Raw genomic sequence first — 50139 nt, 5'->3', positions numbered from 1 at the left:
GCAGCGAGCAGCGCCTGCGTGCGCGGCCGGCGCCGCCGGCCCCGGTCCGCCAGGCGCGCGGCCACGGCGGCGGGCAGGGCGGGCGCCCGGTCGGCGGCGTGCTCCAGGGTCCTGCGCAGGGTCTCCTCGACGGCCGGCTCCCGGCCGTGCTCGTCCGGGCCGGTCATCGTGCGCCTCCGGAGATCGGGTGGGCGGGGACGGTGGCGCGCAGCTTGCCGAGGGCGCGGTGCGCCTGGCTGCGTACGGTGCCGCGGGAGACGCCGAGCACCTCGGCGATCTCCGCGTCGTCGAGCTGCTCGTAGTAGCGCAGCACGAGCACGGCCCGCTGCTTGCGGGGGAGGGCGGCCAGCGCCTGCCACATCGCCCGCTCGTCGCCGCTGGGCAGCGTGTCGTGGTGCTCGCGGTCCGGCGGGTCCCACGTCACCTGCTCGCGCCGGCGCAGCCGCCAGGCGGCGATGTGCAGCCGGGCCATGGTGGTGCGCGCGTAGCTCTCCGGGTTGTCCTTGGAGCGCAGCCGGGGCCAGGCCGCCCGCATCTTGAGCAGCGCCTCCTGCACCAGGTCGGCCGCGTCGTGCGGATTTCCCGCCAGTACGTATCCGTACCGCATCAGCGCGTCACCCCGTTCGGCGACGAACTCCGCGAATTTGGACTCATCGTCCACGCTGCCTCTGCCTCTCGTCGTTCCCTGTCACCTCCGAGAGCACGATCGCGTGGAAACTGTTGCACGAAAAAGTGGCCGCGCCAGGCCGGGGGGTGTCTGGCGCGGCCGTTTCGCCGGGGGAACCGTCCCATGCCCTGGAGGTGGCCGGCGAGTTCGGGACATCAGTGGGCGAACTGCTCCTCTTCGGTGGAGCCCTTGAGCGCGGTCGTCGAGGAGTCGGGCGCGACGGCGGTGCTGACCAGGTCGAAGTAGCCGGTGCCGACCTCGCGCTGGTGGCGCGTGGCGGTGTAACCGCGCGCCTCGGCGGCGAACTCGGCCTCCTGCAGGTCCACGTACGCGGTCATGCCGTCGGTCGCGTACCCCTGGGCGAGGTCGAACATGGAGTGGTTCAGCGAGTGGAAGCCGGCGAGCGTGATGAACTGGAACTTGTACCCCATGTGCCCGAGCTCCCGCTGGAACTTGGCGATCGTGGAGTCGTCCAGGTGCTTCTTCCAGTTGAACGACGGCGAGCAGTTGTAGGCGAGCATCTGGTCGGGATACTCGGCCTTGATCGCCTCGGCGAACTCGCGGGCGACGTCCAGGTCGGGCGTGCCGGTCTCCATCCACAGCAGGTCGGAGTGCGGCGCGTAGGCCAGGCCGCGCGCGATGCACGCCTCGATGCCGTTGCGGACCCGGTAGAAGCCTTCGGCGGTGCGCTCGCCGGTGGTGAAGCGCTGGTCGCGGGGGTCCACGTCGCTGGTCAGGAGCGTCGCGGCCTGGGCGTCGGTCCGCGCGATGACCAGGCTGGGGACTCCCGCGACGTCCGCGGCGAGGCGGGCGGCGTTCAGGGTCTTGATGTGCTGGCCGGTGGGGATGAGCACCTTGCCGCCGAGGTGGCCGCACTTCTTCTCGGAGGCGAGCTGGTCCTCCCAGTGCACGCCCGCGGCGCCCGCGGCGATCATGCCCTTCATCAGCTCGAAGGCGTTGAGCACGCCGCCGAACCCGGCCTCGGCGTCGGCGACGATCGGCGCCAGCCAGTGCGGGGCGTCCGGCGTGCCCTCCGACCAGGTGATCTGGTCGGCGCGCAGCAGCGCGTTGTTGATGCGGCGCACGACGGCCGGCACCGAGTTGGCCGGGTAGAGGCTCTGGTCGGGATAGGTGTGCCCGCCCAGGTTCGCGTCGGCGGCCACCTGCCAGCCCGACAGGTAGATGGCCTTCAGCCCGGCTCGCACCTGCTGCACGGCCTGGTTGCCGGTCAGCGCCCCGAGGGAGTGCACGTAGTCCTCGGTGTGCAGCAGGTCCCACAGCCGTTCGGCGCCGAGCCGGGCCAGCGTGTGCTCCTCCTGGACACTCCCGCGCAACCGGACCACGTCCTCGGCGCTGTAGGTGCGCTCGATGCCGGCCCAGCGAGGGTCGTTGTCCCACTCTTCACGCAGCTGCTCGGCAGCTCCCTTGAGGCGATCGTTCATCGTTGTCTCCTTTGTCGTCCCCTGGGGCTCATGCCGAGTCTCTGCCCCCGCGCCCCCGCCGCCATAGGGTGTGAATCAGAGAAGAACGACGAAATTTCGCAGAAATCGCAACTACTCCCGGGTATTCGCCTGAGAAGAAATCGCGACTTTTCCTGTTGGCCTAGACCAATGGCTGCCAACCTGCCACGACTAGAAGATGGGCAGATTTTCCGTCTAAGATGCCTGCATGGCGTCCTTGCTAGGAGAAGAACCGCTGTCTTTGACGCAAGAGCTCGACCTCATCGCGTTCGGGCAGCGCCTGCGCCACCTGCGCAAACAACGTGGCCTCACCCTGTCCGACCTCGGCTCCCGGGTCAGCCGGGCGCCCAGTCAGCTCTCCCTGCTGGAGAACGGTAAACGCGAGCCGAAGCTGTCGCTGCTCAAGTCGCTCGCCGCCGCGCTCGGCGTCCCGGTCGAGGAACTGCTGCGCCGCCAGCCGCCCAACCGGCGCGCCCAGCTGGAGATCGCACTGGAGGAGGCGCAGCGCGACCCGCTCTACGCCGGGCTCGGCCTGGCGAAGCTGAAGGTCTCCGCGCGCGTGCCCAACGACGTGCTGGAGCACCTGCTCGGCCTCTACGGTGAGCTGCGCGCCAGGCAGGCCAGGGGCACCGCCACCCCGGAGGAGGCCAGGGCCGCCAACGCCGAGCTCCGGCGCAGGCAGCGCGAGCTCGGCAACTACTTCCCCGACATCGAGAAGGCCGCCGCCGAGGCGCTGGCCGCGGTCGGATACCGGACCGGCGCGCTGTCCCAGAGCATGATCCAAAGCCTGGTCACGCACTTCGGCTACACCGTGCACACCGCCCAGGACCTGCCCCGGTCGGTGCGGTCGATCACCGACCTGCGCAACCGCCGCATCTACGTCAAGCACGAGCAGCTCGGCATGCACACCCCGCGCACGATCCTGCTCCAGACGCTCGGCCATCTCGCCCTGGGCCACGACAAGCCGCGCGACTTCGCCGACTTCCTGCGCCAGCGCACCGAGGCCAACTACTTCGCCGCCGCCGTCCTGGTGCCCGAAAAGGCCGCCGCCGTCTACTTGCGCGAGGCCAAGGCCGACCGGGCGCTGTCGGTGGAGGACCTGCGCGACGTGTTCGCCGTCTCCTACGAGATGGCCGCCCACCGCTTCACCAACCTCGCCACCCACCACCTGGGCCTCGTCTGTCACTTCGTGCGCAACGACGCCGGGGGCATCATCTACAAGGCGTACGAGAACGACGGCATCGTCTTCCCGGCCGACGAGCAGGGCGCGATCGAGGGGCAGCGGATGTGCCTGCAGTGGTCGGGCCGCCAGGTCTTCACCTCGCCCGACCGCTTCTCCGTCTTCTACCAGTACTCCGACTCGCCCACCGGCACCTACTTCTGCGTCGCGCACGTCGACCCGTCACGCGAGCGCGACTTCGCCATCACGCTGGGCGTGCCGTTCAAGGAGTCGCGCTGGTTCCGCGGCCGGGAGACCACCAGCCGCACCAAGTCGCACTGCCCCAACGGCGACTGCTGCCGCCGCCCGCCGACCGACCTGACCGAACGCTGGGAGGGTTACGCCTGGCCGTCGGCCCGCGCCAACTCGCACGTGCTCGCCGCCCTGCCGCCCGGCTCGTTCCCGGGGGTTGACGAGGCCGACGTTTACACGTTCTTGGAACGCCACGCGGCCGCCGGCTGACCGTCGCCTATCCTGGGGGCGGGGATGAACGGGGGTGGTTCGCATGCTGCCTGAAGTTCAGAGCTGGATGCGGCGCCGCAGCTCGCGGGCCGCGGACTGGCCGGTCTCGGCGCTCGCCGAGGCCAAGGGGGCCGCGACCGTGAGCGTGGTGCTCCCGGCGCGCGACGAGCGGGAGACCGTGGGGGAGATCGTCGCCGTCATCATGCGGGAGCTCGGCGCGGTCGTCGACGAGGTCGTGGTGATCGACTCGCGCTCCACCGACGACACGGCGGCCGTGGCAGCCCGGGCGGGCGCCCGCGTGCACGCCCAGGACACCATCCTGCCGGACCTGGCGCCGCTCGACGGCAAGGGTGAGGCGCTGTGGAAGTCCCTGGCGGTCACGAGCGGCGACATCGTCGCGTTCGTCGACGCCGATATCCGGAGATTTCGCTCTACCTTGGTGAGCGGATTGCTCGGTCCGCTCCTCAACGACACCTCCGTCGCGTACGTCAAGGGCTGCTACGACCGCCCGCTCGACGGCGCGCCCACCGGCGGCGGCCGGGTGACCGAACTCGTCGCCCGCCCGCTGATCAACCTGCACTGGCCCGAGCTGGCCGGTTTCGTCCAGCCGCTCGCCGGGGAGTACGCCGGACGCCGCGCCGCGCTGGAGCGGGTGCCGTTCCTCACTCGGTACGGGGTCGAGATCGGGCTGCTCATCGACCTTCTCGACCTGGCGGGGCTGGACGCGTTCGCCCAGGTGGACCTGGGGTCGCGCGAGCACGCCCCGCAGTCGACCGAGGCCCTGGGCGGCATGGCGGGCCAGATCATGCTCGCCGCGTGGTCCCGCCTGTGCCGGCAGGGCAAGATCCAGACCTGTCACGACCCATCGTGCCGCCTCGACCAGTTCCGCCGCGTCACCGCCGGGCACGAGATCCTGACCAGCGACATCTCGGTCGCCGAACGCCCCCCGATGGTCACCGTGCCGGCCGCCGCGTCAGCCGCCTGACGGGCTCTCCCCGGGCAGGCCGTCGCGCATCGCCGCGGCGGCGAAGGCGGCGGCGTGCTCGCGCATCGCCTCCTGGTCACCCGCCGCCTCGCCCAGGAAGATGCGCGCGAGCTGCGGCATCATCGACGGGAACAGTGCCAGCCCGGTCAGCAGGAACACCGTCCGCGCCGTCGCCGCCGTGGGCCGCTCGCTCATCGAGGCCGTCTTGCGCGCGCACCGCTCCACCCGCGCCTCCTGGCCGGGCAGCAGTTGCTGGCCCCGGTAGCTGAGCGCCTCCCACATCAGCAGCCGCACCAGCTCGGGATGGGCCTGGTAGTAGGCGGTCAGCTTGGCCACGTAGTCGGCCGGGTCGCTGCCGGGCAGCGCGATCTGCGCGGTCAGGTCGTCGAGGGCCTCGGTGATGACGGCGTCGAAGAGCTTCTCCTTGTTGCCGAAATGGCCGTAGATGCGCTCCTTGTTGACGCCGGCGCGCTCGGCGATCCGGTCCACACGCGCTCCCGCGATGCCGTAGTCGGCGAACTCCCCGCGGGCGGCGGCGAGCAGGGCGGCCCTGGTGGCGGTGGTCGAGACCTTGGGTGGCATACGGGCCATTCTATCGCTACCAACTGGTTGGTTGACATCCAACTAGTTGGTTGGTGTAGCGTCCCGATCCATGACGACGACTTCCGCCCGGCCCGCGCCCCTCATGGCGCCGTTCGGGCCCACCCTCGTGGCCTTCGTGCTCACCGCCGTGCTGGTGAGCGGCCAGCTCTACATCGTGATCCCGTTGCTGCCCGACATGGCCGTGAGCTGGGGGACCAGCCCCGGCGCGCTGACCTGGCTGGTGACCGCGTTCGGTGCCGGGTACGGTGTGGGATTCCTGGTGTTCGGTCCGCTTTCCGACCGGTTCGGGCGCAGGCGGCTGGTGCTCGCCGGGCTGCCTCTTGCCGCTCTCGCCACCGCGCTGGTCGCCGCCGCCCCCTCGCCGGAGGCCGCCCTGGTGCTGCGTGCCGTCCAGGGGCTCGCGGTGGCCACGTTTCCCCCCGCCGGGCTGGCGTACCTGGCCGAGCGGATCGAACCGCGCCGCCGCGCGGTCGCGATCTCGGCGGTGACCGGCGCCTTCCTCGCCTCCGCCGTGCTCCTGCAGGTGCTCGCGCAGCTGCTGGTGAGCGCCGTCGGCTGGCGCGGCCTGTTCCTGATCTCCGGCGCCGCCCTCGCCCTGTCCGGGCTCGGGCTCCGCGCCACCATGCTGCCCGGCGGCGCCCCGTCCGCCACCATGCTGCCCGGCGGCGCCCCGTCCGCCACCATGCTGCCCGGCGCCCCGTCCGCCGCCCCGGCGGCCGGTGGCGGGTCGGTCGCCGGGATCCTGGCGGCGTACCGGCCGTTGCCCGGGTTGTTGCGCGACCGGGTGCTGCTGGTGCGGTACGCGGCCACGGTCGTGGTGCTGACCGGATTCGTGGCCGTCTACACCGGGCTGCAGCTCCATGGCGTCACACCGTCGCCCGGCGAACTGCTCGCGCTGCGCGCGGCCGGGCTGCCCGCTATGGTCGCGGTCCCGCTGCTCATGCCCTGGTTCGGCCGCGTCGCCCCCGTCACCAGGGCTGCCGCGACGCTGGCCGGCGGCGCTCTGGTGCTCGCCGCCGCGGCCCTGACCGGCGCCGCAGGTCCCGGCCTGGTGCTCCTGATCGCCCTGTACGCCGTCGCCATCACCGCCTGCCTGCCCAGCCTGAACGAGTCGATCTCCGCCCGCGCCGGTCAGGCGCGCGGCACGGCGCTGGCGCTGTTCTCCTTCTCGCTCGCCGTCGGCGGCAGCGTCGGCCCGCAGGTCGCCGCCCTCTTCGGAGGCTTCCCCCCGCTCCTGTACGGTCTCGCCGCCGCGATGGGCCTCTCGGCCCTGGCCGTCAGGCTGGCCAGCTGAGCGAGGCGGGTCTCAAAGGCCGGCCCGGCTCATGCGCGAGATGCGATCGGGTACGCCGCGTCGAGGAGGCGGCGCAGCCGCACCATGTCCGGGGCGACGGCGTTCACCAGGACGGCGGGCCCGGCGAGCGGGGTCAGCACGGCCTGCCCCTGGCCGGGGTCGTCCCCGAACAGCCGGGCGGCGGGCGGGTCCGCGCCGTGGGCCGGGTCGACGACGAGGATCTGGCCCGTGGTGCGGTGTCCGGCGAGGACGGCGGGGCCGTCCCAGCCGGGCGCGCCCGGGCCGTAGACGGCCTGCTGGTCGAGCAGGGGTTGCCCGTCATGCCGGACGGTGAGCCGGGCGGCCAGTCGGCCCGGCGGCTCGCCGGCGCGGCCGAGGACCTGTTCCTCGCGCAGCACCAGCCGCGCGGTGGGAGCCAGGTCGACGGAGCAGGTCTGCCGGAGGTTGCTGCGCGCGGCGGAGATCAGCGGCTCGGGCAGCCAGTGCAGGCTGGCCCGATCGGCCACGGTCACCCGCACGTCGAAGGCGGCGTGCCCGGACGTGGGGCCGCGCAGGGCGACGGTGGCGCCGGCCGAGGTGATGTGCAGATGGGCGTCCTCCTCGACGTCGATCTCGATGCGGAGCCGGTCGCCGCCCAGCGGGGCGCTCATGGCGCCGATGACGCACACCCGCGCCTGGCTCCCGTGCGAGCGGCCGCGCCGCAGGTCGAAGGGGCCGTCACCGGCGAGAACGGGCAGGGCCGTGATCCGGCCCGCCCGGGTGGCCCTGATGCGCGCGGTGGCGTGGACTCCCGGCGCGGGCCGCCGCTCCGCACTCAGGGTCATGCCGGACCCGCGGCCCAGGCGGCCAGGCGTCCCCGGACCCAGTCAGCCACGGGAGTGACACCGCCCTCGGCCTTCAGCGCGGTGAAGGCCACGGGCAGGTCGCCGCGCTGGGCCTTGGCGTCGCGGGCCATGCCCGCCAGGTCGGCGCCGACGTACGGGGCCAGGTCGGTCTTGTTGATGACCAGCAGGTCGGAGGCGGTGACGCCGGGACCGCCCTTGCGGGGGATGTCGTCGCCGCCCGCGACGTCGATGACGAAGATCTGCGCGTCGACGAGGCCCGTGGAGAACGTCGCCGTGAGGTTGTCGCCGCCCGACTCGACCAGGATCAGGTCGAGCGTGCCGAGCTGGTCCTCCAGTTCCTCGACGGCCTCGAGGTTGGCGGAGATGTCGTCGCGGATGGCGGTGTGCGGGCAGGCCCCGGTCTCGACCGCCGCGATGCGCTCGGGCGGCAGGACCGCCTCGCGAAGGAGGAACTCGGCGTCCTCGCGGGTGTAGATGTCGTTGGTGACCACGGCGATGGACACCTCGTCGCGCAACGCACGGCACAGGGCGGCGACCGTGGCGGTCTTGCCGGTGCCGACGGGCCCGCCCAGGCCCACGCGCAGGGCGCGGCGGCCGCCGCCGGGGCGCTGCGGCGCGGCGCCACCGGGGCCGTGGGGAAGGTTCTCCGGGAAGGAGTCGCTGTGGTCGAGATGCATGAGTGCTCCGGAGTGTCGTGGGGTCAGGAGGCGAACAGGCGCACCGGCCGGGCGACGTGCTGTTCGGCGATGATGTCGAGCAGTGGCGCCGAGGCGGCGGGCAACGCCTCGACGCCCATGGCCTGCACCCGCCGCGCGGCTTCGGCCGCCCGCGCCGCGACCTGATCGACGCCCTCGGCGAGGCGGGCGAGCACGCCGGCGGCGTCGAGGGGATCGAGTCTCAGCAGGCGGACGGTCGCCGTGGCGGGCCCGCTGACGCTCTCGTACCCGGCCGCGTAGGCGGCGTCCAGCGGGGTCAGGCCCGCGGACCGGGCGGCCAGCCCGAGGACGACGGGCTGGTGGGCGCCCCGGGGCCGCGCCGCGGCCAGGGCGTCGAGATCGTCCGAGGGCCAGGTGGCCCGGGCGGCGCGCAGCAACTGCCGCCCGAGCCTGCGCGCGGCCAGCCGGAGAGCGGGGGCGGGCGTGCGGGCGTCGGCGGCCCGATCCAGCAGGAGCGGGTCGTGGCCGGTGGCGGCCGCGGCGGCCAGGCCCGCCGCGACCAGGCCGCTGGTGTGCAGCCGGCCTCGGCAGAACTCCTCCAGGCTCGCCACGTCATGGACGCCTCCCGCCATGACGGCCGCCTCTGCGCCGCCGGAATGCGCGTGCCCTCCGGCGGGGAAGCGGCCGTCGGCGAGGACGAGCAGTGCGGCGCGGTTCATCGCTCACCTCCGTGTCCGTCGGGCATCACGTGCGCGTTCACGTACGTGATCAGAAGAGGAAGTAGCGCTGGGCCATCGGCAGCTCGGTGGCGAAGTGGTCGCGGTCGACCAGCTCGTCGTCGATCTCCGTCTTCACGTCCTTGGCCGTCGCGCCGCCGATCTCCACCGTGAACGTGTCGGGGTCGACGCGGATGTCGGGGCGGGCGTCGTTCTCCCGCATGTCGGCCTTGAAGACCTTGCGGGTGTCGCGGATGGCCGTGAACGGCTTGTCCACCTTGACCCGGTCGGCCAGGCCCGCGCTGATGGCATGGCCGGTGACGAAGTTGACGGAGTTGGCGGCGGGAGCCCGCCCGGTGGCGCCCCACACGGGCCGGGGCAGGACCGGCTGCGGGGTGGTGATGGAGGCGTTGGCGTCGCCCACCTGCGCGTAGGCGAGCTGGCCGCCCTTGATCACCCGATCCGCCCTGACGCCGAAGAACTTCGGCTCCCACAACACCAGGTCGGCGAGCTTGCCCACCTCGACCGAGCCGACCACATGGTCGATGCCGTGCGCGATGGCCGGGTTGATGGTGTATTTGGCGACATAGCGGCGGGCGCGATGGTTGTCGGCCCCCGCGTCGCCGTCCAGCGGGCCGCGCAGGGCCTTCATCACGTGCGCCGTCTGCCACGTCCTGATGATCATCTCGCCGATGCGGCCCATCGCCTGGGCGTCCGACGACATGATCGAGATGGCGCCCAGATCGTGCAGGACGTCCTCGGCCGCCATCGTCGAGGGCCGGATCCGCGACTCGGCGAAGGCCAGGTCCTCCTTCACCAGCGGATTGAGGTGGTGGCAGACCATCACCATGTCGATGTGCTCCTTGACCGTGTTGACGGTGAAGGGCCTGGTGGGGTTGGTGGAGGCCGGCAGCACGTTCGGCAGGCTCACCATGGTGATCATGTCGGGGGCGTGGCCGCCGCCGGCCCCCTCGACGTGGAAGACGTGGATCGGGTGGTCGCCGATGGCCTCGATGGTGTCGGCGACCGCACCGGCCTCGTTCAGCGAGTCGGCGTGCAGCGCCAGCTGGACGCCGGTGGCCTTGCACACCTCCAGGCACCGGCGCAGGACGGCGGGGGTGGCCCCCCAGTCCTCATGGATCTTGAGGCCCAGGACCCCGGCCTCCACCTGGTTGTAGAGCGACTCCGTGGACATGGTGCTGCCCTTGCCGAGCAGCCCGATGTTGACCGGGAAGCGGTCCAGCGCCTCGAACGCCCGCGCGACGTGCCAGGAGCCGGGCGTGACGGTGGTGGCGGTGCTCCCCTCCGCGGGCCCGGTGCCGCCGCCGATCAGGGTCGTGACACCGGAGGCCAGCGCCTCGTGGACCTGCTCGGGGCAGATGAAGTGCACGTGGGTGTCGACCCCGCCCGCGGTGAGGATCTTGCCGTTGCCGGAGATGACCTCGGTCTCGGCGCCGATCAGGAAGTCCGTCGCCCGCTCGTGCCCGTCGTGCAGCCGGTCCATCAGGTCGTCGTTGTACGCCTTGCCGAGGGCGGTGATCCGGCCGTCGCGGATGGCGACGTCGGCCTTGACCACACCCCAGTGGTCCAGGATGACGGCGCCGGTGATGACGGTGTCGGGCGGCCGCGGGGCGCCGAACCTGGTGGAGTCGCGCGGCGCGTGGGACTGGCCCATCGATTCACGGATCACCTTGCCGCCGCCGAAGACGGCCTCGTTGCCGCTGCGCCCGGGACCGCCGGACCAGTCGTCGGTGACCTCGATGCGCAGGTTGGTGTCGGCCAGCCGGATGCGGTCACCGGTCGTCGGGCCGAACCGGTCGGCGTAGTCGGCCCGGCTCAGCGCCTCGTCCACGGCGGGAGCCGCCGCGTGATCCCGCGACACCGCGTTCGATACCGCGTCCGCCAGCGGGATGGCCACCGGGTCCGTCACGGACTCATCCATCGAGGGCACCTCCGACCTCGCCGCGCAGCCCGGCGACGACGCGTCTGCCCTCGATGGGCACGAGCTTCACCTCGCGGGTGCACCGGGGTTCGAAACGCACGGAACTGCCGGCGGGGATGTGCAGGCGCTTGCCGTAGGCGGCCTCGCGCGGCTCGATGGCCAGGCGGGGGTTGGCCTCGTAGAAGTGGTAGTGGGAGCCGACCTGGATGGGGCGGTCGTCGGTGTTGGTGACCGACACGATCGTGACCTCCCGGCCCACGTTGAAGGCCACGGGCCCCGCGTCCCCGGGATGCTCCACCTTCCCCGGATGGACGAGCGTCTCCGCGGGAGCCTCGGGGAAGGGCTCGCGAATGGTGACCAGTTTGGTGCCGTCGGGGAACGTCGCCTCGATCTGGATGTTGGAGATCATCTCCGGGACGCCCTCCATGACGTCGTCGCGGCTGAGCACGCCGGGGTCCGGAGGAAGCATGAGCTCGGCGACGGATCTGCCGTCGCGGGCCCCCTCCAGGACGATCGAGGTCAGCAGCGCGACCGTCTCCGGATAGTTGAGCAGCACCCCCCGCTCCTTGCGTCTCCTGGCCACGTCCGCGGCCACGTGGATCATCAGGCGTTCCTGTTCGTGGGGAGTCAGGTGCACCCCTGCCACCTCGCCTTCGCTCTGCCCGGACTCGGGCGGCCCCGGGCCTCGTCGACCGGGGGCCTCTCCGAACGTAACTCCACGATTACGGAGCGTGACGTGCCGTGAGGGTGACGCATCCGTCACCCCGACCGGCGGGGGCGAGCCGGTTCAAGCCCCCGAAGCCGGTCCGAGCAGCCCCGTCTCGTAGCCCGCCGCCACGGCGGCAGCCCGGTCCTTCACGCCGAGCTTGGCGAAGATGTGCAGCAGATGCGTCTTGACCGTCGCCTCGGTGATGAACAGTTTCGCGGCGACCTCGCGGTTGGTCGCCCCGCGCGCGATCAGCCCCAGCACCTCGAGCTCGCGCGGGCTCAGCCGCTGCGGCTCCGGCTCGCGGACCTTCCGGGTGAGCAGCCCGGCCACCGTGGGGGAGAGGACCTTCTCGCCGCGGGCGGCCGCCCGCGCGGCGCGCAGCAGCTCGGCGCGCGGGGTGTCCTTGAGCAGGTAGCCGGTGGCGCCCTGCTCGATCGCGGGCAGCACGTCGGCGTCGTCGTCGAACGTCGTCAGGACCAGGACGTGGATGCCGGGCCTCTGCTCGCGCAACCGGCGGATCAGCTCGGCGCCGCTCATCCCCGGCATCCGCAGATCCATGAGCACGAGGTCGGGGCCGGTCTGCCGGGTCAGGGCGAGCGCCTCCGGCCCGTCGCCCGCCTCGCCGACGACCTCGAACGCCTCGTCGGCGGAGAAGATGCCGCGCAGCCCGTCGCGTACCACCGGGTGATCGTCCACGATGATGATCCTGATCGGCATCAGACGTCCCCGGGGATGGCGGGCACCGTGGCGGAGACGCCCGTGCCCTGGCCGGGGGCGCTCTCGACGGCGAACGCGCCGGCCAGCCGGGTGACGCGCTGGCGCATCCCGATCAGCCCGAACCCGCCGGCGATCGACGGCTCGACCGCCCCCGGGTCGAACCCGGCCCCGTCGTCGCGCACGTCGAGCACCACCACGTCCTCCATGTACGACAGGGTGACGGCGACCCGGCCGGCGCGGGCGTGCCTGGCGACGTTGGCCAGCGCCTCCTGCGCCACCCGCAGCAGCGTCGCCTCCACCTCGGCGTGCAACGGCCGCGCCTCGCCGGTCACCGACACCGGCGCGGGCACGCCGCTCGCCCCCGACCACCCGGCCGCGACCTCCTCCAGCGCGTCCGCGAGGCGGGCCTCCTCCAGCGCGGCCGGGCGCATCGCCCGCACCGACCGGCGCGCCTCGTTGAGGCTGTCACGGGCCAGCGTGCGTACGGTGTCGAGCCTGGAACGGGCGGCGGGCAGGTCGCCGAGGGCCTCGTCGGCGACCTCGAGCTGCGTGAGGATGGCGGTCAGCGCCTGGGCGATCGTGTCGTGGATCTCCCTGGCCATCCGCTGCCGCTCGCCGAGCACGCCCGCTTCGCGGGCCCGGGTCAGCAGCTGGGCCTGCAGGCTCGCGTTCTCCTGCGCCAGCTCGGCCAGCTTGGCGCCGGTCTCCTTCAGCTGCCCGATCATGGCCTTGCGCTGCCGGCTCTGCTCCGAGATCGTCTGGATGAACAGGCCGATGGTCGAGGCGACCAGGACGGCGAGCAGGAAGGAGAAGATCAGCTCGCCCGCCGGCCGCGGCTCGGGCCGCGCGCCGACCAGCACCGCGGCCGTGGCGGCCACTCCCGCATACGCCTTCCAGCCGGGCAGCACGGTGAAAGCCTGGACGAACGCCCCCAGCCCGGCCACCGCGAACGCCGAGTCGATCCTGATCAGCGCTCCGATGGCGGCGAGCATCACGACGAAGTAGAGGCCGGCCACCGCCAGGCGCTCGATCCGGCTGAACCGCGACGAGACCATGAACCAGTGCCAGGCCGCGGTGAACACCGCCAGCGCCACCACGTCCGGCCGCCACTCCCGCAGCAGCGCGGAAACGGTCGGAAGCAGGATGAACAGGTACGGCAGCGCGGGCCAGGCACGGTCCCACCGCGAGGTGTCACGTTCGGCGCCCGTCACCACCGGTACGCCTTCAGCGCGGCCCCGCCCGCCCCGACGAAGATCGCGGCCATGACGGCGAAGGTGAGCGGCGACAGGCCCTGGCCCTCCCAGGCGGCGCGGACGGCCTGGACGACGGGCGCCATCGGGGTCCAGTCGCCGAGGGAGCGCATCGCCTCCGGCAGCGTCTCGCGGGCGCTCAACGCGCCGGAGACGAACACCATGGGGAAGAAGACCGCCAGGCCGATCACCGTGGCGGCCCGGCCGCTGGGCACCAGGGCGCCGATCAGCAGCCCGACGGAGCCGAGGCAGAGCCCGCCGAGCAGCCAGGCGAGCACGACGCCCAGCGGATCTTCCGGCCCGCTCATCCCGTACGCGAGCAGGCCCACGACGGCCAGCAGGGCGCTGCCGAGCACGGCCAGCAGCAGGTGCGCCGCCCACTGGGCGCCGAAGATCATGGCAGGAGAGGCCGGGGTGGCGCTCAGCCGCTTGAGCACGCGGCGCTCGCGATACTGCGCCAGCGTCGCAGGCAGGACGACCAGCGAGGCCAGGCCGATGACGAAGACGCTGAGCATGGGCACGTACGCCTCGATGAGCGGCAGCCCGCCGGGCAGCGTGCCGCCGTTGCGCATCTTCACCCACAGGATGACGGCGGGGAAGGCCAGCGCGAAGAAGGCGGACATCGGGTCGCGTACGGCGAGCTTGAGCTCCACGGCGATGACGTTGCCGAGACCCTTCATGACGCGTTCCTCTCGGTGAGTGCGAAATAGGCGTCCTCCAGGGAGCCCGCCCGGCTGCCGGCGACGAGCTCGCCCGGTGTGCCCTCGTACACGACCCGGCCGTGATCGATCACGGCGATACGGTCGCACAGCGCGTCCGCCTCGTCCATGAAATGGGTGACCAGGACGACGGTGACGCCCCGGTCGCGCATGTCGCGGATCAGCCCCCACGTCGTGCGCCGGGCCGCCGGGTCCAGGCCGGTCGTCAGCTCGTCGAGGAAGACCACCTCCGGGTTGCCGACCAGCGCCAGCGCGATGAACAGCCGCTGCTTCCACCCGCCGGACAGCGCGCCGAAGCGTGCCCGCCTCTTCCCGGTCAGCCCCACTCCTCCATCAGCGTCCGCCAGTCGGCGGGCCTGTCGTAGAAGGAGGCGTACATCCGCAGCGCCTCGCCCACTCTGAGCGCGTCGGGCAGGGCCGCCTCCTGCAACTGGACGCCGACGCGCTGGAGCAGCTCCCGCCGCCGTTCGCCGGGGTCCAGGCCGAGGACGCGCAGCGTGCCGCCGTCGGGCCTGCGCAGCCCGGACGCGCACTCCACCACCGTCGTCTTGCCGGCCCCGTTCGGGCCCAGGATGCCGAAGATCTCACCCCGCCCGACCGAGAGGGTGACGCCCTCCAGCGCCTTGTGTGCCTTGTAGCTCTTCGTCAGGCCGTTGAGCTCGATGACTGTCATGCATCGAGAATCCCCGCCGCGCCGGGCCCGCGGCATCCACTGATCGGTTGATGGGGATCAGCCCGCCGGGAGCGGGGCGGGCCTCCGCGCCGGTCGGCGCGGAGGCCCTGCGTCAGTGGCCCTGCGTCAGCGGCCCTGGAGGGCCTTGACGTTGTCGCCGAAGGTCCAGCTCTTCGAGCCGTCCCAGTTGATGGACCAGGTCATCAGGCCCTTGAGGTTGCCGTTGAAGCTGTTCCAGCTCTGCGACACCAGCGACGGCGACATGTGGCCGCCGCCCGCTCCCGGCTGGGCGGGCAGGCCCGGGACCTGCTTGTCGTACGGGACCCGGATCGTGGTGCCCTGGATGACCAGGCCGTTGTCGAGGCAGGTGGTCTGGGCGACGAAGCCCTGGACGGTGCCGGCCGAGTAGGAGTCGCCGGAGCAGCCGTACATGCTGCCGTTGTAGTACTGCATGTTCAGCCACCACAGGCGGCCGTTGTCCGCGTACTTCTTGATGATCGGCAGGTACGCGCCCCAGATCGAGCCGTAGACGACGCTGCCGCCGGTGACGTAGGCCGTCTCCGGGGCCATGGTGAGGCCGAAACCGGCCGGCATCTGGGCGAGGACGCCGTCGATGATGCGGATGAGGTTGGCCTGGGAGGCGGACAGCTGGTTGATGTCGCCGCTGCCGGTGAGGCCGGTCTCGATGTCGATGTCGATGCCGTCGAAGTTGTACCGCTTGAGGATCGGCACCACGGTGGCGACGAAGCGGTCGGCGACGGTGCTGGAGCTGAGGTCGATGCCGGCGGTCGCACCGCCGATGGACATCAGGATCGTCGCGCCGGCGGCCTTGGCCTGGCACATCTCCTCGGGGGTGGCGACCTTGACGGTGTTGTCCATGCCGTCCTCCCACAGGACGGTGCCGTCGGAGCGGATGACGGGGAACGCCGCGTTGATCACGTTGTAGCCGTGCTGGCGGATGCGCGGGTCGGTGATCGGCGTCCAGCCGAACGGCGGGTGCACGCCGTTGGAGGCGCCGTCCCAGTTCTCCCAGTAGCCCTGCAGGACCTTGCCGGCCGGCTTGCCCTTCAGGGCGCAGGTGCTGCCGGTCGGCGTGACCGTCGGGCTGACCGTGGCGGTCGGCGTGGTGGTCGGCGTGGTGGTAGGCGTGGCGGTCGGGGAGACCGTGACGGTCGGGGTGGGCGTCGGGGACGGCGGGTCGCCGGGACCGTCGAAGACGAGGTCGTCCGCGTGGTAGGTGCCCTGGCCGTACCAGCCGTGCAGGTAGACCTCGGCCGTGGTCTGGCCCGCGCCCGTGGTGAAGGGGATCGTGAGCTGGGTGTACGCCGACGGTGACGACGTCCAGATGGCCCGGCCGCCGGTCACGCCGAGGTAGACGTAGTTGCCGCGGACCCAGGCGGAGACCGTGTACTCGGAGTTCGGCCGGACCGTCAGCGTCTGGCCGCACCTGGCGATGTCGGAGTTGCCGGCGGCCCCGGCGAGCGCCTTGCCGCCGGACCGGACCGGGGTGGCGACCACGGAGCCGAGCCCGCCGGTGCAGGTCCAGGGGGACAGGGTCCCGGTCTCGAAGCCGGGGTTGGCCAGCAGGTTGGCGGCGCTGGCCGAGGTCTGGGTGACGATGACGCCGAGGAGGGCGAGGAGTAACGAGACGGCCAGGATGAGCGGGCGCGGTGTTCGCGTCATGAGGACAACCCTTCTGTGGCCCGGGGCTGCCGGGCTCGGACGGGCGCGGCGCAAGGCCGGGGTGCCGCGACGGGTGGGGGGTGCGCGTCGCCCTCATTATTGTAAAGAATCTTATCTATTGTCTATGGCGTCCCAGGTGGAAACCCACGCCGTAACCCAGGTCCTGTACCGGCAGCTGGTCCTACAACATGTTTCTGAGCGGCCCCGGCATATCCGGAACGGGCTGTTCGAGGAGGCCGTCCACGTCCTCCTGGGTCAGGAGGCGCGACTCCAGGAGGCTTTCGAAGCAGTTGCGCCAGTCCTGCCGAGCTTCGGCGTGCCGTCCCAGGGCGTGCTGGGTATGGGCGGACCACCAGGCGGTCACGGCGTAGCCGGCACGGTAGCCTGCCTCGCGCATGAGCGTCAGTGCCACCTGGTAGGTGCCGGCCGCCTCGGTGAGACGGCCGGCGTGCATGAAGGCACGGGCCAAGGTCGCGCGGGACACCCCGTCCCCGTACCGAATGCCGACGCCGTCCCATTCCACGATGGCCGCCCGGGCCTGCTCGATGGCCTCATCGAACCGGCCCTGGCGGTAGAGCACGTGCACCCGGTTGTTGAGGACGGCGCCCCGGCCGTAGCGATCTCCGGCCTTTTCGGCGAGGTCCAGGGCCTGTGCCAGGTTCTCGACGGCGAGGTCGAGTCGCCCGGTCACGGTGTGGACGACGCCGAGTTTGTTCAAGGGCCCCATCTTCCGATGCGGCAGGGCGGTCTTGTCCCAGCACTCCACGGCTCGTTCCAGGTGGTCGATCGCCTGTTCGAAGCGCCCCTGGTCGCGGTAGATCCAGCCCAGGAAGCTCTCCACCCGCGCCTGCCCGGCCCAGTCGCCGCACCGCCCGGCCATCTCGGCCGCGTTGCGATGGACGTCGGCCAGTTGGGTGACCCAGCCTCGGTAGTTGAACGGCCAGTGCAAACCGATCGCCAGCGCGACGGCGGTGCCCGGATCGGTGGCCTGACGGGCCACGGCCAGCAGGTTGTCACGCTCGGCCTCGGTCCATTCGCCGGCCTCGCGCGCGTCGGCCAGCGCGACACCGGGCTGCTCGGCCGCGTAGGCGGGCTCCTCGGGCTGGAGGTGCACGAGCCCGGTGGCGGCGTTGGCCGTGGCCAGGTAATGGTGGAGCGCGCGGCGGAGCGCGGCCGCACTCCCAGCCGTGGGCAACTCGCGGGCGTACAAGCGGATCAGATCGTGAAATCGATACCGGCCACGCCCCGCGGATTCCAGCAGCCGGGCATCGTGGAGCCGTTCGAGAGCCGCCTCCGCGCGCGCCTCGGGCCAGCCGGCCAGGGCCGCCGTGGCGGCCGGGGTGTGGGTCGGCGTGTCGAGCAGAGCGAGGAGTGACAGGACATGCGCGGCGTCCTGGCCGTTCGGCTCTTCGCTCAGGTGGCGGTGGCTGACGGCGATGCCGGCGCGGACGGCCAGGTCGGCGTACTCCAGCGTGTCCAGGCGGCGGGTGGCGTCGGCGAGCCGGTCGGCGAGGTAGGACAGCGTCCAGTCGGGGCGGGCGGCCAGACGCGCCGCCGCGATGCGCAGGGCGAGGGGCAGGCCGCCGCAGAGCCGGATGATCCTCCCGGCGGCCTCCGGCTCGGCGTGGACCCGGCCGGGACCGGCGATTCGGGCCAGCAGCGCGGCGGAGTCGGACGGGGCGAGCGTGGGCAGGTTCAGCCGGCTCGCCCCGTCGAGCGAGGTGAGCGACTGCCGGCTCGTGATGACGACCGCGCACCTCGCCCCGGTCGGGATGAGCGGGCGGACCTGGCGGGTGTCCAGGGCGTTGTCCAGGATGATCAGCACGTTCCGTGCCGACGTCAGGGACCGGTAGCGGGCCGATGCCTCGTCGACCGTGGCCGGTACGGCGGAGCCGTCCAGCCCGAGCGAGCGCAGGAGCTGGCCGAGTGCCTCGATCGGCGTCAGGGGCCGCAGGCCGTCGGTGGCGCCGCGCAGGTTGACGTAGAGGACGCCGTCGGTGAAGCGGGCGGCCATGTCGTGGGCCACGTGCACGGCCAGGGCGGACTTGCCGATGCCGCCGGGTCCCTCGATCATGGTGACGGCGGGCCCGCCGGTGGATTCGAGCGCGGTGCGCAGACGGCCGATCTCGGTGGCGCGGGCGGTGAAGGCCGCGGTGTCGGCGGGCAGTTCGGCCGGGACGTACGGCCTGCCGAGGCCGACCTGCTGGGCCGGGGTGGTCAGGTCGAGCACCGGGTCCTTGACCAGGATGGCCTGGTGCAGGCGGCGTAGTTCGGCGCGTGGTTCGATGCCGAGTTCGGCGACCATGATCCGGCGGGTGTCCTGGTAGACGGCGAGCGCCTCGGCCGGACGGCCTGAGCGGTGCAGCGCGAGCATGAGCTGGGCGGCGGGCCGTTCGCGCAGCGGGTGGGCCCGCACGTGGGCGGCCAGGTCGGCGGCCAACGCCTGGTGGTCGCCTGCGGCCAGGCGGAGGTCGGCGTGGTCTTCCAGGGCGGCGCGGTGCTCCTCCCGCAGGCGGGTGGCCTCGATGCCGGCCCAGGGGTAGGCCAGTCCGGCCAGCGGTTCGCCGCGCCACAACGTCAGGGCGGTGCGGAAATGGGCGTCGGCGGTGGCTGCGTGCCCCTGGGCGTGGGCGGTACGGGCCCGTCTGATCAGGCGGGCGAACCGGTGGGCGTCGATGTGGCCGGGGTCGAGGGCGAGCCGGTAGCTCCCGGACACGGTCTGGATGATCTCTTCGGAGGTGTGCGGTCCGAGGGTTTCGCGAAGTTTGGAGATCACGATGTGGAGCTGTTTGGCCGCGGTCGCCGCGGAACTGTCTCCCCAGATGTCGGTGAGGAGGCGCTCGGCGTGCACGGACTGCCCGGCGTTCAGGGCGAGTCTGGCCAGCACGCCGATGCGTCGCCGCCCGGCGAACCGGACCGGTTCTTCCGCGGCCAGGACCTGCCATGGGCCGAGGAAACTGATCTCCAGCGCCATGCGGAGCGCCCCCATCCTTCAGCGGAGTCGGAATTGTAACGAGATGATCGGGGTCCCGCGTCCAAGATTCTCGCCTCGCCCCACCCCGGTGCCGCCAAGGCCGCCGGGCGCGAGGTCCGCGGCGACCTCACCGAGTTCGGAAGGCGCCCCGAGCTGAAGGCACCGGTCTGACCGCCGGTGCCCCGGTTTTGAGGTGGATGTCCGAAAAGGTGGGGCAAGGATGGCCGATTTCCGTTAGACATTCCCTTTGTGACTACGCTCAGCAGACGCCGCCTCCTCCAGTCGGGCGCACTCGCCGTCCCCGCTCTCGCCCTCGGCTCCGCCCCCGCGCGGGCCGCCGGGACGGCCGCGCTGCCGGTGACCGGCGTGGTGCCCAAGCAACTGGCGGGCTTCGACGCGGCCATGAAGAAGTTCATCGCCGAGCGCGACATCAGCTGCGCACAGCTCGCCGTCGCCAAGAACGGCAAGATCCTCCTGGCCCGCGGCTACGGCAGCTACAGCTACGGCCGCTACCTCAGGCTCGTGCAGCCGACCTCGCTGTTCCGGATCGCCAGCCTCGGCAAGAGCATCACCGCCGCCGCGATCGCCCGGCTGGCCCAGGACGGCGAACTGAACCTCGGCACCCCCGTGACCGAGCTCCTCGGCCTGTCCGCCGCCGCCGACCCGCGGCTGGCGGACGTGACGCTGTGGCGGCTCATGCAGCACACCGGCGGCTGGGACCGCGACGCCTCCCTCGACCAGCTCTGGGCCGACCACACCATCTCGGCCGCGCTCGACGCGCCGCTGCCGATCGGGCACGCGGAGATCATGCGGTACGCCACGGCCAGGAAGCTCGACTTCGAACCCGGCTCCCGCCATGCCTACAGCAACTACGGTTACATGCTGCTCGGCCGGATCATCGCCAAGGTCTCCGGCATGAGCTACGAGTCGTACGTCAGGCAGCGGGTGCTGGGGCCGGCCGGGATCACCCGGATGCTGCTCGGCCGCTCAACGGCCGCGCAGCAGTACGCCGCCGAGGTCCGCTACGAGTCCCGCTACACCCGCAAGAGCGTGCTCGCCGACGACGGCGCGACCGTCCCCTACCCGTACGGCGGCTTCAACATGGCCAACCAGGACGCCAACGGCGGCTGGCTCGGCTCGGCCGTGGACCTGGTCAGGTGGGGCTTCGCCTTCGACAGGGCGGGACCGGTGCTGAACGCGACCTCGATCGGCCGCGTGTTCGCCAAGCCGGAGATCGGCGTCGGCTCCGGCGGGTCCTGGTACGGGCTCGGCTGGCACGTGCGCGAGAACAACGCGGGCGGTCTCAACACCTGGCACACCGGCTCGATGCCGGGCACCTACGGCTTCCTGGCCAGGATCCAGCACGGGGTCAGCTACTGCGCGCTGTTCAACCGCAGGCAGGAGGGCGACGCCCCGTCGTTCGCCGCGATCGACGGGATCCTCGGCACGGCGACGGGCGGCGTGTCCTCCTGGCCGACGACCGACCTGACCTCACGCTACTTCTGACCCGCCCCGGGCCCCTGACCGCCCGGGAGATCCGGCGCCGCCCGCCGGCTCCGGCCAGGCCATCCGCGACGGTGCTCCGCCCGGCTGCTGGAACAGCCGGACGCCGTCGCCGGGCATGACCGGCGCCACGAAGACGAGGACCTCGTCGAGCAGCCCGGCGGCCAGGGCCTGGCCCGCCCGCTCGATGAGCTCGTCCGCCCTGGGGTTGGGCCCGAGGTACGGGGTCGGCCAGGACATGTCGCCGCCGGGCCCCGCGATGAAGCCGTCGAGCGACATGGTCGCCGAGTAGAGCATCTTCGCCATGTTCCGCCTCCTTCTCGGGAGAGAGACCAGCGGACGGCCGAAACTCATCGGGGCCTTCCTGGGAGGCGCACTGATTCGGCGATTCGGTCATCCGACGGGGAATCATCCGGCAAGATGATCAACCGGTGGTCCCCGGAGGGCGGGAGACGGTTGAGAAGGGCTGGCTGAATGCGCGGGTCAACGACGACGATCCTCCTTGCCTCGGCACTGTCGATCGGCGCGGGCATGATCACCCCTGCGTACGCGGCCGCCTCCGCCGCCACCCCGGAGCGGGTGTGCGGTTCCGGTTTCGCCCGGGTCGCGCACGGCAAGCAGGCCGTGAAGACCCCCTCCAAGCGCGTCCTCGGTCACGTCTACCTGCTGTACAACCGCAGGACCGGCTACAACTGCGTCACCACGTTCAAGACCTCGAACATCGGCGTCCCCACGTTCGTCATGGCCACGATCACCACGCAGACGCGGGGGGCCAACTCGCGCGCGAGCGGTGAGAACGAGGGCCGGAGCGTCAAGCACTACCTGGGACCGGTGAAGATCTACGGCAAGGGCCGGTGCGTCAGCTACATGGGGCAGATCCGGGACGAGGGACGCGGTGCCCCCGTGGGCAAATCGCGCTGGAAGTCCTGGGGCAACTGCGGCTGAACCGGGATCGCCGGCCGAGCTCGCCGGTCGGAGGTGCCGCCTTCGACCAGCGTGGGCCGACCGGTTCCGCCGGGTTCCCGAAACGGGAAGCGGCCCGGGCGAGGTCCGGAATCCGACAGTGCCCGGGCTCTCCGCCGGCCGTCGGTGGTCAGCGCAGGTAGCTGGCGCCGTTGAGGTCGAGGATGGCGCCGCTGGCCCACTCGGCCGCCGGTGAGGCCAGGTACACGACCGCCTCGGCGATCTCCCCGGGCCGCGCGACCCGCCCGAACGGGCTCTGGGCGCGGATGTCGTCGCCGGCCGGTCCCGTGAGGTGCTCGGTGGTCATGTCCGTCTCGACGAAGCCGGGCGCCACCGCCGTCACCGCGATGCCCCGGGGGGCGAGGGCGACGGCGAGCGACTGGGTGAGCGCGTTCAGCCCGGCCTTGCTCGCGCCGTAGGCGGGGCTGTCGGGCTCGCCGCGGAAGGCGCCGCGTGACGACACGTTGACGATCCGGCCGCCGGGCCGCATGTGCGGCAGCGCGCACCAGATCAGGTTCGCCGCGCCCAGCAGGTTGACGTCGAGCGTCTGCCGCCAGGCCGCCTGCCACTCCTCGTAGGTGAGGTCCGTGACCGGGTGGTGGAGGAAGACGCCCGCGTTGTTGACGAGCACGTCGATGCCGCCCAGCGCCTGCGCCGCCTCGTCCGCCAGGCGGCGCACCGCCCCGGGGTCGGCCAGGTCGGCCCGGACGGCGACGTGGCCGTCGCCCGGGAGTTCGCCGAGCGGGGCGGGGGAGCCCCGGTGGTGGACTGCCACACGGTCGCCCTGCTGGGCGAACGCGGTGGCCAGAGCCCTGCCGATGCCCCTCGACGCGCCCGTGATCAGGACGCCGCGTCCGCTCATTCCCAGGACGTTACCAGCCGGACACTCTTGTCATTTACGTCACACTCGTCTAGAACGAGATTTTAGAAATACCTTCCAATCGTGAGGAGGGCCCGTTGGCCGAGGTCGTTGCGGAGAAGCGCCGGCGCCTGGGAGCGCCACTCAGCCGGGGAATCAGCGCCACCGATCTCGCGCCCTTCGGGTGGGCGCCCCTGGTCGTCCTGTTCCTCGTCGGGCTGGTCGACCGGGTCGAGGCCAGCCTGTTGTCCGGTGTGCTGCCCCTGCTCCAGACGGAATGGGGGATCAGCGACACGGCGGCCGGGTCGATCCCGACCGCCGCCGCGCTGGCCGCCGCCGTCGTGGCGCTGCCCGCCGGATACCTGTCCGACCGGTTCAACCGGACCAGGATCATCGCCGTCGTCGTGTTCTGCTGGAGCCTGGCCACGCTCGGGTCCGGTCTCGCCACCGGATTCGCGATCTTCTTCGCGATGCGGGTGTTCCTCGCGGCGGCGGAGAACATCGACAACCCCGCGTCCGGCAGCCTGCTGGCCGACTACTACCCGCCGCTGTCCAGGGCCAAGGCGTACGGTCTCGTCCGCATCACCACCTACCTGGGCGGCATCGGCACCGCGCTCGGCGGGATCCTCGGGCAGGCGGTGGGCTGGCGGGCCACGTTCATGATCATGGCGATCCCGGGGGCGCTGACGGCGCTGCTGGTGTGGTGGCTCAGGGAGCCGCCGCGCGGCTTCCTCGACCGGGTGATCGCCCTGCGCTCCGACCGGCCGCAGCCCGTACCCGAGACCGCCGGGCCGGCAGAGGTGACCGCGCTGTCCGACAGGCTGACCGAGCGGCTGAAGTTCGGCAAGCAGTTCCGCCTGATGCTGAAGATCCCCACCCTCACCCTGGTGTGCGTCGGCCTGATGGTGCTCACGCTCGGACTGACCGGGATCGGGTTCTGGATGCCGACCCTGATGGTCAGGAACCTCGGCGTCGCCGCGGGCACCGCCGCCTCGCTCGCCGGCCTGATCAGCGTCGTCGGCGTCGTCGGCGGCACGCTCATCGGCGCCTGGCTCGGCCGGCGCATGCACGCCTCGCACAAGGGCGGCCGGCTGCTCGTCGGCGGCACCGGCATCACGCTCGGCTCGCTCACCCAGGCCGTCGCGATCTCGATGGACTCGCTGCCGCTGTTCGTGACGCTGCTGCTGACCTCGTCGCTGCTGTCGGCCACGGCGATCCCGAACATGACGGCGTCGCTGGCCGACGTGGTCGGCGCCGAATCGCGCGGGCTGGGCTTCGCGGTGCTGCAACTGTTCATCACGGCCGGCGCCGCCTTCGGGCCGCTGCTGGTCGGCATCTCGTCCGACAGCAGCGGCTCGCTCCTCACCGCCATGTACGTGCTGATCGTCCCGATGGTGCTCGGCGGCCTGCTCTGCCTGGCCGCGCGCGGGTTCTTCGAACGCGACGCCCAGCGCGTGCTCGACGCCGCCCGCGACTCGGCGTAACGCCTACCAGCGCCCGTGCACCTGCGGGCGGATCAGCTCGTCGTAGACGTCCCGTACGGCCCGCAGCGTGCTCTCCGGCAACGGCCGGAGAGCCGCGGCGGCGGCGTTGGCCGTCGCCTGGGCCGGGTTGCGGGCGCCCGGGATGACGACGGAGACGCCCGGCTGGTCGAGGATCCAGCGCAGCGCGAACTGCGCCGTCGTCGCCCCCTCCGGCACCAGCGGGGCCAGCCTGCGCACCGCCTCCAGCCCCGTCTCGAAGCCGACGCCCGAGAACGTCTCGCCGACGTCGAACGCCTCCCCGTGCCGGTTGAAGCTGCGGTGGTCGTCGGGCGCGAACGTGGTCTTCTCGTCGTAGCGTCCCGACAGCAGGCCGCTGGCGAGCGGGACACGGGCGATGATCCCCACGCCCGCCTCGCGCGCGGCGGGCAGGACGCGCTCCAGCGGCTTGAGCCGGAACGCGTTCAGGATGATCTGCACGGTGGCCACGCCGGGACGGGCGATCGCGGTCAGCGCCTCCTCACACGTCTCCACGCTCACCCCGTAGGCGGCGATCCGCTCCTCGGCGACCAGCGTGTCGAGCGCGTCGAACACCGCGTCGTCGGAGAAGACGGCGGTGGGCGGGCAGTGCAGCTGCACCAGGTCGATCGTGTCGACGCCCAGATTGCGGCGGGAGCGGTCGTTCCAGGCGCGGAAGTTGTCCATCACATAGCTGGACGGCACCTGCTCCACCCGGCGGCCCATCTTGGTGGCCACGGTCAGCTCCGGACGGTCCTTGGCGAAGCGGCCGACGATCCGCTCGCTGCGGCCGTCCCCGTACACGTCGGCCGTGTCGATGAACGTCACGCCCCCGTCGGCGGCGGCGGCCAGCGTGGCGAGCGCCTCGTCCTCGCTCACCTGACCCCAGTCGGCGCCGAGCTGCCAGGCGCCGAGCCCGACCACGCCTACCTGGCGGCCGGTGCGTCCCAATACGCGGTGTTCCATGTGGGTAACCCTGTCATATGACAGTCGAAGAGGAGTTACGCCGCCACCCGGCGGTGGCCGACTGCGTCGTCGCCGACGTCAGGACCGGCGTGTGGGAGACGACGCTGATCGCGTACGTCGTGCCGGACGGCGAGGTCACCGGCGAGGAGCTGCGGGCGTACCTGGTCGGGCGGCTGCCGGGACGGCGGCTTCCGCAGGTCGTGGCGCTGCTGCGCGACCTGCCGCGGATGCCGGAGGGGCAGGTCGACCGCGACGCGCTGCCGCTGCCCGTGCGGGCCCGGCCGGCGGGCGGCAAGGGCGGCGGGGAGAGGATGCCCAGAGGAGCCGCCATGGCCGTCACGGCCCTGGCCGCCGCGTGCGCGGCCTTCCTGCTGACGGACGTGCTCTGGCCGTACTCCACCGACCTGTCGGCGGTGCCGCAGCCGTGGGCGGCCCTGTTCACGGTGCTCTACCTGTGCGAGTGCGCGGCGTTCGGGCTGGGGGCCGGCTTCCTGCTGTTCGGGCGGGGGATCATGATGTGGCTCAGGCGGTCGGCGCGGGTGAGCGGGTGGGCGCACGTGGCGATCGTGTGGCTGCTGGTCGCGTGGTGGCCGCAGGACAACTTCTACCGGCTCGCCGCCAAGACCGACTGGCCGCAACAGGCCGCCCTGGTGTACGGCTTCAACGTCACCTTGATGATCGCCGCGGCCGTGGTGGTCGCCTTCGTGGCCGCGCGACCTCGGTGAACAGCGAGCCGAGCGCCTCGTTCGCGGCCCGCGTGACGGCCTCGGCCCGGTCCAGGCCGTCCGCCGTGCGGGCGGCGAAGGCGACGCCCACGTACGGCCAGGGCTCCATCGCGGCCGACGGGATCGTCGGCAGGAACGTCACGCCGAGCTGCCGGCACTCCCGCGCGATCCCGGCCAGATGCTCGCGCAGCGCCGCCGGAGGCAGCCGCGCCCCGAGCGGCAGCCGGTCCAGGACCCGGACGACATGCCGCCCGCCGCGCAGCCCGTCGAGCCGGGCCCGGAGGGTGAAGGCCACCGCCGGGCCGGTGAGCCGCAGGTTGATCTCCGTGGGCGCCAGGCGGCCGGCGTCGTCGGTCACGAAGTCGACGTCGTACCAGCCGCGATACCCGTGCGCGGCCAGCGCCCGGCCCACCGCCGTGCCGAACCGCGCGGCCGTGCCGGCGAGGGCGTCGGGCAGCACGCCGGGGCCGGTGGTGACGCCCCGGTAGCACGGGCCCTCGACCCGCATCAGGCCGGTCCCCACCGGATGGACGTCGCCGCCGGCGTCGACGACGGCGTCGAACGTCGGGTCGCGGTACGGGCCCGAGCCGTCCACGTACTCCTCCACCAGCACGCCGGCGCGGGTCCACCGGCGCGCCACCGAGCGGGCGCCGCCGTTGAGGATCAGCGTGCCGCCGCCGCCGACGCCGTACTCGGTCTTCAGCACCAGGGCCGCGCCCGACGCCAGCTCCCGGCGCAGCGCCCGGCGGGAGCCGACCGGCCGCTGCGCCGGCACGACGATCCCCGGATGGCCCGGCGCCAGCTCGCGGAACAGCTCGTGCGCGCCGCGCTTGGACTCGAAGCGCCGGATGGCGGCCAGCACCGCGCCGGGCGTGGGTACGATCCGGGCGAACTGCTCGGTCCGGCCCCACGGCAGTACCGGCCCGGCGGCCGACGCCAGCCGCCGCGCCAGCGCGGGCCGGCGGGCGATCGCCGCCGACACCGCGCCGTCCGGGGCGATCCCGTCGTGCACCTCCACCCCGCCCCAGCCGAGCTCGTCCGCCAGCCCGCCGATCCACGCCTCGTCCACCGGCACCGGCAGCACCACGACCTCCGGCAGCGGGCCGGCGAAGACCGCCATGCACGCGTAGTGGTCCGGCCCCGGCGGCGCGCCGTTGAACTCCGCCACGTTCCCCACGTGCGCCGCCGGCCGCCCGCCGGTCCACGCCGCCACCCAGGACGGCTCCGGCGCGGGCGGCCACGCCACCAGCAGCGCCGGCCCGCACAGCTCCGCGCCCATCGCCGTGTAGAAGCCCACCGCGTGCGGATCGGCCTCGATCGCCAGCCGCGTGAACCCGATCCGGCCCGCCTCGCGCAGCGCGTGACGGTACAGCGCCCGGCCCACGCCGCCGCCGATCGCGTCCGGCTCCACGAACAGCATGCCCAGCTCGCCGTCCGGCGGCTCCCCTTCGACGGTGACGAACCCCAGCACCCGGCCGTCCCCCTCGGCCACCGTCACCCGGCGCGCCGCCACCTCCTCCGGCCTCAGCCGCAGCTCCTCCCGGAACGTCTCGTCATACCCCCAGTACGCCTTGGACCGCACCGCCAGCCCGCTCAGCCGCTCGGCCTCGCCCGCGCGCGCCGCTCTCAGCCGTACCGCCATGCCGCCATGCTGTCAGCCGGTCAAGATGGGGAAAACCCGGATGCGGGGGAGAGATCAGCCTTAGTATCGCTGCGTGGGTGATCGAGCACACTTCGTGATCAAACGGCGGGGCTCATGGAGCCTGCGCTACTCCCCGTGGGCCGGCTACGACCTGGAGCTGGAGCTGCTGCCCGGCCCCCGCGCCGGCGTCGGGTTCGCCGAGCGCCTGCAGCCCGACACCGCCTTCATGAACGAGGTCCTCTGCACGGGGGCCGCTCTCGCCGACGTGGACGAGCGGCGGCTGCTGTGGTTCTCGCCGTGCCGCGCCGACCCCTCCTACCGGCTGGCGACGCTGCGGGTGCTGGCCAGGACCTGGCCGGGCTGGCGGGTCGAGTGGGCCTACGACGGCCTCGCCGACCTGGTGCGGGCCGTCGGCGAGGACCCGGCCGGGGTGGCCGCGCCCAGGTCGGTGCCCGTCCCGCCCGGCGTGCGCACGCCCGAGGAGCTCAGGGCCAGGATGCCGATGCTCTGGCTCGACCCCGGGGTCTACCCGCCCGGCAGCCGCCTTCCCCCGGCCCTGCCCACCTGGCCGGACACGCTGCGGCGGGCCGCACCGGGCGAGCCGGTGTGCCTGGTCACCGTCGCCCGCGGCGGCGTCGTGCGCGGCTACCCGGTCAGCCCGCCCGCCGACGCCGTCATCGGCCACGGGCCCGCCTCGCTGGAGGCGTACGCGACCTGGATGCCCGTCAGGTCCTGGCCGCACGCGCCGTCGGCGGGGATCCACCTCGACGCGGACACGCGCACGGCGGGCGTGTGGACGACGCGCGACCTCGCCCAGGTCCTCCCCGAGATGCCGGCGCTGTGGCCCGGCTGGCGCTGGGAGCCCTGGCAGGACCGGCACGCCGAGCAGCTGCGCCGCTGCGCCCCCGCCGTCACCTTCCCCGAGCCGTCGCTGAAGGCCGGCCTGCTCACTCTCGCCGCGGCCTTCCACGAGCACCGCCGAGGCGACCGCGCCACGCGCGGGATCAGCGCCCTGCTCGGCTTCACCGGCGTGCCTCCCGCCCCGGCGGCGGGCGGGCCGGGAGGCGAGCACGCCACCGTGCTGGAGATCATCGAGGAGCTGCACGCGTGATCGGAACTGTCGGGGGCCGCCGCTAGGGTTCCGGCATGTGGGAGGACCTGCTCAAGATCGTCAGGGCCGGTGACACCGCCGGCGCGGTCCGGTTCGTCGGCGGGCTCGGCGACGCCGGGCGCAAGGCCGTCGCCGCCGAGCTGCCCGGTTACGTGGCCGCGCGGTCGCGGTCGATGGACGGCCCGTGGCAGTGGCAGCGCGAGCTCGCGCCGCTGGTCGTCGCGGGTGTCGGCTGCCTCGGCGGTGCCGCGGCCGTGACCGCGTGGGTGTTCCGGCGTGACTTCCGGTGGCGCACGGAGGACGCCGGGGAGCCCCGGCGCATCCTCGACCTCGTGCGTGACCGGCCCGCGCCGTGGCGGGAAGACCTCGCCAGGCGGATGACCGCCCGGCTGCGGGTGACCGACGGCGACCGCGAATGGCAGATCGTCGCCGCGCTCGTCCGCGACACCGGGATCGAGCCGCCCGCCAGCGACGAGCTCGTCCTCGGCTGGCTGCGCGGGCTCCACACGGTCGAGGTCGCGGCCGATCCGCTGTTCCCGCACCTGGCGCCGCGCATCTTCGAACCGCCGGGCCTGGCCGAGGCGTTCGGGCCGTGGCAGGCCGAGACGGTCGCGGCCCTGGTCGAGTCGGGGCTGCTGGAGCGGGCCGCCGTCCTCGACGGCGTCGTCGGCCGGCTGCTGCGCGACGGGCCGGCCGGGCCGCCCGCGCTGGCCGGCCTGCACGACTCGCTGGCGCCCACCCTCGACGAGACGGCGGAGCGGGTGCGCGACTACGCGGCGCTGCTCCCCGTCGCGCCGCCCGCCGTGGCCGCCCTGGCGCGGGCGCGGCTGCGGCTGCTGGACGACGCCGGGCGGCTGGGCGACGAGCTGTTCGCCGAGGCGATCGGCGGGCTGGCGTTCCGGACCGAGAAGGAGCTGGTCAAGGCCGCCGTCACCTGGGCCGACGAGGCCATGACGCGGGCCCCTGGCCGGGCGGGCGCGGCGCTCGGCGCGCTCGCCCCGATCTTCAAGCAGGATGCGCTCGACCTCCAGGGGCGCGCCGTGCGGGCCGCCGTGAAGCACGCCGCGCACGCGGGTGCCGAAGGGCGCGCGGCCGTGCTGGAGGCGGCCGGAGCGCTGCCCGCCGACCTGCGCGCGCAGATCTCCGCCGCCTACGACGCGACGGTCGAGGAGGAGCTTCCCGAGACGCCCGCGCTCGTCGCCGGTCCCGCACCGGAGCTCCCCGCCGCGATCGCGTCGGCCGGCGAGCTCGCACGGGAGGTCGCCGACGTCGACTGGCGGCTCGGGCCGTGGGGGTTCGAGCGCGTCCTGGCCGCGCTGGCCGAGTGGACCGGCCGTGACCGCCCGGCGCTCCGCGAGGCGCTGGGGGAGCGGTGGCGCGCGCACGTCCCCGAATACTTCGGCCACCGCGGCCGGCTCCGCTACGAAGGCATCCCCGAGACGTTACGCCGCGCCGTCCTGGCCGCCGTGGCGCCGGAGGCCAGCCGCGAGCTGTCGGCCGCCCTGGCGGCGACGGAGGTGCAGGCCCCGGCGCGTGACGCGTTCGAGCGCCTGTTCCAGCGGCGGGCGCTCGAGCTCGTCGCGCCCTTCGAGTCGGGGGCCCGCTATCCCGTCCTGCTCGCCACGCCCACCTCCGGCACCGGCCACGTCGACCCCGCCACCCTGCTCGACCGGCTCCAGCGGCTGGCCGACGCGGGCGCCGAGCCGCTGCCCGCCGACCTGGAGCAGGCGCTGCTCCGGCTGCCCCGCGACGTCGCCCCGGCCGTCCTGGCCCGGGCCCGCGCGCTCACCACCGACGCCGGGCGGGCCTGCGCCGCCTGGATGGGCGGCGCGATCCCGGGCGATCCTGAGATGCGGTGCGAGGTGGAGACGCGGGTCAGCTACGGAAGCGTCTACACCAAGGTGACCACGACGCTGACACCGCCGGGCGAGACGGTGCCGGAGTCGCTGCGCGGCCTGTTCGGCATCGACGACGGGCACGACCGGCTCGGCTGGCGGGCGCTCGTGCTCCCGTCGCACCGCGACGTCGTGGCCGCCCACCTCGCCCCGCACCTGGCGGTGTGGCTCGACAGCACCCACGACCCGCAGGTCACGCTGCTGGCCGGCCTCCCGCACGCCGGCGGGCCCGTGGGCACCGGCATGGCCTACGCGCTCACCTTCGTCATGGGCCACTCCGCCGCCGCCGACCGGGCCGTCGCGGTCGACGCGCTCATCACGCTGGCCGCCCGCGACCAGGTGCCCGCCGCCGCCCTGGGCGCCGCGGTCGCCCACCTCGTGCGGTCCGAGGTCGTCAAACTCAACCGGGTGATCGCCGCGCTCGACGAGGTCACGCTGAGCGGCGGGCACGCGGCGGTGTGGGCGGTGATCGCGGCCACGCTGCCTCGCCTGCTCCCCGCCGACGGCGCCCGGCCCCGCGCCGGCCTCCCCGACCTCCTCGCCGCCGGCGCCCGAGCGGCCCGCGCCTGCAAGGCCGGCGGCGCCGGGACGGCGGGATCGCCGGGCGGCATCCCGGAGCTGGCGGCGCTCGCGGCACGCAAGGGGACCACCCGTTTCGTCCAGGAGGCGCGCCGGCTGCACCAGGTGCTCACCGGCTGACGTCCTGCCCCTGTTCACGGCGAACCACCCCTGACCCTGCGACGGCTCAGGGGTGACGGGCGAAGAGGCCCGCTGCTCAGCTGTAGGCCTCTCGCTGGGCTTCGACGCGCTGCTGGTCGTCCGCGAGCACGACGCCGTCGACCATCACCTGGTCGAGCGGGTGCTCGTGGAGGAACGTGATGAACCACGGCAGCCCGTAAGCCTTGGCGACCGCCGTGTTGAGCTTCTTCGTCATGGTGCGCTTGACGTCGGCGCCGACACCCTCGGGGACGTGCGCGACGAACGCGGGCCTGGCCGGCTCGGAGCCGAGGAGCCCGTTCTGGCTCACGCTGTCCAGGGGCCACTCGCGCAGGAAGATCCGGGTGTCGTCGGGGAACGGGTAGGCCTCGCTCATGGCTTCGTAGATCGCCTTCACGAGCTCCCGCTTCGTCGTGAGATCGGCGCCGGTGGGCACGTCGAGGTATCCGATGGGCATGTCCTTCTCCTGTTCTCCGGGGAGGCAAGCCGCCCTCCCGGCTTTCCGGTACTTCCTAAAAGAAAGTATCTACTGTCTATAGGCTAGTGACAATGTGGTCAAGAGAGAGTCGTCGCGAGTATGGTGGGAACCATGGCGACGAACCGTCGATACGGTGATGGGTGCGCGATCGCGACCGCGCTCGACCAGGTGGGCGAGCGGTGGACCCTGCTGATCGTCCGCGAACTCCTGCTCGGGCCGAAGCGGTTCACCGACCTCCAGGCCGGACTGCCGAACGTGGGTCCCAAGGTGCTGGCGCAGCGACTGCGGGAACTGGACGGTTCCGGCGTCGTGCGGCGGCGCACCCTGCCCCCTCCGGCCGCCTCACAGGTCTACGAGCTGACCGAATGGGGTGCCAAGCTCGATTCCGTCGTGGTCGCACTGGGACAGTGGGGTGCGCTGGCGCCGGAACGGTCCGCCGGCCCGGTGAGTGCGGACTCGGCCGTGATCAGGTTGCGCAGCCTCTTCAGCCCGCGGCCGGAGCGGTCCTGGACCGCCACCTACGAGATCCGCCTCGGCCGCGACCGCTTCACCGCCCGGGTGGCCGGCGGCAGGCTCGTCGACACGAGACGCGGGGAGCCGCACGACCCGCCGGACACGATCATCGACTCCGACCCCGGCACCCTGTCCGGCGTGCTCGGCGGTCAGGAGGATCTCGCCGAAGCCGTCGCCGACGGGCGGCTCGTCATCACCGGTGACGACAACGCCGGGCGCCGGCTCTTCGAGGCCGCGCGGATCTGACCACGTCCGCTCCCGTGAGCGGGAGGTGGGAAAGGCCCGGTGAACCCGCGGACCGGATCAGGCGGATTCGCGGATGACGAGCTCGGTGGGGAGTATGACCGGGTCCACCCTGGGGGCGCCGTCGATGAGGGCCAGCAGGAGGTCGACGGTCTTGTTGGCGACCTCGGCCAGCGGCTGGCGGATCGTGGTGAGCGGCGGGTGGGTGGACGTGGCCACCGACGAGTCGTCGAAGCCGCCCACCGCCACGTCGCCCGGCACCGAGCGGCCGGCGGCGCGCAGCGCGGCCAGCGCCCCGGCGGCCATGAGGTCGGAGGCGACGAAGACGGCGTCGAGGTCGGGTGAGCGGTCCAGCAGCTCGGTCATCGCGCGCTCGCCGCTGGCCTGGGTCCAGTCGCCGTGCGCGATGAGCTTCTTGGTGGCCTTGCGGCCCAGCACGTCGGCGAACCCCTCCAGGCGCTGGATGCCGCCCGGGGTGTCCATCGGCCCGGTGATCATGGCGATGCGCCGCCGGCCCTGGCTCACCAGGTATTCGGTCATCTGCCGGGCGCCGAGCCGTTCGTCGGTGGCGGCGTACGGGATGACGGTCTCGCGGCCGATCACGGCGCCGCATGAGACGGCGGGGGTGCCGGAGCCGAGCGCCCCGACCAGCGGGTCGCCCGCGTGGGTGGAGACGAGCAGCACCCCGTCGGCGTGGCCGCCGCGCACGTAGCGGACCACCCGCTCGCGGTCGCCCTCGTCGCCGGCGAGCATCATCACCAGCGACAGGTCGCGCTCGGCCAGCCGCCGGACGGCGACCCGGATGAGCGTGCTGTAGTTGGGGTCCTCGAACAGCTTCTCGTGCGGCTCCGACAGCACCATCGCCACGGAGCCGGTGCGCTGGGTGACCAGGCTGCGCGCGGCCCGGTTGACCACGTAGCCCGTCTCGGAGATCGCCCGCTCGACGGCGACCCGGGCGGCCGGGCTGACGTAGCGGTCGCCGTTGAGCAGCCGCGACACCGTGCCGCGGGAGACGCCCGCGGCGGCGGCGACGTCGTGGATCGTGGGGCGTTTCATTTGACGGCTCCGGAGGACAGGTCGGTCCTCCAGTATCGCTGCATCGTGAGGAAGAGCGCGATCAAGGGGATGATCGACAGCAGCGCGCCGGTGAGGATCAGGTTGTACAGCGCCGGCTGGTTGGCCCCCGCCTGGAGCAGCGTGAAGAGCCCGACCGTCAGCGGGAACTTGCCGTCGTCGCCCAGCATGATGAACGGCAGCAGGAAGTTGTTCCAGATGGCCACGAACTGGAACAGGAAGATCGTCACCATGCCCGGCGTCATGAGCGGCATCGCCACCCGCGTCATCAGCCGCAGCTCGCTCGCCCCGTCGAGCCGTCCGGCCTCCAGCAGCGAGTCGGGGACGGCCGCGGTGGCGTAGATGCGGGCCAGGTAGATGCTGTACGGGTGCAGGATCTGCGGCAGCAGGACCGCCCAGTACGTGTCGGCCAGCCCGACCTTGGCGAACAGCAGATACTGCGGGATGGCCAGCACCACGGCCGGCACCAGGATGCCGCCGATCAGCAGGTTGAAGATGAGCGTCCGGCCGGGGAAGCGATACTTGGCCAGCGCGTACCCGGAGATCGCCGACACGGCGGTCGACAGCAGCGCGCCGCCGCCCGCGTACACGAGGGTGTTGACCAGCCACAGCCAGAACACCCCGTCGCGGTAGGCGAACAGCTCGGTCACGTTGGACAGGAACCCGGTGCCGAACGCCAGCGTCGGGGTGGTGAACAGCTCCGCCGGCGACTTGGTCGAGGCGATGAGCACCCAGCTCACCGGGAACAGGCAGTAGATCGCGCCGAGCAGCAGCAGCCCGGTCGGCGCGAGGCCGGTGAGCCGGCGAGAAGCGTTGGCGGCCATCAGCCCTCCCCGAAGGCGCGATCGCGGACCACGCGCAGGAATGCGAACGACAGGACGATCGAGATCGCCGCGATGACGATCGAGGTGGCCGCCGCCGAGTACAGGTCGCCGGTGACGAACGCGTCCCGGTACACCTTCATCAGCGGGCTCCACGTCGAGCTGATCGTGTTGGTCAGCGGCCGCAGCGTGGCCGGCTCGGTGAACACCTGGATCGTCGCGATGATCGAGAACACCGTGGTCAGGATGATCGCCGGCACCAGCATCGGGATCTTGATGCGGAGCGCGATCTGCAGCTCCGAGGCGCCGTCGAGCCGGGCTGCCTCGTAGTAGTCGCGGGGGATGGCCCGCAGCGTGGTGTAGAGCACGAGCATGTTGAACCCGACCCCGCCCCACACGGCCACGTTCGCCATCGAGTAGGTGACGGTCGTCGCGCCGAGCAGGTCCACGTCGAACACCGCCCGGATCGGGCTGAGCGACGGCAGGTAGAGGAACCCCCACAGCAGCGTCGCCGCCACGCCGGGCACCGCGTACGGCAGGAAGATCGCGATCCGGCTGAAGCGCGCCAGCCGCACCCGGGCCGAGTCCAGCAGGAGCGCGAACAGCAGCGCCAGCCCGAGCATCACGACCAGCACGAGCGCGCCGTAGCCGAGCACCCGCAGCCAGCCGGCCCACAGCTCGCCGTCGGAGATCGCGGCGGCGAAGTTGTCGAAGCCGACGAACACCTCACGCCGCGCCCCCTTGCCCAGGCCCAGCCCGGACACCCGGGTGCGGCGCATGGCCAGGTAGACGGTGTAGCCGATGGGCAGCGCCAGGAACAGCGCGAACAGCACCATCGCCGGGGTGAGGATCAGGTACGGGGCCAGTGAGGGGCGGCCGCGGGGCCGCCGCCTCTTCGCGGTGCTCGTCATGACGCGATCTGGAACCCGGACTTGCGCATGTCGGCGACGGTGGCGTCCTGCATGCCCTGGACGGCGTCGGCGAACGGGGTGCCGTTCTGCAGCGCCTTGTCGAAGCCGTCCTTGAAGGCGTTGTACGTGACGCTCACGTTCGGCCCGAACGTGAAGCCGCGCGCGCCCGCCGACACCGTGGCCGCCTGCTGCCAGAAGTCGGGCTGGCTGGCGAAGTATTCAGGCGCCGTGCCGAGCGCGGCCTGGGCCTTGGCGGCGGCCGGGTAGATCGCGGCCTCCTTGACCAGCAGGTCGAGCGCCGCCGGGTCGGTGTTGAGCCAGGTGGCGAACTGGGTGGCGGCCGCCCGGTGCGGCGACTTCGACGCCACCGCCACCGACGAGCCGCCCCAGAAGCCGCTGTAGTTCTCGCCCGCGTTCCACTGGGGGAGCGGCGCGACGGCCCACTTGCCCTCGGCCTTGGGCGCATTGCTCGACAGCACGCCCGGCGCCCACACGGCCGACGGCCAGGTCAGCAGCTTGCCGTCGTTGAGCGCCTTGTTCCACTCGGGGGTGAAGTACGGCATGTCGTCGATGGCGCCCTCCTTGACCAGGCCGTCCCAGAAGGCGGCGACCTTGCGGGTGGGCTCGTCGGCGACGTTCACCTTCCAGGACTCGCCGCTGATCGACCACCATTGCGCGCCGGCCTGCTGCGCCAGTCCTGTGAACGCTCCCGGATCCTTGCTGGAGAACGTGCCGAGGTAGACCTTCGGGTCCTTCTTGCGCACGGTCCGCGCCGCCTCGCCGTACTCCTGCCAGGTCTTCGGCACCTCGATGCCGTACTTGTCGAACAGGTCCTTGCGGTAGAAGAGCATCATCGGGCCGCTGTCCTGCGGGATGGCGTAGACGGCGTCGGTGCCGAGGGTGACCAGGCCCCACACGCCCTCGCCGAACTCGCCCTTGACCGGCTCGGTCTCCGCCTTCAGGTCGGCCACCGCGTCGGCCGCGATGAACGACGGCAGGTGCTGGTACTCGGCCTGGACCAGGTCCGGCGGATTGCCCGCCTTGGTGGCGGTGAGGAACTTGGCGGCCGCGTCGTCGCCGCCGGCCTGCTTGCTGACCGTCACCTGGATGTCCGGGTGCGCCTCGTTCCAGACCTTGACGATCTTGTCCATGTTGGGGGCCCAGGTCCAGTACGTCAGCTTCACCGGGCCGGCCGGTGCCGTCGCGGGCGCCGCCTCCGGAGTGGGCTCGCTCGCGCCGCAGGCGGCCGTCGACAGGGTGAGCGCGGCGGCCAGGACGGCTCCGAGGCGTTGGGTGCGCATTGCCTACCTCCAGAAGGCTCTGTGAACGTGCACAGACTGGAACAGACGCACATACCCGTCAAGGCTCGTTATGTTCTCGTTAACCTTGGACCCCGTCTAGCCCGGAGGGACGTCAGGCGCTACTGTGCACGTTCACAGAAGCAGTTTCAAAGGGGGATCGATGTATCCGGAGCGTCCGGCCGGTATCGCCTACGGCGGGGACTACAACCCCGAGCAGTGGCCGCGCGAGGTCCAGGAGGAGGACGTCGCCCTCATGCGGGAGGCCGGCGTCAACCTCGTCAGCCTCGGCCTGTTCTCGTGGGCGCTGATGGAGCCCGCCGAGGGCCGCTACGCCTTCGGCTGGCTGGACGAGATCATCGACCGGCTGCACGCCGCCGGGATCGCGGTCGACCTGGCCACGCCGACCGCCGCCCCGCCCGCCTGGTTCGTCGCCGGCCACCCCGACGTCCTGCCGGTGACCAGGGACGGCATCCGCATCGGCTTCGGCGGCCGGCAGAGCGCCTGCTCCAGCGCGCCGGCCTTCCGCGCGGCCACCGCCCGCCTGGTCCGCGCGCTCGGCGAGCACTACCGCGACCATCCGGCCGTGGTCATGTGGCACGTGCACAACGAGTACGGGGCGCCGCTCGGCGAGTGCTACTGCGAGCACAGCCTGGTCGCCTGGCGTGACTGGCTGCGGCGCACGTACCTGGACCTGGGGGCGCTCAACGAGGCGTGGGGCACCACGTTCTGGGGCCAGCACTACACCGAGTGGCACCAGATCGACCTGCCCGGCTTCAACCACACGGTGGTGAACCCGGCCCAGCGCCTGGACTTCGCCCGCTTCAGCGACGCCGAGCACCGCGAGCACTACATCCTGCAGCGCGACATCCTCAGCGAGCTCACCCCCGGCCTCCCGGTGACCACGAACTTCGCCGGCACCGTCAACTGCAAGTCCGCCGACCTGTGGCAGTGGGCGCGCGAGCTCGACGTGATCGCCAACGACCACTACCTGAAGGCCGAGCGGCCCGACAACCACATCGACCTGGCCATGTCCGCCGATCTGGCCCGGTCGGTGGCCGGCGGGGAGCCGTGGATGCTCATGGAGCACTCGGCGGGCGCGGTCAACTGGCAGCCGCGCAACATCGCCAAGCGGCCAGGCGAGATGCGCCGCAACAGCCTCGCGCACGTCGCCCGGGGGTCGGACAGCGTGCTGTTCTTCCAGTTCAGGGCCTCGCGGTTCGGCGCGGAGAAGTTCCACTCCGGGATGGTGCCGCACGCCGGGACGAGCTCGCGGCAGTGGCGCGAGGTGGTCGAGCTGGGCGCCGACCTGCGCCGGCTGGCCGGGGTCCGGGGCAGCCGGGTCGAGGCCGAGGTGGCCGTGGTGTGGGACTGGGAGTCGTACTGGGCGCTGGAGCTGGACTGGCGGCCGTCGGTCGACCTGACGTTCCGGGAGCGGGTGGACGCCTTCTACGAGGCGCTGTGGCGGGAGCACGTCACGGTGGACTTTGTCCACCCTTCCGCTGATATTTCGGGATATCGGGTGGTGGTGGCACCGAGCGCGTACCTGCTCGCCGAGTCCTCCGCCAAGAACCTGCACCGCTACGTCGAGGCCGGCGGCCACCTGCTCGTGTCGTACTTCTCCGGCATCGTGGACGAGCACGACACCATCCACCCCGGCGCCCACCCGGGCGCGCTGCGCGAGGTGCTCGGCCTGTCCGTCGAGGAGTTCCACCCGCTGCGCGAGCACGAGACCGTGGCCGTCGACGGCTTTCCCGGGAAGATCTGGTCCGAGCGGGTCAACCTCGCCGGGGCGCGGTCCGTACGCGACTTCACCGGCGGGCCGGACGCCGGGCACCCCGCCGTCACCCGGCACGACCTGGGCGCCGGCAGCGCCTGGTACCTGGCCACCGCGCCCGTCACCGGCCTGCGCGAACTGCTCGGCGAGGTGCTCGACCACGCCGGCGTGACCCGCCCGCGCGGCCTGCCCGACACCCTGGAGCTGGTACGGCGAGGCCGCCACCTGTTCCTCATCAACCACGGCGGCGAGCCGGTGACGGTGGCGGGGGTGACCGGCACGGCGCTGCTCGACGGGACCCGGTGCGACGGATCGGTCACCGTCGCGGCCGGGGCCGTCTCGGTCGTCCTGGACGACACCCCCCACCAAGGAGAACCCGGATGAAACGCGCCCTGATCGCGCTGCTCTGCCTCGTCACCCTCGGCGTCGCCGCGCCCGCGCCCGCGCACGCCGAGCGCCCGTTACCGGTCCGCGGCGCCGACGTCTCCAGCCTCGCCAAGTCCGAGGCGCTCGGCGGCGTCTACCGCGACGCGCGCGGCCGGCCCGGCGACGCGCTGCGCATCCTGTCCCGCGCCGGGCTGAACTACATCCGGCTCAAGGTCTGGGTGCACCCGGCCGACGGCTACAACACCAAGACGCGGGTGCTCGCCGTCGCCCGCAGCGCCAGGGCGGCCGGGCTGCGGCTGCTCGTCGACTTCCACTACTCCGACACCTGGGCCGACCCCGGCAAGCAGTACAAGCCCGCCGCCTGGGAGGCGCTGCCGCCGGACGAGCTGGCCCGGGCCGTGTACGACCACACCTTCGACGTGCTGGACGCGCTGCGCCGCCAGGGCACCCCGGCCGACATGGTCCAGATCGGCAACGAGATCAACGGCGGCCTGCTGTGGCCCGACGGCTCCAACGCCGACTGGGCGGGCACCGCCCGGCTGCTCAAAGCCGGTTACGACGCGGTCAAGGCCGTCTCCGAACGCACCCGGGTCGTGCTGCACCTGGCCAACGGCGGCGACAACGGCCTGTACCGGTGGTGGTTCGACAACGCCGCCGCGCACGGCATCCGCTACGACGTGATCGGCCTGTCGTACTACCCGTACTGGCACGGCACGCTGGACGCCTTCCGCGCCAACATCAACGACGTCGCCACCCGCTACGGCAAGCCCGTCGTCGTGGTGGAGACCGGCTACCCGTTCACCACGGCCGACGACGACGGCTGGGAGAACCTCATCGTGTCGCCCGAGCCGTACCCCGGCTACCCGGCCACCCCCCAGGGCCAGGCGGCGATGCTGCGCCAGGTCGCCGACATCGTCCGCGACGTGCCCGGCCGTCTCGGCCTCGGCGTGTTCACCTGGGAGGCCACCTGGACCGGCGTGCCGGGCAACGGCTGGGACCCGGCCGACCCGTCCACCGGCAACGCCTGGGAGAACCAGGCGCTGTTCGGCTTCGACGACCGGGCGCTGCCCGCCATGACCGCGCTCGGCCGTTCCTAAACGGGCGTCACCAGCTCCCGGTAGTCCTCGTTCCACAGGTCCTCCTCCGCCTCCGGCAGCAGCAGGACGCGGCCCGGGCGCAAGGCGTCGACGGCACCCTCGTCGTGGGTGACCATCACGATCGCCCCCGGGTACGAGCCGACCGCCGCCAGCACCTCGTCCCGGGAGGCCGGGTCAAGGTTGTTGGTCGGCTCGTCCAGGAGCAGCACGTTCGCCCCGGAATGCACCAGCCCGGCCAGCGCCAGCCGCGTCTTCTCGCCGCCGCTCAGCACCCCGGCCGGCTTGGCGGCGTCGTCACCCGAGAACAGGAACGCGCCCAGCACCCCCCGCGCCTCGCCGTCGGTCAGGTGCGGGGCAGCCGCCGCCAGGTTCTCCCGGACGGTCCGCGCCGGGTCGAGCGTGTCGTGCTCCTGGGCGAAGTACCCCAGCCGCAGCCCGTGCCCGCGCACCACCCGGCCGGAGTCCGGCCGCTCCGCACCGGCCAGCAGACGCAGCAGCGTCGTCTTGCCCGCGCCGTTCAGGCCGAGGACGACCAGGCGGCTGCCCCGGTCCACGGCCAGGTCGACGCCGTCCAGCACCCGGCGCCCGCCGTAGGACTTGGCCAGGCTGACCGCGCCCAGCGGGATTCGCCCGCACGGGGCCGGCTCGGGCAGCCGGATCCGCGCCACCCGCTCCGACCGGCGGGCCGGCTCCAGCTCGGCCAGCATCCGGTCGGCCCGGCGTGCCATGCTCCTGGCCATCACGGCGGTCGCCGAGCGGGCCTTCATCCGGTCCGCCTGGGTGTGCAGGGCGGCGGCCTTGCGCTCGGCGTTCGCCCGCTGCCGGGCACGCCGCCGCTCGTCGGACTCCCGCTGCGCCAGATAGGCCCGCCGGCCGGTGTTGTGCACGTCGATCGTGGCGCGGTGCGGATCCAGGTGGAAGATCCGGTTGGCGACCGCGTCCAGCAGCGCGGTGTCGTGGCTGACCAGCACCAGGCCGCCCTGGTGACCCTGCAGGAAGCCGCGCAGCCAGGCGAGCGAGCCGGCGTCCAGGTGGTTGGTCGGCTCGTCCAGCAGCAGGACGCCGTCCTGGCCGGCGAACAGGATACGGGCCAGCTCGGCCCGCCGCCGCTGCCCGCCGGACAGCGTGGCGAGCGGCTCGTCCATCAGCCGGGCGGGCAGCCCCAGCCCCGCCGCGACCCTCGCGGCCTCCGCCTCGGCCGCGTACCCGCCGCCCGCCTGGAACGCGGCCTCGGCCCTGGAGTAGGCCGCCATGGCGCGCTCCAGCTCCGCAGTGCTCCCGGCAGTGTTCCCGGCCCTGGCCATCGCGGCCTCGGCCGCCCGCAACCGCGCGACCGCCTCGCCCAGCCCACGCGCGGACAGGATCCGCCCGGCGACGGTCACGGGCGCGCCCTGAGAAGGGACGCCGGCGCGGGCGTCCTGGGAGAGGTACGCGATCGGGCCGGTGGCGGTGATGGTGCCCGAGGCCGGGCGGGAATGACCGGCGAGCGCGGTCAGCAGGGTGGTCTTGCCCGCGCCGTTGCGGCCGACGAGGCCGACGCGGTCGCCGGGGGAGACGGTGAAGGACACGCCGGACAGCAGCAGGCGGGCACCCGCGCGCAGCTCGGCATCACGAACGGTGATCATGGGATGACGCTCCGAGAAAGCTAGAGAACACACTTCTGGCGTGGAAGCGGGTCCTCAGCTAGGAAACTCGGGGCGTAGACATGCCATCAGGTTACGCGATGTTGCCGCTTGGCCGCATATCGCGGGGCGTTTGCCGTAACGTCGGACGATCAGATCGCTGACGGAAGGAAGCGCATATGACGGCGCCGGACGAGCTGGAGCGGGCGGCCTACGAGGCCTGGGACCGCGAGGACTGGGACGGCGCCGCGCAGGGACTGACCGAGCTGGTGGCGCTGCTGCCCGACAGTGAGCGCAGCCCGGCCTGGTGGTTCGACCTGGCGCTGGCGCACAAGTTCCGCAAGGACTGGGCGCGGGCGTACGAGCTCGGCAAACAGGCGGCGGCCCGCTACCCGCGCGGCGAGCAGGAGCCGGCGTTCTGGAACCTCGGCATCGCCGCCACGATCATGCGCGACTGGGCCACCGCCAGGGACGCCTGGCAGGGCTACGGCCTGACGCTGCCGCCCGGCGACGGCGAGATCGACGCCGACCTCGGCCTGGCGTGCGTGCGGCTGGAGCCGGACGGCGAGCCGGAGGTCGTGTGGGTGCGGCGGGTGTGCCCGGCCCGGGCCAGGGTCGTCAGCGTGCCGCTGACGGCCGACCGCAGGTTCGGCGAGGTCGTGCTGCACGACGGCGCGCCCAGCGGGGAGCGGGTCGTCGACGGGGTCCGCTATCCGGTGTTCGACGAGCTGATGCTGTGGGCCACGTCCGACCTGCCGACGCTGTCGGTCACGGTCACCGCGAGCGGCGCGGACGTCGAGGAGCTCGCCGAGCTGTTCGCCGCCGCCGGCCTGGGAGCCGAGCCGGCCGGCAACGCGCGGGTGCTGTGCGCCTGCTGCGACGAGGGCAATGAGCGCGGCGAGGGCAATGAGCGCAGTGAGGGCGGCGAGGGCGGCGAGGCGCGGGATCGGCACGCCGGGGACGGCACCCGGCGGGTGTGGCTGGCGGCCCCGCCGGACAGGGCGGCCGAGCTGCTCGCCGAGTGGCGCGGGCGCGCCCCGGGGCGCGACTGGACGGGCCTGGCCGAGGCGCACGGCTGACCACGGCGGCTGGCACGGCCCGGCCCCACCAGGCAGGTCCGGCCGGTCAGGTCTCGGTGAGGAAGGCGCGCATGGCGGGCACGAGCTGCTCGTGCGCGTCCTCCAGGAGGTAGTGGCCGGCCCGAGGGCAGACGAGCACCCGGGCGGCGGGCAGGCGGCGCCGCCACTCGGCCAGCATGGCCGGGTCGAAGACCGGGTCGCGCAGCCCCCACCCGATGAGCGCCGGCAGCCGGGCGAGCCGGTCGAGCCGCCGGCCGGTCTCCTCCAGCAGCGGCCACGCCGGATCGCCCGGGCGCAGCGGGATGTCGTGCAGGAACCGCTGGACGGCCACCCGGTGCGCGGGCCGGTCGTACGGGGCGAGGAAGGCGTCGCGCACGTCGGCGGGCATGCGGGCGCGCACGCCGAGCGGACGCCAGGTGGCGCCGCGCGCGAACACGTTGTGCCGCAGGAGCAGCCGCGCCCCGAGCCGGGTGCGGCGCAGCAGCCACAGCGGCGCCCGCAGCGGGAGGCGCGGCCGCTCACCGTGCGGGTTGGGGAAGGCGGCCGTGTTGAGGACGACGAGCCGGGCGACGCGGCCGGGGTGCCGGCACGCCCACGCCATGCCGATCGGCCCGCCCCAGTCGTGCATGACGAGCGTCCAGCCCCGCCCGGGGGCGCCCCCCTGGGAGACGAGGTGGCCGATCAGCGCGTCGAGGTCGTCGACGCGCGAGGAGAGGGTGTGGTCGTAGTCCCCGGCGGCCGGTTTGTCGGACAGCCCCATGCCGAGGTGGTCGGGCGCGACGCAGCGGAACCGGTCGCGCAGCGCCGCGATCGGCCGCCGCCACAGGTAGCTCCAGGACGGGTTGCCGTGCACGAACAGCACCGGTGGTCCCGCCCCCTCGTCCACGTAGTGCTGGCGCAGCCCGCTCCGCGCGGGGTGGGCGTACCAGCGGGAGGTGAACGGATAGCCGGGGAAGCGGGTCACGGGGCCTCCGAGAGGTGGGCGGTCAGGCGTGCCAGTCCCTCGGCCATGCTCACGCGCGGCCGGTAGCCGAGGTCGCGGCGGGCGGCGGAGATGTCGAACCAGTGCGCCGTGGACGCCTGCTCCACCAGGAACCGGGTCAGCGGCGGCTCCCAACCGTCCCGCGCGCCGGCCAGCCGTTCCAGGACGCCGGCCGCCACCCGCACCGGCCCGGCCGGCAGCCGCCGCCGCACCGGGGGCACCCCGGCCGCCTTGAGCAGCGCGTTCACCCAGACGCCGAAGCCGCAGGGCTCGCCCTGCGTGATGAAGTACGCCCGCCCGCACAGCGGCGACCCTGGCCGCAGCCGGTCGAGGGCCAGCACGCAGGCGTCGGCCGCGTTGTCGACGTAGACGGTGTCGATCGTCTTGTCCGCCCTGCCCAGCAGCCACAGCCGGTGCCGGTTCGCCACGAACCGGGGCAGGAAATGCGGGTCGCCGGGCCCCCAGACGAGGTGGGGGCGCAGCGCGACGGCAGGGACGGGCCCGGCCAGCACCAGCCGCTCGGCCATGGCCTTGGTGCGCGGGTAGGCCGCCGGGAAGCGGGTGGCGTACGGGACGGACTCGTCCACGCCCTCCAGGTCGCGCCCGTCGTGGACGACGCTCGGCGACGACACGTGCACCAGCCGCGCGCCGCCGTCCGCGCACGCGTCCAGCACGTTGCGGGTGCCGTCCACGTTGACCTCCCGGAAGTCCCGGTACGCGCCGTACGCCCCGGCCTTGGCGGCGCAGTGGACCACGGCCTCGCACCCGTCCACGGCGGCGCGGACGGCCCTCGGGTCGCGGACGTCGGCCAGGTGCTGGGTGACGCCCAGCGGGACCAGCTCGGGATGCGGGCGGCGGTGCAGGGTGTGCACGGTGCCGCCGCGGGCGGCCAGGCGGCGGCACACGGCCAGGCCGAGGAAGCCGCCGCCGCCGGTCACCAGGACGTTCACCGGTGGGCCCCGCGCAGCCGCCGGGCCGCCCAGGCGGCGAGCAGGTCCCGGCGGATCTTGCTGTTGTGCCGGGCGTCCACCGGGAGACGCGGGTGGAACAGCACGTCACGCAGGCTCTCCGTGCGCGGGTGCCGCCCGGCCTCCGCCAGGATCGCGGCCCGTACGCGATCGCGCCGGAAGCCCGGCTCGGGCTCCACCACGAGGACCGGACGCGGGCCCGCGCCCACCAGCGCGACGCGGCGTGCCCCCGGCACCCCGGCCAGGAGCGTCTCGACGTGGTCGGTGCAGAGGTCGCGGCCGGAAGCGCGGACGCGCTCGGACTTGCGGCCGGCGAACCACAACCGGCCGCGCTCGTCCAGATGACCCAGATCGCCCATGCGGTGCCACACCCGGTCCCCGTCCGAAATCCTGGCCAGGGCGGTGGCCCGGGGGTCGTCCAGGTAGGGGTCGCTGACGGCTGGGGAGGAGACGACGATCTCCCCGACGACGCCGGGCGGCACCGGCAGGCCCTCGTCCCACCGGCCGATCGGCCCGTCGGTGACGCCGATGACGCGCGCCTCGACCCCCGGCAGGGGCAGGCCCAGGCACGTCCCCATCCCCGGGCAGGCGGCCCGCGCCGCCGCCAGCTCACGCCCCTCGATCGCGGCCACCGGCAGGCATTCGGTCGACCCGTACACCGACAGCACCCGCGCGTCGCCGGGCAGGCAGGCCAGCACGCGCTCCAGCGTCGGCAACGGCAGCGGCGCCCCCGCCACGGCCACCGTCTCCAGCGAGCCGAGCACCAGGCCGCGGCCCGCGCAGTACCGGGCCAGCCGGTCCAGCAGGGCGGGCGCGGCGAACATGGCCGACACCCCGTACCGGCCGATGTCGGCGGCCAGGGCGGCGGGGTCGAACCGCAGCGGGTGACGCGGGTCCAGGTCGGGGAGCACCGCGGTCGCGCCGAGCGCCGCCGCCCCCAGCGCGAAGGGGACGAACGCCGACAGCACCGCCGTGCCGGCCCGGATGACGTCCAGCCCGCCGAGCAGGTCGAGCTGCGCCGTCAGGTGCCGGTGCCGCAGCGGCACCCCCTTCGGCGGCCCCGTCGAGCCGGACGTGTACGCGATCAGCGCCAGGTCGTCCGGCCCGGGCGGCGGCACCTCCCGCCGCACCTGCGGTGGCGCGGCCCGGGCGGCGGCCCGCAGGGCGTCCAGTGTCGGCCCCGGCCAGAACCGGCGCGGCCCCACCGTGATCACGATGCGACTGGTGCGGCGGGCCCAACCCAGCGCCAGCCGGGCCGCCTGGGCGAGCGGCACGCCGATGAACGCCTCCGGCGCGGCCCTGTCCAGGCACCGCCGGACCGCCGCGTACGGCAGCCCCGGATCGACCATCACCGGCACCGCGCCGAGCCGCAGCAGCGACAGCGCCAGCACCCCGAGCTCCACTCCGGGGAACACCAGCAGCACCGTCCGCATGCCGGGCCGCACTCCGGCGAGCGACAGCGCGGCCGTCGTCTCCGCCACCGACCGGGCCGTCTCCCCGTAGCTGACCGCGCGGGGGGCCCGGCCGCCCACCTGACAGGCGACGGCGCCCGGCCGCTCGGCCGCCCAGCGCTCGGCCCGCGCCACCAGCTCGCTGACCGGCGTCACCACCGGACCACCACGATCCCGGCGCTGAACCCGCTCGCCAGCCCCACGAGCGCGACCAGGTCACCCCGCCGCACCCGCCCCGCCGCGACCGCCTGGGCGAGCTGCACCGGCAGCGTCGCCGCCACCAGGTTGCCGTGCTGGACGATGGTGACGACGACCTTGCCCTGCGGGATCCCGACGTGGTCGCAGAACTTCCACAGGGCCGGGAGCGACGCCTGGTGCACGCACACGACGGCGAAGTCGTCCCAGGTCAGGCCGAGGGCGGCGAGCGGATCGGTGAAGACGGCGTGGTCGGTCGCCTCGATGCCGCGCACCAGCTTGACCGCGTCGACGGTGAGCGGGCGGACGACCGGCCACTCGGCCGCGGGGTCGGAGGTCAGGTTGAGCATCGGCACGGTGGCCGCGTCCCACCCGCCGGACTGGGCGGCGAACCGGTGGCCGAGCACCCCGGGCTCGGCCGCGGCCTCAAGCAGCAGCGCGGCTCCCGCGTCCGACACCGTGTAGGCGGCCCCGACCGTCAGGAACTCGTCGGCGTCCGAGAGCGTCCACGGCATGAACGCGGTCGGCAGCTCACCGCAGCAGATCAGCACCCGCCGGTGCCGGCCCGCGGCGATCAGCGCCTGCGCCACCTGGATCGCGTTCAGCACGCTGTTGCAGGCGTTGCGCACGTCGAACACCGGGCACCCGGCCCCCAGCTTCGCCGCCACGATGTGCGCCGTCGCGGGCTCGACCAGGTCGATGCTCACCCCCGCGTAGAGGATCAGGTCGAGGTCGCGCGCGTGCAGCCCCTGCTCGGCCAGCAGTGCGCGGCCCGCGTGCACCGCCAGGTCCGACGGCCTCTCGTGCGGCGGGGCGAGGTGCCTGCGGCGCACCCCGCTGCCGTTGCGGATCACCCCCCGGGGCAGCTCCAGCCCCGGGTTGCGGGCGGCCAGCCGGTCCTCCAGCTCCAGGGTCGTCATCGTGGCCTCCGGCAGGTGGGCGGTCACCCCGGCCAGCCGGGTGTGTACTGCGGTCATGAAGTCTCCTCAGGAGGCCGGAGCCTGCAGTCCCAGGTGGAGGAGGACCGTCCGGGAGATGTCGGTGACGGTCCCGGCGCCGCGGATCAGCTCCATCGGCGGGATGTCCACCGCGAACGCGTGCCGCATGGACAGCAGGAGTTGCGTGGCCATGAGCGAGTCGAGGCCGTACTCGTCCAGCCGCCGGTCCGGGTCGATGTCGGCGGCCGGGACGAGCAGGACCGTGGACAGCAGCTCGGTGATCTGCTCGACGACGTACGCGTGGGCCTCGTCGCCGTTCATCGCGGCGAGCTTCGCCAGCAGGTCGACGGCGTCCGGCACCTGGTCAGCGCCGGGCGGCAGGACCGACGACAGCCACGGCCGCCGCAGACCGGGGAGCGTGCGCCGCAGCCGGGCCCAGTCGCAGCGGCCCACCGCCGCCACGTCGGCGCCGTCGGCCAGCATGCCGTCCACGGCGGCGAGCGCCGCGCCCGGCTCCATGGCGCCGATGCCGAGCCGTGCCAGCGCCTCCGCCTGCGTGCCGGTCGCCAGCACGCCGGTGCCGGCGAGCGCGCCCAGGCACACCGCGAGCGCGGGCAGCCCCCGGGCGCGCCTGCGCCTCGCCAGCGCCTCCAGGAACAGGTTCGCCGACACGTACGGCGACTGCCCGATGTTGCCGATCGTCGTCAGGGACGAGTACAGCACGAACGTCTCCAGCGGCAGCTCCGCCGTGAGCTCGTCCAGGACCAGCGCACCGGCCACCTTCGGGCGCAGCACCGCGCGGATCCGGTCGTCGGACAGGTCGGCCAGCGCGGCGTCGTCGAGGTGCATGGCGGCGTGCACGACACCGCGCACCGGGTGCCCGGCCGTGTCCAGCTCGTCCAGGATCTCCCGCACGGCGTCGCGGTCGGCGGCGTCGGCGGCGTACGCGGTGGCCTCCGCGCCGAGCTCGCGCAGCTCCTCCAGCAGCGCGGGCGCGCCCGGCGTGTCCGGGCCGCGCCGGCCGACGAGCGCCAGCCGCCGCACCCCGGCCCTCGCCAGGTGCCGGGCCGTGGCCGCGCCGAACCCGCTCAGCCCCCCGGTGACCAGGTAGGTGCCCTCGGGCCGCCGCCCCTCCGGCCGGTTCCGCACCAGGATCGGCTCGTCACGCGGGTCGAGCGAGACGACGACCTTGCCGATGTGCCGGGAGTGCCTCATCAGGGCGAACGCGTCGGCCACCCGCTCGGCCGGGAAGACGGTGTGCGGCAGCGGGTACGGGTCGCGTACGTGCAGGAGCGTCGCCACGTGCGCGGCCATCAGCGCCGGGTCCTTCCACATGAGCGTCCCCACGTCCACGCCGAAGAACGCGATGTTGTCGCCGAACGGCCGCAACGGCAGGTGCCTGCTCTCGTAGATGTCGCGCTTGCCCAGCTCGACGAAGCGGCCGCCGTGCCGCAGGCACTCCAGGCCGCGGCTGACGGCCTCCCCGGCCAGCGAGTTGAGCACGACGTCCACGCCGCGGCCGCCGGTCAGTTCCCTGACCTGCTCGGCGAAGCGCAGGCTGCGCGAGTTGAGCGCGTGCGCCGCCCCGAGCGCGCGCAGCAGGTCGCGCTTGGCCTCGCTGCCCGCCGTGGCGATCACGTGCGCGCCGGCGTGCCTGGCGTACTCCAGCGCGGCCAGCCCGACCCCGCCGCCACCGCCGTGCACGAGCAGCGTCTCGCCCTCCCGCAGCCGCGCGCAGTGGTGCAGCGCGTGGTAGACGGTCGAGTACGCCATCGGCAGCGTGACCGCCTCGGCGAAGGTCAGCGTGTCGGGGATGTGGGTGGCCGCCCACTCCTCGATCAGCGCGTGACTGCCGAACCCCACCGGCCCGGCCGCCGACACCCGGTCGCCCGGCCTCGTCAGGGTCACCCCCGGGCCCACGGCGATCACCGTGCCGGCGCACTCCAGGCCCAGCTCGTGGCCGCCGAAGACCGCCTCGACGGCCTCCGACGGCAGGAGGCCGACGGCGAACATGACGTCGCGGTAGTTCAGCCCGATCGCCCGTACCTCGACCAGCGCCTGTCCCGGTCCCGGCACCGGCAGGTCCGCCCGCTCCCAGCTGAGCCGGTAGGAAAGGCCGGGGTCGCGCACGGCGAGCCGGAAGGCGGGCGCGGGCGCGGCGGGAGCGGCCGGAGGCTCCGTCCTGACCAGGCGCGGCGCGAACCGTCCCTGCCGGGTCAGCAGGATCTCGTCGTCCTCGCCGGGCGACAGCAGCTCGGCCGCCAGCCGCTCCGCGTCGTGCCCCGCGTCGTGCCCAGCGTCGGCGCCGCGGTGCAGGCACACCCGCCGGGCCTCCAGCCGGGGCTGCTCGTTGCCGAGCGAGCGCACCGTCCCCCAGGTGGCGGCGTCCTCGGGGTGCGCGTCCGCGCCGCCCGGCCCCGGCTCGGGGAGCGCGCCGCACGGCCTGGCCACCAGCCACAGCCTCACCTTGAGGTTCTGCGGCAGCTCCTCGCAGGCCAGGGCGATCGCGCGGAGGGTGGCGGCCCGCCGGGTGATCAGCTCGACCGGGTCCCCGCCGTCCTCCCCGCCGCCGAGGACGAACGCGAACGTGACCGCCGCCTCCGCCGACGCGGCCAGCGCCGCCCACCCGTCGGGGTCATCGCCGGGCGGCACCACGTTCACCCGCCCGCCGCGCTCGCGCAGCAGCGCCCCCAGCCCGGCGGCGACCGCGTCCCCGCCGTCCTCGGCGACGACGACCCACGTGCCGTCCGCCTCCTGTACGTCCGCCTCCTGCCCGTCCGCCTCCTGCCCGTGCGCCGTCTCGCCGGGCGGGGGCTCTTCGAGGGACGGCGGCCGGTGGGCCGGGGTACCG

43 protein-coding genes are annotated in these 50139 nt (G+C 73.4%); 13 read left to right on the top strand and 30 right to left on the bottom strand.

The window, feature by feature from the left end; genetic code table 11:
- Nucleotides 1-163: 163 nt before the first annotated feature.
- Both ADY59_RS24055 and aceA read right to left on the bottom strand, forming a co-directional pair.
- A complete protein-coding gene (locus ADY59_RS24055; protein ID WP_049565818.1) occupies nucleotides 164-661 on the bottom strand; it encodes a SigE family RNA polymerase sigma factor in 498 nt (165 codons plus the stop codon).
- Nucleotides 662-822: 161 nt separating this feature from the next.
- Nucleotides 823-2109 (bottom strand): isocitrate lyase, encoded by a 1287-nt coding sequence (gene aceA / locus ADY59_RS24050; protein ID WP_049565817.1) that lies wholly within the window; start codon nucleotides 2107-2109, stop codon nucleotides 823-825.
- Between the two features lie 226 nt (nucleotides 2110-2335).
- On the opposite strand from aceA, the gene ADY59_RS24045 reads away from it, so the two are divergent.
- Nucleotides 2336-3808, top strand: a complete 1473-nt coding sequence (locus ADY59_RS24045; RefSeq protein WP_049565815.1) for a helix-turn-helix transcriptional regulator — start codon at nucleotides 2336-2338, stop codon at nucleotides 3806-3808.
- A 43-nt stretch (nucleotides 3809-3851) separates the two neighbouring features.
- The gene (locus ADY59_RS24040) at nucleotides 3852-4793 is read left to right on the top strand and encodes a glucosyl-3-phosphoglycerate synthase (protein ID WP_049565812.1); all 942 of its coding nucleotides are present in this window, start codon (nucleotides 3852-3854) and stop codon (nucleotides 4791-4793) included.
- On the opposite strand, the gene ADY59_RS24035 is transcribed toward ADY59_RS24040, so the two are convergent.
- Nucleotides 4782-5375, bottom strand: a complete 594-nt coding sequence (locus ADY59_RS24035; RefSeq protein ID WP_053175085.1) for a TetR/AcrR family transcriptional regulator — start codon at nucleotides 5373-5375, stop codon at nucleotides 4782-4784. The genes ADY59_RS24040 and ADY59_RS24035 overlap by 12 nt on opposite strands.
- Nucleotides 5376-5445: 70 nt before the next feature.
- Here ADY59_RS24035 and ADY59_RS24030 point away from each other — a divergent pair, with 70 nt between their 5' ends.
- Entirely contained in the window at nucleotides 5446-6690 is a 1245-nt protein-coding gene (locus tag ADY59_RS24030; RefSeq protein ID WP_082310357.1) for an MFS transporter, read from the top strand.
- Between the two features lie 29 nt (nucleotides 6691-6719).
- Here ADY59_RS24030 and ADY59_RS24025 read toward each other — a convergent pair whose 3' ends face one another.
- The 12 genes from ADY59_RS24025 to ADY59_RS23975 form a co-directional block, all read right to left on the bottom strand.
- Entirely contained in the window at nucleotides 6720-7514 is a 795-nt protein-coding gene (locus ADY59_RS24025; RefSeq protein ID WP_049565811.1) for an urease accessory protein UreD, read from the bottom strand.
- Nucleotides 7511-8212, bottom strand: coding sequence for an urease accessory protein UreG (gene ureG, locus ADY59_RS24020; protein WP_049565810.1), 702 nt, complete (start codon nucleotides 8210-8212; stop codon nucleotides 7511-7513). Before ureG ends, ADY59_RS24025 begins: the two co-directional genes overlap by 4 nt.
- Nucleotides 8213-8235: 23 nt before the next feature.
- A complete protein-coding gene (locus tag ADY59_RS24015) occupies nucleotides 8236-8910 on the bottom strand; it encodes an urease accessory protein UreF (protein WP_049565807.1) in 675 nt (224 codons plus the stop codon).
- A 49-nt stretch (nucleotides 8911-8959) separates the two neighbouring features.
- The gene (locus tag ADY59_RS24010) at nucleotides 8960-10849 is read right to left on the bottom strand and encodes an urease subunit alpha (protein WP_082310356.1); all 1890 of its coding nucleotides are present in this window, start codon (nucleotides 10847-10849) and stop codon (nucleotides 8960-8962) included.
- Nucleotides 10842-11486 (bottom strand): urease subunit gamma, encoded by a 645-nt coding sequence (locus tag ADY59_RS24005; RefSeq protein WP_049565805.1) that lies wholly within the window; start codon nucleotides 11484-11486, stop codon nucleotides 10842-10844. The genes ADY59_RS24010 and ADY59_RS24005 overlap by 8 nt, the downstream gene beginning before the upstream one ends.
- A gap of 150 nt (nucleotides 11487-11636) precedes the next feature.
- Complete coding sequence (locus ADY59_RS24000) at nucleotides 11637-12275, bottom strand: response regulator (protein WP_049565804.1); 639 nt, start codon at nucleotides 12273-12275, stop codon at nucleotides 11637-11639.
- A complete protein-coding gene (locus ADY59_RS23995; RefSeq protein WP_063780758.1) occupies nucleotides 12275-13486 on the bottom strand; it encodes a sensor histidine kinase in 1212 nt (403 codons plus the stop codon). Before ADY59_RS23995 ends, ADY59_RS24000 begins: the two co-directional genes overlap by 1 nt.
- Entirely contained in the window at nucleotides 13483-14205 is a 723-nt protein-coding gene (locus ADY59_RS23990) for an ABC transporter permease (RefSeq protein ID WP_049565802.1), read from the bottom strand. Before ADY59_RS23990 ends, ADY59_RS23995 begins: the two co-directional genes overlap by 4 nt.
- Nucleotides 14202-14570, bottom strand: a complete 369-nt coding sequence (locus ADY59_RS53735) for an ATP-binding cassette domain-containing protein (RefSeq protein WP_442937715.1) — start codon at nucleotides 14568-14570, stop codon at nucleotides 14202-14204. Before ADY59_RS53735 ends, ADY59_RS23990 begins: the two co-directional genes overlap by 4 nt.
- On the bottom strand, nucleotides 14561-14917 hold the full coding sequence (locus ADY59_RS23985; protein WP_442937714.1) for an ATP-binding cassette domain-containing protein: 357 nt from the start codon (nucleotides 14915-14917) through the stop codon (nucleotides 14561-14563). The genes ADY59_RS53735 and ADY59_RS23985 overlap by 10 nt, the downstream gene beginning before the upstream one ends.
- A 126-nt stretch (nucleotides 14918-15043) precedes the next feature.
- Nucleotides 15044-16600: a glycosyl hydrolase family 18 protein gene (locus ADY59_RS23980; RefSeq protein ID WP_049565800.1), complete on the bottom strand. Its 1557-nt coding sequence runs from the start codon at nucleotides 16598-16600 to the stop codon at nucleotides 15044-15046.
- Nucleotides 16601-16781: 181 nt separating this feature from the next.
- Entirely contained in the window at nucleotides 16782-19574 is a 2793-nt protein-coding gene (locus ADY59_RS23975) for an AfsR/SARP family transcriptional regulator (RefSeq protein ID WP_049565798.1), read from the bottom strand.
- Nucleotides 19575-19823: 249 nt separating this feature from the next.
- Between ADY59_RS23975 and ADY59_RS23970 the strand changes: the two genes are divergently transcribed.
- Nucleotides 19824-21080: a serine hydrolase domain-containing protein gene (locus ADY59_RS23970; RefSeq protein WP_049565795.1), complete on the top strand. Its 1257-nt coding sequence runs from the start codon at nucleotides 19824-19826 to the stop codon at nucleotides 21078-21080.
- On the opposite strand, the gene ADY59_RS50220 is transcribed toward ADY59_RS23970, so the two are convergent.
- A complete protein-coding gene (locus tag ADY59_RS50220; RefSeq protein WP_049565792.1) occupies nucleotides 21066-21383 on the bottom strand; it encodes a hypothetical protein in 318 nt (105 codons plus the stop codon). The two genes, ADY59_RS23970 and ADY59_RS50220, sit on opposite strands and share 15 nt — an antisense overlap.
- A gap of 225 nt (nucleotides 21384-21608) precedes the next feature.
- Here ADY59_RS50220 and ADY59_RS23960 point away from each other — a divergent pair, with 225 nt between their 5' ends.
- The gene (locus tag ADY59_RS23960) at nucleotides 21609-22022 is read left to right on the top strand and encodes a hypothetical protein (protein WP_049565789.1); all 414 of its coding nucleotides are present in this window, start codon (nucleotides 21609-21611) and stop codon (nucleotides 22020-22022) included.
- 148 nt (nucleotides 22023-22170) lie between these two features.
- Here ADY59_RS23960 and ADY59_RS23955 read toward each other — a convergent pair whose 3' ends face one another.
- Nucleotides 22171-22902, bottom strand: a complete 732-nt coding sequence (locus ADY59_RS23955; RefSeq protein ID WP_049565787.1) for an SDR family NAD(P)-dependent oxidoreductase — start codon at nucleotides 22900-22902, stop codon at nucleotides 22171-22173.
- A gap of 95 nt (nucleotides 22903-22997) precedes the next feature.
- On the opposite strand from ADY59_RS23955, the gene ADY59_RS23950 reads away from it, so the two are divergent.
- Nucleotides 22998-24383 carry an MFS transporter gene (locus ADY59_RS23950; protein WP_049565784.1) on the top strand — a complete coding sequence of 462 codons (1386 nt, stop codon included), beginning with the start codon at nucleotides 22998-23000 and terminating at the stop codon, nucleotides 24381-24383.
- Nucleotides 24384-24386: 3 nt separating this feature from the next.
- Here ADY59_RS23950 and ADY59_RS23945 read toward each other — a convergent pair whose 3' ends face one another.
- On the bottom strand, nucleotides 24387-25364 hold the full coding sequence (locus ADY59_RS23945; protein WP_049565782.1) for an aldo/keto reductase: 978 nt from the start codon (nucleotides 25362-25364) through the stop codon (nucleotides 24387-24389).
- Nucleotides 25365-25381: 17 nt separating this feature from the next.
- Here ADY59_RS23945 and ADY59_RS52675 point away from each other — a divergent pair, with 17 nt between their 5' ends.
- Nucleotides 25382-26089 (top strand): AMP-binding enzyme, encoded by a 708-nt coding sequence (locus ADY59_RS52675; protein ID WP_082310354.1) that lies wholly within the window; start codon nucleotides 25382-25384, stop codon nucleotides 26087-26089.
- Here ADY59_RS52675 and ADY59_RS51610 read toward each other — a convergent pair.
- Nucleotides 26031-27731 (bottom strand): GNAT family N-acetyltransferase, encoded by a 1701-nt coding sequence (locus ADY59_RS51610; protein WP_231618854.1) that lies wholly within the window; start codon nucleotides 27729-27731, stop codon nucleotides 26031-26033. The two genes, ADY59_RS52675 and ADY59_RS51610, sit on opposite strands and share 59 nt — an antisense overlap.
- Before the next feature lie 73 nt (nucleotides 27732-27804).
- Here ADY59_RS51610 and ADY59_RS23930 point away from each other — a divergent pair, with 73 nt between their 5' ends.
- Together ADY59_RS23930 and ADY59_RS23925 are read left to right on the top strand one after the other, a co-directional pair.
- Nucleotides 27805-28842 carry a hypothetical protein gene (locus ADY59_RS23930; RefSeq protein WP_156325690.1) on the top strand — a complete coding sequence of 346 codons (1038 nt, stop codon included), beginning with the start codon at nucleotides 27805-27807 and terminating at the stop codon, nucleotides 28840-28842.
- A 35-nt stretch (nucleotides 28843-28877) separates the two neighbouring features.
- Nucleotides 28878-31436, top strand: a complete 2559-nt coding sequence (locus ADY59_RS23925; RefSeq protein WP_049565775.1) for a DUF7824 domain-containing protein — start codon at nucleotides 28878-28880, stop codon at nucleotides 31434-31436.
- A 76-nt stretch (nucleotides 31437-31512) separates the two neighbouring features.
- On the opposite strand, the gene ADY59_RS23920 is transcribed toward ADY59_RS23925, so the two are convergent.
- Nucleotides 31513-31911 carry a tautomerase family protein gene (locus ADY59_RS23920; RefSeq protein WP_049565772.1) on the bottom strand — a complete coding sequence of 133 codons (399 nt, stop codon included), beginning with the start codon at nucleotides 31909-31911 and terminating at the stop codon, nucleotides 31513-31515.
- Nucleotides 31912-32043: 132 nt separating this feature from the next.
- On the opposite strand from ADY59_RS23920, the gene ADY59_RS23915 reads away from it, so the two are divergent.
- The gene (locus ADY59_RS23915) at nucleotides 32044-32691 is read left to right on the top strand and encodes a winged helix-turn-helix transcriptional regulator (protein ID WP_049565827.1); all 648 of its coding nucleotides are present in this window, start codon (nucleotides 32044-32046) and stop codon (nucleotides 32689-32691) included.
- A 57-nt stretch (nucleotides 32692-32748) separates the two neighbouring features.
- Here the strand turns inward: ADY59_RS23915 and ADY59_RS23910 are convergent, their stop codons facing one another.
- Genes ADY59_RS23910 through ADY59_RS23895 form a run of 4 tightly spaced genes read right to left on the bottom strand, consistent with a single transcriptional unit; the run spans nucleotide 32749 to nucleotide 36795 of the window.
- A complete protein-coding gene (locus ADY59_RS23910) occupies nucleotides 32749-33744 on the bottom strand; it encodes a LacI family DNA-binding transcriptional regulator (protein ID WP_049565770.1) in 996 nt (331 codons plus the stop codon).
- The gene (locus tag ADY59_RS23905) at nucleotides 33741-34586 is read right to left on the bottom strand and encodes a carbohydrate ABC transporter permease (RefSeq protein WP_049565767.1); all 846 of its coding nucleotides are present in this window, start codon (nucleotides 34584-34586) and stop codon (nucleotides 33741-33743) included. The genes ADY59_RS23910 and ADY59_RS23905 overlap by 4 nt, the downstream gene beginning before the upstream one ends.
- A complete protein-coding gene (locus ADY59_RS23900) occupies nucleotides 34586-35494 on the bottom strand; it encodes a carbohydrate ABC transporter permease (protein ID WP_049565764.1) in 909 nt (302 codons plus the stop codon). Before ADY59_RS23900 ends, ADY59_RS23905 begins: the two co-directional genes overlap by 1 nt.
- A complete protein-coding gene (locus ADY59_RS23895; protein WP_049565762.1) occupies nucleotides 35491-36795 on the bottom strand; it encodes an ABC transporter substrate-binding protein in 1305 nt (434 codons plus the stop codon). Before ADY59_RS23895 ends, ADY59_RS23900 begins: the two co-directional genes overlap by 4 nt.
- A gap of 160 nt (nucleotides 36796-36955) precedes the next feature.
- Here ADY59_RS23895 and ADY59_RS23890 point away from each other — a divergent pair, with 160 nt between their 5' ends.
- Complete coding sequence (locus tag ADY59_RS23890) at nucleotides 36956-38953, top strand: beta-galactosidase (RefSeq protein ID WP_049565759.1); 1998 nt, start codon at nucleotides 36956-36958, stop codon at nucleotides 38951-38953.
- A complete protein-coding gene (locus ADY59_RS23885) occupies nucleotides 38950-40053 on the top strand; it encodes a glycoside hydrolase family 53 protein (RefSeq protein WP_049565757.1) in 1104 nt (367 codons plus the stop codon). Before ADY59_RS23890 ends, ADY59_RS23885 begins: the two co-directional genes overlap by 4 nt.
- Here the strand turns inward: ADY59_RS23885 and ADY59_RS23880 are convergent.
- A complete protein-coding gene (locus tag ADY59_RS23880; RefSeq protein ID WP_197093817.1) occupies nucleotides 40050-41678 on the bottom strand; it encodes an ABC-F family ATP-binding cassette domain-containing protein in 1629 nt (542 codons plus the stop codon). The genes ADY59_RS23885 and ADY59_RS23880 overlap by 4 nt on opposite strands.
- Before the next feature lie 176 nt (nucleotides 41679-41854).
- Here ADY59_RS23880 and ADY59_RS23875 point away from each other — a divergent pair, with 176 nt between their 5' ends.
- Entirely contained in the window at nucleotides 41855-42754 is a 900-nt protein-coding gene (locus ADY59_RS23875; RefSeq protein ID WP_049565755.1) for a tetratricopeptide repeat protein, read from the top strand.
- Between the two features lie 46 nt (nucleotides 42755-42800).
- On the opposite strand, the gene ADY59_RS23870 is transcribed toward ADY59_RS23875, so the two are convergent.
- The 5 genes from ADY59_RS23870 to ADY59_RS23850 form a co-directional block, all read right to left on the bottom strand.
- Nucleotides 42801-43718, bottom strand: a complete 918-nt coding sequence (locus ADY59_RS23870; protein WP_049565752.1) for an alpha/beta fold hydrolase — start codon at nucleotides 43716-43718, stop codon at nucleotides 42801-42803.
- Nucleotides 43715-44686, bottom strand: a complete 972-nt coding sequence (locus ADY59_RS23865; protein ID WP_049565749.1) for an NAD-dependent epimerase/dehydratase family protein — start codon at nucleotides 44684-44686, stop codon at nucleotides 43715-43717. Before ADY59_RS23865 ends, ADY59_RS23870 begins: the two co-directional genes overlap by 4 nt.
- Nucleotides 44683-46314, bottom strand: a complete 1632-nt coding sequence (locus ADY59_RS23860; RefSeq protein ID WP_049565747.1) for a fatty acid CoA ligase family protein — start codon at nucleotides 46312-46314, stop codon at nucleotides 44683-44685. Before ADY59_RS23860 ends, ADY59_RS23865 begins: the two co-directional genes overlap by 4 nt.
- Nucleotides 46308-47327 carry a 3-oxoacyl-ACP synthase III family protein gene (locus ADY59_RS23855; protein ID WP_049565745.1) on the bottom strand — a complete coding sequence of 340 codons (1020 nt, stop codon included), beginning with the start codon at nucleotides 47325-47327 and terminating at the stop codon, nucleotides 46308-46310. Before ADY59_RS23855 ends, ADY59_RS23860 begins: the two co-directional genes overlap by 7 nt.
- 9 nt (nucleotides 47328-47336) lie before the next feature.
- Nucleotides 47337-50139, bottom strand: a 2803-nt coding sequence (locus tag ADY59_RS23850) for an SDR family NAD(P)-dependent oxidoreductase (RefSeq protein ID WP_156325688.1), incomplete at its 5' end; no start/stop codon positions are given.

The sequence above is a fragment of the Nonomuraea sp. SBT364 genome, assembly GCF_001083785.1.
GTDB lineage: Bacteria > Actinomycetota > Actinomycetes > Streptosporangiales > Streptosporangiaceae > Nonomuraea.
Note: the sequence above shows the minus strand (reverse complement) of the source record. Positions and strands in the feature narration are given on the sequence as shown.

Bases quoted from the DNA above. Each gene is read 5' to 3' on its own strand.
- ADY59_RS23905 (WP_049565767.1), bottom strand. From the start codon at position 34,586: ATGGCCGCCAACGCTTCTCGCCGGCTCACCGGCCTCGCGCCGACCGGG.
- ADY59_RS24040 (WP_049565812.1), top strand. From the start codon at position 3,852: ATGCTGCCTGAAGTTCAGAGCTGGATGCGGCGCCGCAGCTCGCGGGCC.
- ADY59_RS23885 (WP_049565757.1), top strand. From the start codon at position 38,950: ATGAAACGCGCCCTGATCGCGCTGCTCTGCCTCGTCACCCTCGGCGTC.
- ADY59_RS24045 (WP_049565815.1), top strand. From the start codon at position 2,336: ATGGCGTCCTTGCTAGGAGAAGAACCGCTGTCTTTGACGCAAGAGCTC.
- ADY59_RS23895 (WP_049565762.1), bottom strand. From the start codon at position 36,795: ATGCGCACCCAACGCCTCGGAGCCGTCCTGGCCGCCGCGCTCACCCTG.
- ADY59_RS23920 (WP_049565772.1), bottom strand. From the start codon at position 31,911: ATGCCCATCGGATACCTCGACGTGCCCACCGGCGCCGATCTCACGACG.
- ADY59_RS23890 (WP_049565759.1), top strand. From the start codon at position 36,956: ATGTATCCGGAGCGTCCGGCCGGTATCGCCTACGGCGGGGACTACAAC.
- ADY59_RS24010 (WP_082310356.1), bottom strand. From the start codon at position 10,849: ATGGATGAGTCCGTGACGGACCCGGTGGCCATCCCGCTGGCGGACGCG.
- ADY59_RS24015 (WP_049565807.1), bottom strand. From the start codon at position 8,910: ATGAACCGCGCCGCACTGCTCGTCCTCGCCGACGGCCGCTTCCCCGCC.
- ADY59_RS23975 (WP_049565798.1), bottom strand. From the start codon at position 19,574: ATGGCGCTGGAGATCAGTTTCCTCGGCCCATGGCAGGTCCTGGCCGCG.
- aceA (WP_049565817.1), bottom strand. From the start codon at position 2,109: ATGAACGATCGCCTCAAGGGAGCTGCCGAGCAGCTGCGTGAAGAGTGG.
- ADY59_RS23980 (WP_049565800.1), bottom strand. From the start codon at position 16,600: ATGACGCGAACACCGCGCCCGCTCATCCTGGCCGTCTCGTTACTCCTC.
- ADY59_RS23880 (WP_197093817.1), bottom strand. From the start codon at position 41,678: ATGATCACCGTTCGTGATGCCGAGCTGCGCGCGGGTGCCCGCCTGCTG.
- ADY59_RS50220 (WP_049565792.1), bottom strand. From the start codon at position 21,383: ATGGCGAAGATGCTCTACTCGGCGACCATGTCGCTCGACGGCTTCATC.
- ADY59_RS52675 (WP_082310354.1), top strand. From the start codon at position 25,382: ATGACAGTCGAAGAGGAGTTACGCCGCCACCCGGCGGTGGCCGACTGC.
- ADY59_RS23925 (WP_049565775.1), top strand. From the start codon at position 28,878: ATGTGGGAGGACCTGCTCAAGATCGTCAGGGCCGGTGACACCGCCGGC.
- ADY59_RS24030 (WP_082310357.1), top strand. From the start codon at position 5,446: ATGACGACGACTTCCGCCCGGCCCGCGCCCCTCATGGCGCCGTTCGGG.
- ADY59_RS24025 (WP_049565811.1), bottom strand. From the start codon at position 7,514: ATGACCCTGAGTGCGGAGCGGCGGCCCGCGCCGGGAGTCCACGCCACC.
- ureG (WP_049565810.1), bottom strand. From the start codon at position 8,212: ATGCATCTCGACCACAGCGACTCCTTCCCGGAGAACCTTCCCCACGGC.
- ADY59_RS24035 (WP_053175085.1), bottom strand. From the start codon at position 5,375: ATGCCACCCAAGGTCTCGACCACCGCCACCAGGGCCGCCCTGCTCGCC.
- ADY59_RS23955 (WP_049565787.1), bottom strand. From the start codon at position 22,902: ATGAGCGGACGCGGCGTCCTGATCACGGGCGCGTCGAGGGGCATCGGC.
- ADY59_RS51610 (WP_231618854.1), bottom strand. From the start codon at position 27,731: ATGGCGGTACGGCTGAGAGCGGCGCGCGCGGGCGAGGCCGAGCGGCTG.
- ADY59_RS23985 (WP_442937714.1), bottom strand. From the start codon at position 14,917: ATGACAGTCATCGAGCTCAACGGCCTGACGAAGAGCTACAAGGCACAC.
- ADY59_RS23915 (WP_049565827.1), top strand. From the start codon at position 32,044: ATGGCGACGAACCGTCGATACGGTGATGGGTGCGCGATCGCGACCGCG.
- ADY59_RS23990 (WP_049565802.1), bottom strand. From the start codon at position 14,205: ATGAAGGGTCTCGGCAACGTCATCGCCGTGGAGCTCAAGCTCGCCGTA.
- ADY59_RS23900 (WP_049565764.1), bottom strand. From the start codon at position 35,494: ATGACGAGCACCGCGAAGAGGCGGCGGCCCCGCGGCCGCCCCTCACTG.
- ADY59_RS23910 (WP_049565770.1), bottom strand. From the start codon at position 33,744: ATGAAACGCCCCACGATCCACGACGTCGCCGCCGCCGCGGGCGTCTCC.
- ADY59_RS23855 (WP_049565745.1), bottom strand. From the start codon at position 47,327: ATGACCGCAGTACACACCCGGCTGGCCGGGGTGACCGCCCACCTGCCG.
- ADY59_RS23960 (WP_049565789.1), top strand. From the start codon at position 21,609: ATGATCACCCCTGCGTACGCGGCCGCCTCCGCCGCCACCCCGGAGCGG.
- ADY59_RS24000 (WP_049565804.1), bottom strand. From the start codon at position 12,275: ATGCCGATCAGGATCATCATCGTGGACGATCACCCGGTGGTACGCGAC.
- ADY59_RS23875 (WP_049565755.1), top strand. From the start codon at position 41,855: ATGACGGCGCCGGACGAGCTGGAGCGGGCGGCCTACGAGGCCTGGGAC.
- ADY59_RS23945 (WP_049565782.1), bottom strand. From the start codon at position 25,364: ATGGAACACCGCGTATTGGGACGCACCGGCCGCCAGGTAGGCGTGGTC.